This window comes from Streptomyces sp. NPDC043853 (assembly GCF_056436025.1).
Map to the genome: position 1 here is coordinate 230,687 of NZ_JBWKDJ010000009.1, position 57,671 is coordinate 288,357.

General features: G+C 73.2%; 46 protein-coding genes, 1 tRNA gene and 1 other RNA gene (2 of these 48 running past the window's edge). 16 read left to right on the forward strand and 32 right to left on the reverse strand.

The window, feature by feature from the left end:
* On the reverse strand, nucleotides 1-1,238 hold the 5' portion of the coding sequence (locus AC067U_RS24185; protein WP_478831835.1) for an FAD-binding oxidoreductase. Its footprint begins 379 nt before the window's first position; only the first 1,238 of its 1,617 coding nucleotides appear in the window; it begins with the start codon at nucleotides 1,236-1,238; the stop codon falls past the left edge of the window.
* Nucleotides 1,239-1,359: 121 nt separating this feature from the next.
* Here AC067U_RS24185 and AC067U_RS24190 point away from each other — a divergent pair, with 121 nt between their 5' ends.
* Nucleotides 1,360-2,832: a tetratricopeptide repeat protein gene (locus AC067U_RS24190; protein ID WP_478831836.1), complete on the forward strand. Its 1,473-nt coding sequence runs from the start codon at nucleotides 1,360-1,362 to the stop codon at nucleotides 2,830-2,832.
* 215 nt (nucleotides 2,833-3,047) lie between these two features.
* Here the strand turns inward: AC067U_RS24190 and hppD are convergent, their stop codons facing one another.
* On the reverse strand, nucleotides 3,048-4,193 hold the full coding sequence (gene hppD / locus AC067U_RS24195; RefSeq protein WP_478831837.1) for a 4-hydroxyphenylpyruvate dioxygenase: 1,146 nt from the start codon (nucleotides 4,191-4,193) through the stop codon (nucleotides 3,048-3,050).
* Between the two features lie 131 nt (nucleotides 4,194-4,324).
* Between hppD and AC067U_RS24200 the strand changes: the two genes are divergently transcribed.
* From AC067U_RS24200 to AC067U_RS24210, 3 genes are all read left to right on the forward strand, one after another.
* Nucleotides 4,325-4,795: an Lrp/AsnC family transcriptional regulator gene (locus AC067U_RS24200; RefSeq protein ID WP_478831838.1), complete on the forward strand. Its 471-nt coding sequence runs from the start codon at nucleotides 4,325-4,327 to the stop codon at nucleotides 4,793-4,795.
* Between the two features lie 76 nt (nucleotides 4,796-4,871).
* Entirely contained in the window at nucleotides 4,872-5,468 is a 597-nt protein-coding gene (locus AC067U_RS24205; RefSeq protein ID WP_478831839.1) for an ArsR/SmtB family transcription factor, read from the forward strand.
* On the forward strand, nucleotides 5,468-6,784 hold the full coding sequence (locus AC067U_RS24210) for an MFS transporter (RefSeq protein WP_478831840.1): 1,317 nt from the start codon (nucleotides 5,468-5,470) through the stop codon (nucleotides 6,782-6,784). Before AC067U_RS24205 ends, AC067U_RS24210 begins: the two co-directional genes overlap by 1 nt.
* Here AC067U_RS24210 and AC067U_RS24215 read toward each other — a convergent pair.
* From AC067U_RS24215 to AC067U_RS24240, 6 genes are all read right to left on the reverse strand, one after another.
* Entirely contained in the window at nucleotides 6,714-7,511 is a 798-nt protein-coding gene (locus AC067U_RS24215) for a S16 family serine protease (protein ID WP_478831841.1), read from the reverse strand. The genes AC067U_RS24210 and AC067U_RS24215 overlap by 71 nt on opposite strands.
* 70 nt (nucleotides 7,512-7,581) lie before the next feature.
* Complete coding sequence (locus tag AC067U_RS24220; protein WP_478831842.1) at nucleotides 7,582-8,223, reverse strand: IclR family transcriptional regulator; 642 nt, start codon at nucleotides 8,221-8,223, stop codon at nucleotides 7,582-7,584.
* Between the two features lie 558 nt (nucleotides 8,224-8,781).
* Entirely contained in the window at nucleotides 8,782-10,569 is a 1,788-nt protein-coding gene (locus AC067U_RS24225; protein ID WP_478831843.1) for a DEAD/DEAH box helicase, read from the reverse strand.
* Between the two features lie 142 nt (nucleotides 10,570-10,711).
* The gene (locus tag AC067U_RS24230) at nucleotides 10,712-11,080 is read right to left on the reverse strand and encodes a type II toxin-antitoxin system death-on-curing family toxin (RefSeq protein ID WP_478831844.1); all 369 of its coding nucleotides are present in this window, start codon (nucleotides 11,078-11,080) and stop codon (nucleotides 10,712-10,714) included.
* Nucleotides 11,080-11,277 carry an Arc family DNA-binding protein gene (locus AC067U_RS24235; protein WP_478831845.1) on the reverse strand — a complete coding sequence of 66 codons (198 nt, stop codon included), beginning with the start codon at nucleotides 11,275-11,277 and terminating at the stop codon, nucleotides 11,080-11,082. Before AC067U_RS24235 ends, AC067U_RS24230 begins: the two co-directional genes overlap by 1 nt.
* Before the next feature lie 32 nt (nucleotides 11,278-11,309).
* The gene (locus AC067U_RS24240; RefSeq protein WP_478831846.1) at nucleotides 11,310-12,842 is read right to left on the reverse strand and encodes an MFS transporter; all 1,533 of its coding nucleotides are present in this window, start codon (nucleotides 12,840-12,842) and stop codon (nucleotides 11,310-11,312) included.
* Nucleotides 12,843-13,067: 225 nt separating this feature from the next.
* Between AC067U_RS24240 and AC067U_RS24245 the strand changes: the two genes are divergently transcribed.
* Nucleotides 13,068-13,139: transfer RNA gene (locus AC067U_RS24245), tRNA-Cys, on the forward strand.
* Between the two features lie 67 nt (nucleotides 13,140-13,206).
* Here AC067U_RS24245 and mycP read toward each other — a convergent pair.
* From mycP to AC067U_RS24290, 9 genes are all read right to left on the reverse strand, one after another.
* The gene (mycP, locus tag AC067U_RS24250; protein ID WP_478831847.1) at nucleotides 13,207-14,397 is read right to left on the reverse strand and encodes a type VII secretion-associated serine protease mycosin; all 1,191 of its coding nucleotides are present in this window, start codon (nucleotides 14,395-14,397) and stop codon (nucleotides 13,207-13,209) included.
* A 20-nt stretch (nucleotides 14,398-14,417) separates the two neighbouring features.
* Nucleotides 14,418-15,908 carry a WXG100 family type VII secretion target gene (locus AC067U_RS24255; protein WP_478831848.1) on the reverse strand — a complete coding sequence of 497 codons (1,491 nt, stop codon included), beginning with the start codon at nucleotides 15,906-15,908 and terminating at the stop codon, nucleotides 14,418-14,420.
* Entirely contained in the window at nucleotides 15,908-16,453 is a 546-nt protein-coding gene (locus AC067U_RS24260) for a BAR domain-containing protein (protein WP_478831849.1), read from the reverse strand. The genes AC067U_RS24255 and AC067U_RS24260 overlap by 1 nt, the downstream gene beginning before the upstream one ends.
* A gap of 144 nt (nucleotides 16,454-16,597) precedes the next feature.
* Complete coding sequence (locus AC067U_RS24265; RefSeq protein ID WP_478831850.1) at nucleotides 16,598-18,946, reverse strand: xanthine dehydrogenase family protein molybdopterin-binding subunit; 2,349 nt, start codon at nucleotides 18,944-18,946, stop codon at nucleotides 16,598-16,600.
* A complete protein-coding gene (locus AC067U_RS24270; RefSeq protein ID WP_478831851.1) occupies nucleotides 18,943-21,426 on the reverse strand; it encodes a (2Fe-2S)-binding protein in 2,484 nt (827 codons plus the stop codon). Before AC067U_RS24270 ends, AC067U_RS24265 begins: the two co-directional genes overlap by 4 nt.
* Nucleotides 21,427-21,464: 38 nt before the next feature.
* Nucleotides 21,465-22,352: an FAD binding domain-containing protein gene (locus AC067U_RS24275; RefSeq protein ID WP_478831852.1), complete on the reverse strand. Its 888-nt coding sequence runs from the start codon at nucleotides 22,350-22,352 to the stop codon at nucleotides 21,465-21,467.
* Between the two features lie 251 nt (nucleotides 22,353-22,603).
* A complete protein-coding gene (locus tag AC067U_RS24280; protein ID WP_478831853.1) occupies nucleotides 22,604-24,277 on the reverse strand; it encodes a beta-N-acetylhexosaminidase in 1,674 nt (557 codons plus the stop codon).
* A gap of 262 nt (nucleotides 24,278-24,539) precedes the next feature.
* Complete coding sequence (locus AC067U_RS24285; protein ID WP_478831854.1) at nucleotides 24,540-24,824, reverse strand: DUF3039 domain-containing protein; 285 nt, start codon at nucleotides 24,822-24,824, stop codon at nucleotides 24,540-24,542.
* A gap of 29 nt (nucleotides 24,825-24,853) precedes the next feature.
* On the reverse strand, nucleotides 24,854-25,414 hold the full coding sequence (locus AC067U_RS24290; protein WP_478831855.1) for a YqgE/AlgH family protein: 561 nt from the start codon (nucleotides 25,412-25,414) through the stop codon (nucleotides 24,854-24,856).
* Nucleotides 25,415-25,722: 308 nt separating this feature from the next.
* Here AC067U_RS24290 and murA point away from each other — a divergent pair, with 308 nt between their 5' ends.
* Entirely contained in the window at nucleotides 25,723-27,069 is a 1,347-nt protein-coding gene (murA, locus tag AC067U_RS24295) for a UDP-N-acetylglucosamine 1-carboxyvinyltransferase (protein WP_478831856.1), read from the forward strand.
* Between the two features lie 193 nt (nucleotides 27,070-27,262).
* Here the strand turns inward: murA and AC067U_RS24300 are convergent, their stop codons facing one another.
* The 4 genes from AC067U_RS24300 to AC067U_RS24315 form a co-directional block, all read right to left on the reverse strand.
* On the reverse strand, nucleotides 27,263-27,544 hold the full coding sequence (locus tag AC067U_RS24300; protein ID WP_030875040.1) for an HU family DNA-binding protein: 282 nt from the start codon (nucleotides 27,542-27,544) through the stop codon (nucleotides 27,263-27,265).
* 336 nt (nucleotides 27,545-27,880) lie between these two features.
* Nucleotides 27,881-29,305: an NAD-dependent malic enzyme gene (locus tag AC067U_RS24305; protein ID WP_478831857.1), complete on the reverse strand. Its 1,425-nt coding sequence runs from the start codon at nucleotides 29,303-29,305 to the stop codon at nucleotides 27,881-27,883.
* Nucleotides 29,306-29,787: 482 nt separating this feature from the next.
* Nucleotides 29,788-32,100 (reverse strand): HelD family protein, encoded by a 2,313-nt coding sequence (locus tag AC067U_RS24310; protein ID WP_478831858.1) that lies wholly within the window; start codon nucleotides 32,098-32,100, stop codon nucleotides 29,788-29,790.
* A gap of 225 nt (nucleotides 32,101-32,325) precedes the next feature.
* Complete coding sequence (locus tag AC067U_RS24315; protein WP_478831859.1) at nucleotides 32,326-32,886, reverse strand: CGNR zinc finger domain-containing protein; 561 nt, start codon at nucleotides 32,884-32,886, stop codon at nucleotides 32,326-32,328.
* Nucleotides 32,887-33,008: 122 nt separating this feature from the next.
* Between AC067U_RS24315 and AC067U_RS24320 the strand changes: the two genes are divergently transcribed.
* Nucleotides 33,009-33,227 (forward strand): type II toxin-antitoxin system VapB family antitoxin, encoded by a 219-nt coding sequence (locus tag AC067U_RS24320; RefSeq protein ID WP_478831860.1) that lies wholly within the window; start codon nucleotides 33,009-33,011, stop codon nucleotides 33,225-33,227.
* A complete protein-coding gene (locus AC067U_RS24325) occupies nucleotides 33,228-33,644 on the forward strand; it encodes a PIN domain-containing protein (protein ID WP_478831861.1) in 417 nt (138 codons plus the stop codon).
* Between the two features lie 52 nt (nucleotides 33,645-33,696).
* Here AC067U_RS24325 and AC067U_RS24330 read toward each other — a convergent pair whose 3' ends face one another.
* The 3 genes from AC067U_RS24330 to AC067U_RS24340 all read right to left on the reverse strand — a co-directional run bounded on the left by AC067U_RS24330 (nucleotide 33,697) and on the right by AC067U_RS24340 (nucleotide 37,509).
* Entirely contained in the window at nucleotides 33,697-34,941 is a 1,245-nt protein-coding gene (locus AC067U_RS24330) for a uroporphyrinogen-III synthase (protein WP_478831862.1), read from the reverse strand.
* Between the two features lie 114 nt (nucleotides 34,942-35,055).
* Entirely contained in the window at nucleotides 35,056-36,435 is a 1,380-nt protein-coding gene (locus tag AC067U_RS24335) for a nitrate/nitrite transporter (protein WP_478831863.1), read from the reverse strand.
* A gap of 96 nt (nucleotides 36,436-36,531) precedes the next feature.
* Nucleotides 36,532-37,509: a LysR family transcriptional regulator gene (locus AC067U_RS24340; RefSeq protein ID WP_478831864.1), complete on the reverse strand. Its 978-nt coding sequence runs from the start codon at nucleotides 37,507-37,509 to the stop codon at nucleotides 36,532-36,534.
* 85 nt (nucleotides 37,510-37,594) lie between these two features.
* On the opposite strand from AC067U_RS24340, the gene AC067U_RS24345 reads away from it, so the two are divergent.
* From AC067U_RS24345 to AC067U_RS24360, 4 genes are all read left to right on the forward strand, one after another.
* Nucleotides 37,595-38,947 (forward strand): MFS transporter, encoded by a 1,353-nt coding sequence (locus tag AC067U_RS24345; protein ID WP_478831865.1) that lies wholly within the window; start codon nucleotides 37,595-37,597, stop codon nucleotides 38,945-38,947.
* A 112-nt stretch (nucleotides 38,948-39,059) separates the two neighbouring features.
* A complete protein-coding gene (locus tag AC067U_RS24350; protein ID WP_478831866.1) occupies nucleotides 39,060-40,712 on the forward strand; it encodes an SH3 domain-containing protein in 1,653 nt (550 codons plus the stop codon).
* Nucleotides 40,713-40,883: 171 nt separating this feature from the next.
* Complete coding sequence (locus tag AC067U_RS24355) at nucleotides 40,884-41,114, forward strand: FitA-like ribbon-helix-helix domain-containing protein (protein WP_478831867.1); 231 nt, start codon at nucleotides 40,884-40,886, stop codon at nucleotides 41,112-41,114.
* Nucleotides 41,115-41,119: 5 nt separating this feature from the next.
* The gene (locus AC067U_RS24360) at nucleotides 41,120-41,542 is read left to right on the forward strand and encodes a type II toxin-antitoxin system VapC family toxin (RefSeq protein WP_478831868.1); all 423 of its coding nucleotides are present in this window, start codon (nucleotides 41,120-41,122) and stop codon (nucleotides 41,540-41,542) included.
* 120 nt (nucleotides 41,543-41,662) lie between these two features.
* Here AC067U_RS24360 and ssrA read toward each other — a convergent pair.
* The 5 genes from ssrA to ftsE all read right to left on the reverse strand — a co-directional run bounded on the left by ssrA (nucleotide 41,663) and on the right by ftsE (nucleotide 45,641).
* Nucleotides 41,663-42,032, reverse strand: a transfer-messenger RNA (tmRNA) gene (ssrA, locus tag AC067U_RS24365).
* Between the two features lie 91 nt (nucleotides 42,033-42,123).
* Complete coding sequence (gene smpB / locus AC067U_RS24370) at nucleotides 42,124-42,666, reverse strand: SsrA-binding protein SmpB (protein WP_478831869.1); 543 nt, start codon at nucleotides 42,664-42,666, stop codon at nucleotides 42,124-42,126.
* An 18-nt stretch (nucleotides 42,667-42,684) separates the two neighbouring features.
* Complete coding sequence (locus tag AC067U_RS24375) at nucleotides 42,685-43,905, reverse strand: S41 family peptidase (protein WP_478831870.1); 1,221 nt, start codon at nucleotides 43,903-43,905, stop codon at nucleotides 42,685-42,687.
* Between the two features lie 67 nt (nucleotides 43,906-43,972).
* Complete coding sequence (ftsX, locus tag AC067U_RS24380; RefSeq protein ID WP_478831871.1) at nucleotides 43,973-44,926, reverse strand: permease-like cell division protein FtsX; 954 nt, start codon at nucleotides 44,924-44,926, stop codon at nucleotides 43,973-43,975.
* Between the two features lie 25 nt (nucleotides 44,927-44,951).
* Nucleotides 44,952-45,641 carry a cell division ATP-binding protein FtsE gene (gene ftsE, locus AC067U_RS24385; protein ID WP_478831872.1) on the reverse strand — a complete coding sequence of 230 codons (690 nt, stop codon included), beginning with the start codon at nucleotides 45,639-45,641 and terminating at the stop codon, nucleotides 44,952-44,954.
* 214 nt (nucleotides 45,642-45,855) lie between these two features.
* On the opposite strand from ftsE, the gene AC067U_RS24390 reads away from it, so the two are divergent.
* A complete protein-coding gene (locus tag AC067U_RS24390; RefSeq protein WP_365107465.1) occupies nucleotides 45,856-46,047 on the forward strand; it encodes a hypothetical protein in 192 nt (63 codons plus the stop codon).
* A gap of 157 nt (nucleotides 46,048-46,204) precedes the next feature.
* Here AC067U_RS24390 and prfB read toward each other — a convergent pair whose 3' ends face one another.
* The gene (prfB, locus tag AC067U_RS24395; protein ID WP_478831873.1) at nucleotides 46,205-47,317 is read right to left on the reverse strand and encodes a peptide chain release factor 2; all 1,113 of its coding nucleotides are present in this window, start codon (nucleotides 47,315-47,317) and stop codon (nucleotides 46,205-46,207) included.
* Nucleotides 47,318-47,583: 266 nt separating this feature from the next.
* On the opposite strand from prfB, the gene AC067U_RS24400 reads away from it, so the two are divergent.
* Nucleotides 47,584-48,582, forward strand: coding sequence for an isopenicillin N synthase family dioxygenase (locus tag AC067U_RS24400; RefSeq protein WP_478831874.1), 999 nt, complete (start codon nucleotides 47,584-47,586; stop codon nucleotides 48,580-48,582).
* A 664-nt stretch (nucleotides 48,583-49,246) separates the two neighbouring features.
* Here the strand turns inward: AC067U_RS24400 and AC067U_RS24405 are convergent.
* Both AC067U_RS24405 and AC067U_RS24410 read right to left on the reverse strand, forming a co-directional pair.
* Nucleotides 49,247-50,575, reverse strand: a complete 1,329-nt coding sequence (locus tag AC067U_RS24405) for a serine/threonine-protein kinase (protein WP_478831875.1) — start codon at nucleotides 50,573-50,575, stop codon at nucleotides 49,247-49,249.
* Nucleotides 50,576-50,787: 212 nt separating this feature from the next.
* On the reverse strand, nucleotides 50,788-52,572 hold the full coding sequence (locus tag AC067U_RS24410) for a serine/threonine-protein kinase (RefSeq protein ID WP_478831876.1): 1,785 nt from the start codon (nucleotides 52,570-52,572) through the stop codon (nucleotides 50,788-50,790).
* Nucleotides 52,573-52,963: 391 nt separating this feature from the next.
* On the opposite strand from AC067U_RS24410, the gene AC067U_RS24415 reads away from it, so the two are divergent.
* Both AC067U_RS24415 and AC067U_RS24420 read left to right on the forward strand, forming a co-directional pair.
* Nucleotides 52,964-56,212 carry an FHA domain-containing protein gene (locus AC067U_RS24415; RefSeq protein WP_478831877.1) on the forward strand — a complete coding sequence of 1,083 codons (3,249 nt, stop codon included), beginning with the start codon at nucleotides 52,964-52,966 and terminating at the stop codon, nucleotides 56,210-56,212.
* A gap of 165 nt (nucleotides 56,213-56,377) precedes the next feature.
* Nucleotides 56,378-57,671, forward strand: partial view of an ABC transporter substrate-binding protein gene (locus AC067U_RS24420; protein WP_478831878.1) — the 5' portion only. The gene runs 80 nt beyond the window's last position; the window shows 1,294 of its 1,374 coding nt (coding positions 1-1,294); its start codon is at nucleotides 56,378-56,380; its stop codon lies off the right edge, out of view.

Here is a 57,671-nt window from a genome sequence, read left to right on the forward strand (position 1 = left end):
ATCGCCTCCAGCGCGGTCAGCGACATCCGGCGCGCCTGGAGCAGCAGTTCCGACTCCGCCTCGTCCTCCGCGGGCACCACCGCGGTGGCGCCGGCGGCCGTGCACAGCTCTCCCACCGCCGCCAGGTCGGCCGCCGGGTCCGGGGTGTCGAACGCGGCCAGCAGCAGCGCCTCGGTGGTCTCCGGCAGCCCGATCCGACCCAGCACGTTGACCGCGCGTACGGTCGTACGGTCCATCAGCTCCAGCAGCGAGGGGGTCAGACCGGCCTCCATCACCGCGCACACCGCCTCGCAGGCCGCGGCGGCCGACGGGAACTCGGCGGCCAGCGCCAGCTGCCGGGGCGGCGCGGGCCGCAGCGCGAGGACGGCCCCGACGACCACCCCGAGGGTGCCCTCGGAGCCGACGAACAGCCGGGTGAGGTCGTACCCGGCGACGCCCTTGGCGGTACGACGGCCGGTGCGCAGCAGCCTGCCGTCGGCCAGGACGATGTCCAGGCCGAGCACGTACTCGGCGGTGACCCCGTACTTGACGCAGCACAGACCGCCGGAAGCGGTGCCGATGTTGCCGCCGATGGTGCACTGCTCCCAGCTGGACGGGTCGGGCGGGTAGTACAGGCCCCGTTCGGCCACCGCCCGGGAGAGGACGGCGTTGACCACGCCGGGTTCGACCACGGCGGTCCGGTCCACGCTGTTGATCTCCAGGATCCGGTCCATCCGGACCAGCGAGAGCACGATGCAGCCCTCGGAGGCGTTGGCGCCGCCGGACAGGCCGGTGCGGGCGCCCTGCGGGACGACGGGGACGCGGAGCTCGGTGGCGGTGCGCATCACGTGCCGGACCTGCTCGACCGTGCGGGGCAGGACCACGGCGGCGGGGCGGCCGGCCGCGCAGAAGCTCGCCATGTCGGTGGCGTAGGAGGCGGTGACGTCGGGGTCGGTGAGCAGGGCCTCCGGTGGGAGTCCGGCGGCGAGCCGGGCGTACAGGTCCGCGGGGTCGTACGCGAGGTCGTACGCGGGCGCGGGCGCGGAGGCACGGGCGGGGGCAGGGCCGGGCACTGTGGCGGGCGCGGTGGCCGGGGCGTCCGCGGGACGGTGCGCGTCGGCCTCCGGGGCGTCCGCCGGACGGTGCCCGGAGGGCTGTGCGGGAGGCTGCCCGAGGGGGTGCGCGGAGGGGAGCGCGGCGGGCTGCGCGGGGTGGTGCGCGGCGGGCTGCGCGGCGGGCCGAACCTGAAGATCGTCCATCGGACCAGGGTGGCACCGGGGGCCATCGGTGTGAACCCGGCCGCGACCCTCTTCGGACACCACCGCTCACTCTTCATATTTGACGCACAGTGAGCGGGTGGAACGCGAAGAACGCCAAGACGTGGCATTCCAGCCGGAGCGGCCCGTGACCTTCACCGGCCGCAAGACGCTCGTGCCTGCGGCGGTCGCCGTGGTCCTGATCGCCGCGGCGCTGCTGGTCCGCCCGGCGCGGGTCGACGACGACGCGCGCCCGCCCGGACCCACCGAACGGGCGGCCTCGGCCGTCGGCATCGGGGCGCCCGCGGCGCAGGTGGACCTGACGGCGCTGATCGGCGACCGGGAGAAGTGGCTGCGCGGACACGAGGACGACCACGGTTCGTGGGCGGTGCTCGGGGCGGCGTACCTGGAGCAGTCCCGCCGGGGGCCGGATCCGGCCTGGTACCCGAAGGCGGAGCGGGCGTTCAAGCGGTCGCTGGAGCTGCGGCCGGCCGAGAAGGGCAACTTCGACGCGATGACGGGCATGGGCGCGCTGGCCAATGCCCGCGGGGACTTCGTGACCGGGAAGAAGTGGGGCGAGCTGGTCCGGGCGCAGTCGCCGCGGCGCTGGACGGCGTACCCGGTGCTGGTGGACGCGTACACCGGGATCGGGGAGTACAAGTCCGCCGAGGCGGCGCTGGAACGGCTGCTGGAGCTGCGGCCGGGACTCGCGGCGTACGCGAAGGCGGCGCAGGTGTACCGGGACCGGGGCTGGCGCGAGGACGCGGCGGTCGCGATGGAGCAGGCGGCGGGCACGGCGAAGACCCCGGCGGAGAAGGCGTACTGCCTGTACCGGCTGGGCGAACTGGCGTGGGAGCGGGGCGAGACGGCGGAGGCCCTGCGCTTCTTCGAGGGTGCGCTGCGCACGGATCCGGCGCAGGACCAGGCGATGGGCGGGAAGGCGCGGGCGCTGGCCGCGATGGGGCGCCACGGGGAGGCGGTCCGGGACTACCGGATGGCGCTGGGCCGCGCGCCGGTGCCGCGGCTGGCGCTGGAGCTGGGCGAGCTGCTGGAGGCGGCGGGCCGGGAGGATGAGGCCCGGGCGGCGGACGGGCCGTACGCGATGCTGGGCGCGCTGGCGGCCAAGGGCACGGCGAACGGCGTGAACGAGTCGGTGGTGCTCGGCCTGTACGAGGCGGACCACGGGGATCCGGGGGCCGCGGTGCGACGGCTGACGTCGGAGTGGGGCCGGCACAAGAGCGTGCAGGTGGCGGATGCGCTGGGCTGGGCGCTGCACCGGGCGGGGGACGAGGAGGAAGCCCTCGAATACGCGAAGAAGGCGACGGATCCGGGGCTGCGGAGCGCGGAGTTCGCGTACCACCGGGCGCAGATCGAGCGCGCCCTGGGCGATGTGTCCTCGGCGCGGCGGAACCTGCAGCTGGCGCTGCGGACGAATCCCCGGTTCTCACCGGTGCGGGCGCCGCTGGCGCAGCAGGCGCTCGCCTCGCTGGGTGAACCGGCGGGCGGCGGGCCGCAGAACATGCAGCCGCGGGGCACGTGGGTGGCGCCGGACATGAGCCAGTACATCGTGCCGTCACAGCCGAAGCCGAAGCACTAGGCCTGTCCGGCCAGGGCCCGTCCGGCGCTGTGCCGGCTTGAGCGGGGGCCGCCGGTGCGGCCCCGGCCCCGCAGGCCCCTGCCCCGTCCCCGGCGCGCCCCGGCCGGGCGCCGGACGCTCCCCTCCCGCGTCCCGCGCCCCGGCCGTGCCCCGCACGTGCCGCGCAGCCCCGCCCGGGTGGGGCGGGGCTGCGCGGCACGCGGGCCGTGGCGCGGTCAGAGGTTGCCGCGCTTCTCCTGCTCGCGCTCGATCGCCTCGAAGAGGGCCTTGAAGTTGCCCTTGCCGAAGCCCATCGAGCCGTGGCGCTCGATGATCTCGAAGAAGACGGTCGGGCGGTCCTGCACCGGCTTGGTGAAGATCTGCAGCAGGTAGCCGTCCTCGTCGCGGTCCGCGAGGATCTTCAGCTCGCGGAGCTCGTCGATCGGCACGCGGGTGTCGCCCACCCACTCGCCGAGCGTGTCGTAGTACGTGTCCGGGACGCTCAGGAACTGCACGCCGGCGGCGCGCATGGTGCGCACGGTGGCGACGATGTCGTTCGTGGCGAGGGCGATGTGCTGGACGCCCGGGCCGTTGTAGAACTCCAGGTACTCGTCGATCTGCGACTTCTTCTTCGCGATCGCCGGCTCGTTGATCGGGAACTTCACCTTCTTGGTGCCGTCCGCGACCACCTTGGACATCAGCGCCGAGTACTCGGTGGCGATGTCGTCGCCCACGAACTCCTTCATGTTCGTGAAGCCCATGACCTTGTTGTAGAACGCGACCCACTCGTTCATGCGGCCGAGCTCGACGTTGCCCACGCAGTGGTCGATGGCCTGGAAGGTCCGCTTGGCCGGCGGCTCGACGATCGGGGCGGCGGAGACGAAGCCCGGCAGGTAGGGGCCGTCGTAGCGGGAGCGGTCGACCAGCGTGTGGCGGGTCTGGCCGTAGGTGGCGATGGCCGCCAGCACCACGGTGCCGTTCTCGTCGGAGATCTCGTACGGCTCGTCCAGGCCGCGGGCGCCCTGCTCGACGGCGTACTTGTACGCGGCGCGGGCGTCCGGGACCTCGATGGCGAGGTCGATCACGCCGTCGCCGTGCTCGGTGACGTGCTCGGCGATGAAGCGGCCGTGGTCGCTCGTCGCCTTGATGACGGAGGTCAGGACGAAGCGGGCGGATCCGTTCGTCAGGACGTAACTGGCCGTCTCCCGGCTGCCGTTCTCCGGTCCGGAGTAGGCGACGAGCTTCATGCCGAAGGCGGTGGAGTAGTAGTGCGCCGCCTGCTTGGCATTGCCGACGGCGAAGACCACCGCGTCCATGCCCTTCACCGGGAAGGGGTCGGCCTCACGCGCGGTCTCGGGGGTGTGATCCAGGGTCTCAGTCATGAGCGCAGAGTCCCGCCGATCCACAAGCTGCGCAATAGTTTCCTGTTCGGGTGTACAGACTGCCCAGTACGGAGTCACCATGGGTGGGGAATCTGTGCAGTATGACCAGCGCATCCAGGAAGGCATGCCACATGGGTATCGACGCCCTCGACGGCCGGCTCATCGTGCTCCTCGCCCGCGAGCCCCGGATCGGGGTGCTGGAGGCGTCCCGCCGGCTCGGGGTGGCCCGCGGCACGGTCCAGGCCCGGCTCGACCGGCTCCAGTCGACCGGCGTGATCCGCGGCTTCGGCCCGCAGGTGGACCCGGCGGCGCTCGGCTACCCGGTAACCGCCTTCGCCACGCTGGAGATCAAACAGGGCCAGGGGGCCGACGTACGGGCGCACCTGGCGACCGTGCCCGAGGTGCTGGAACTGCACACGACCACCGGGCACGGGGACATGCTGTGCCGGCTGGTGGCCCGCTCCAACGCCGATCTCCAGCGGGTGATCGACCGCGTCGTCGGCTTCGAGGGGATCGTGCGGGCGTCGACGGCGATCGTGATGGAGAACCCGGTGCCGCTGCGGATCATCCCGCTCGTGGAACAGGCCGCCGGGGACCGCTGAGGATCCCCCGCACCTTGCAAAGAAGTCTTTGCAAAAACCCGTTGCAGAGGTTTCTTTGCATACCTAGCCTCGGGTCATGCCAGAGAACGGGCTCAACCTCCGCACGCTCGACGCCCGCGCCCTGCGCGGGCTGGCCCACCCGCTCCGCATCCGGCTGCTCGGCACGCTCCGGCACGACGGGCCCGCGACCGCCTCGCAGCTGGCCCGGCGTCTGGGCGAGTCCAGCGGGGCCACCAGCTACCACCTCCGCCGGCTGGCTTCCTACGGATTCGTCGAGGACGCGCCCGACCAGGGCAAGGGACGGGAGCGCTGGTGGCGGGCCGTCCACGACGGCACGGCCTTCGACGAGCAGCTGACCGAGGACGTCGACCCGGCCGTGCGGGGCGCCGCCGACCTCTTCCTCCGCGAGATCGCCGCCATCCACGCCCAGGAGCTGGGCGCCTGGCTGGGCCGAGCGCACACCTGGCCGCAGGAGTGGCGGCGCGGGTCGGACCTCAGCGACTTCACCGTGCCGCTCACCCCCGCGCAGAGCCTGGAGCTGATCCACAAGCTGCACGACCTCATCGACGGCTACCGGAGCCCGGCTCCGGCCGAGGGCGCCCTGCCGGTCCGCTTCCAGATCCACGCCTTCCCCCGCGAGAACCGGGACGACACCGCCGCCACGGAGGCGTGATGACGGCAGCGGCCCGTCCGAAGATCCCCTTCGCCGCCCTGTTAGCGGCCAACGCCGTCTCGATATCCGGCAGTTCACTCACCCTGATCGGCGTCCCGTGGTTCGTGCTGCAGACCACCGGCAGCGCGGGCCGGGCCGGGGTGGTGGCCTTCTGCGCCACCCTCCCCGTGGTCCTGGCCGCACTGGTCGGCGGGCCCGTCATCGACCGGATCGGGCGCCGCCGCGTCTCCGTCCTCTCCGACCTGCTCTGCGGCCTCGCGGTGGGCGCGGTGCCGCTGCTCCACTGGGCGGGGATGCTGCGCTTCTGGATGCTGTGCGCGCTGATGGCGCTGAGCGGTCTCGTCCACACCCCCGGCATGACCGCCCGCTCGGTGCTGCTGCCGACCCTCGCCGAGCACGCCGGGACCGGGCTCGGCCGGGCGGCCGGCCTCTACGACGCGGTCTCCCGCGGGGCCCGGATGACCGGGGCCGCGGTGGCCGGGGTCCTCGTGGCGGTGTTCGGCGCGGAGTCCGTACTGTTGCTGGACGCGGCGACCTTCGCGGTCTCCGCGCTGCTGGTCGGCGTACTGGTGCGCGGGGTGGCGTCCGCGGACCCGCAGCCGGCCGCGGGTGCGGTCTCGTTCGCCGGCTACCGCGCCGAACTGCGCGAGGGCTGGCTGTTCCTGATGCGGTCCCGGCTGCTGCTGGGCATCACCTGCATGGTGATGCTGACCAACGGCATGGACCAGGGCTGGAGTTCGGTGCTGCTGCCGGTGCACGGCCGGACCGAGCTCGGCGGTGCCGCCGCCGTCGGCCTGCTGGTGTCCCTCTTCGGCGGATTCGCCCTGCTCGGTGCGCTGCTGTACGGGATGTGGGGCGAACGGCTGCCCAGGCTGGCCGTGTTCACGGGGGCCTTCCTGATCAGCGGGGCGCCGCGGTACGCGGTGGCGGGCCTCACCGACAGCACGCTGCCGCTGGCGGTGACCATGGCGGTGGCCGGGCTCGGCGCGGGCGTACTCAACCCGGTGCTCGGCACGGTGGTGTACGAGCGGGTGCCGGAGGAACTGCGCAGCCGGGTCTTCGGGGTGACGACGGCGGGCTGTGAACTCACCATGCCCCTGGGCGGGCTGGGCGCGGGCCTGCTGGTGGACGGGCTCGGCATCCCGGGCGCGCTGCTGCTGTTCGGCGGCGGCTACCTGCTGACCACCCTGGCCCCGCTGGTGTTCCCGGCCTGGCGGGCGATGGACCGGCCGCCGGCGGCGGAGGTCAGCAGGACGGGACCGAGCCGCCCTTGTTCAGCTCCCGGAGAGCGGACACCGCACCGGACAGCGAGCTGACCGGGATCAGCCGAAGGCCCTCGGGCAGTTCGGACTGCGCGTCGGAGCACTCGGCCTCCGGTACGAGGAACACGGTGGCCCCGTCCCGCGCGGCGGCCTGGGTCTTCAGCGCGACCCCGCCGACCGGGCCGACCTTGCCGTCGGCGGTGATGGTGCCCGTGCCGGCGATCGTACGGCCGCCGGTGAGGTCGCGGCCGCCGCCGTCACCGTCGAGCTTGTCGACGATGCCGAGCGAGAACAGCAGTCCGGCGCTCGGCCCGCCGACGTCGGCGAGGTTGAGGCCCACCTTGACCTGCTTCGGGTCCTTCTTCAGGTACCCGAGGGCGGCCTCGGTCGCGGTCGACTGCGACGCGGCCATCTGCTCCAGGTTGTGCTTCTCGATCTCCTTGTCGGACCCGCCGGTCGGGTAGACCGCCTCCTTCGGCATGACCGCCCGGTCCGTCCGGAACCAGCTGTCGACCAGTTCGGCCAGGCTGACGTTCTGCGAGGGGCCGGTGGCGACGATGGTGGTCATGCGGAGCTGCCCGCTGGTCTCGCGGGCGGGCGCCCCCGTCACCGTGATGACGCTCTTGCCGTCCTTGGAACCGAGCACGTCGGCCGTCAGCCCGGGCTGGGCGAGGACGAAGGGGAGCGGTGCGAAGGCGGCGACCACGAGCAGGGCGACCGTCGGCGCGGCGCATACGGCGAGGGCGACGGGGCGCGGGAGACGTGAGAGGCGTGAAAGCACCCCGCCAATCTACTGGGCCGACGGGGTGCGACCCGGCCGGGTACACCGGCCGGGTCGGGCGTACCCGGGCTCAGCGGAGGGCGTCCGCCACTTCGCGGGCCGCGTCGACCACGCGCGGGCCGACCCGCTCGGGTACGGCGTCGGCCAGCATGACCACGCCGACGCTGCCTTCGAGTCCGGTGATGCCGAGCAGCGGGGCGGCCGCCCCGCTGGCACCGGCTTCGAGTTCTCCGTGCGTGAGGGTGTACCCGGGCTCGGTGAGCCCACCCTGCCTGGCGGCCAGGATGGCTCGGCCCGCGGCTCCGCGGTCGAGGGGGTGGCGGAACCCGGCCCGGTACGCGACGTGGTAGTCGGTCCAGGTCGGCTCGACGACGGCCACGGCGAGTGCCTCCGTGCCGTCGACGAGGGTGAGATGGGCCGTGGCACCTATGTCCTCGGCGAGTGATCTCAGCACCGGCAGTGCCGCCTCGCGTACCAGCGGGTGGACCTGACGGCCCAGCCTCAGTACGCCCAGACCCACCCGGGCCCGGCCGCCGAGGTCACGGCGGACCAGGGCGTGCTGCTCCAGGGTGGCGAGCAGGCGGTAGACGACGGTCCGGTTGACCCCGAGGCGGTTCGAGAGCTCGGTGACGGTCAGACCGTGATCGGTATCGGCGAGCAGTTTGAGGACTCTCAGTCCTCTGTCGAGAGTTTGGGAGGTTTCCGCGGTCACGACGCCTCTCCCTCTTCTGGTGAGCGGCGGTGAACTCTCACGGGCGGAGGCGGCACCGGTCCCATCGGCGACGCACGGAGAGGCCGCCGGGTAGGCCACATGGCACCGGCATGCGCTCCCGCGGCGGCGCTGCCACGGGGCGTATCGATGCGGGGACAGTAGCGAGCGCGTCCCGCTCAGCGGAAGGGCTCGTCCAGAATCCGGGCGCGGAATCCCCGTATGTGCGTTTTGGGGCACGGCCGTTGTACCGATTCGTAACCTCGATTGCCACAGACGGCTTTTCCCGTCACACGGCTCGGATGGGGCTCGAAAGTGTGGGGGAGAGAGCCCGGAACCGAAAGTTCCGATCGGTGTCGGCGGCCGGCCGCAGGCCCGCCCCCCGATCCCCCAGGGCGGGTTCCTGTCGACACCGACGAGACCGGCGGACGCCGGATTCGTAGGAAGTTCACCGCCCGGTGCGCGGCGGGGCACCGACACGGTTGGTGGGATGCGCCCAGGCCGGTGCCACACCGCGCCCGGGCCGGTCGTGCGATGCGCTCAAGACGGGACGCGATGCGCTCAGCGCATCCGGGTGGCCCACTCCTGGACCTTCTTGATCCGCTCCCGCAGCTGCCCCGCGGTCGCCTCCGCGCTCGGCGGCCCCCCGCACACCCGCCGCAGCTCGGTGTGGATCACGCCGTGCGGCTTGCCGCTCTGGTGGACGTACGCGCCGACCATCGTGTTCAGCGACTTCCGCAGCTCCAGCAGCTCCTTGTGCGAGACCACCGGCCGCCGCTCGGCCGGCAGCTCCAGCAGGTCCGCCTCGGCGTCCGGCTTCTTCCGGCTGTGCGCGATCTGCCGGGCCTGGCGCTTCTGCAGCAGCATCTGCACCTGGTCCGGTTCGAGCAGGCCCGGGATGCCCAGGTAGTCCTGCTCCTCCTCGCTGCCCGGGTGGGCCTGCATGCCGAACTCGGCACTGTTGAACAGCACCCGGTCGAAGACGGCGTCGGACTCCAGCGCCTCGAAGGGCAGCATGTCCTGCTCGCCGGTGTCCTCGTCCTCCTGCCGGTTCGCCTCCTCCATCTCCTTCTCGGACTCGGCGTACGGGTCCTCGTCCTCGCCCGCCTTCTTCGGCTTGTCGAGGACGTGGTCGCGTTCGACCTCCATCTCGTTCGCGAAGCCGAGGAGGTAGGGGATGGTCGGCAGGAACACGGACGCGGTCTCGCCGCGCCTGCGCGAGCGCACGAAACGGCCGACGGCCTGCGCGAAAAACAGCGGGGTGGAGATCGTCGTCGCGTACACGCCGACCGCGAGCCGGGGCACGTCGACGCCCTCGGACACCATGCGGACCGCGACCATCCAGCGGTCGTCGTTCGCGCTGAAGTCGTCGATCTTCTTCGAGGCCCCCGCGTCGTCCGAGAGGACGACCGTGGCCTTGCTGCCGGTGATCTCCCGGATCAGCTTCGCGTAGGACCGCGCCGAGTCCTGGTCGGAGGCGATCACCAGGCCACCCGCGTCCGGGATGCCCTTGCGGACCTCGGTGAGCCGGGTGTCGGCGGCGCGCAGCACGTTCGGCATCCAGTCGCCGCGCGGGTCCAGGGCGGTGCGCCAGGCCTGGCTGATGGCGTCCTTGGTCATCGGCTCGCCGAGCTTGGCGGCGATCTCGTCGCCGGCCTTGGTGCGCCAGCGCATGTTGCCGCTGTAGGAGAGGAAGATGACCGGGCGGACGACGCCGTCGCCGAGGGCGTTGCCGTAGCCGTAGGTGTAGTCGGCGGAGGACCGCCGGATCCCGTCGTTCCCCTCTTCGTAGGTGACGAAGGGAATGGGGTTGGTGTCGGACCGGAAGGGGGTTCCGGTCAGGGCCAGGCGGCGGGTGGCCGGGTCGAAGGCCTCCAGGCACGCCTCACCCCAGCTCTTGCTGTCGCCGGCGTGGTGGATCTCGTCGAGGATGACCAGCGTCTTCCGCTGCTCGCAGCGGTTCCGGTGCAGCATCGGGCGGACGCCCACGCCGGCGTAGGTGACGGCGACGCCGTGGTACTCGCGGCTCAGCGGGCCGGCCGAGTACTCCGGGTCGAGCCGGATGCCTATCCGGCTCGCGGCCTCCGCCCACTGCTTCTTGAGGTGCTCGGTCGGGGCGACCACGGTCACCTGCTGCACGACGTGGTGGTGCAGCAGCCACGAGGCGAGGGTCAGGGCGAAGGTGGTCTTGCCGGCGCCGGGGGTGGCCACCGCCAGGAAGTCGCGCGGCTGGGTCTGGATGTACTTGTCCAGCGCTCCCTGCTGCCAGGCACGCAGCTTGCCGGCGGTGCCCCAGGGGGCGCGGCCGGGGAAGGCGGGTGAGAGGTGGTGGGAGGCGGTAGTAGTCACGGTCTCCGGTTCGGGCTCTCGACGGCGATCGGATGTCGTACGTAGGACAACCGGGCCACCCTACCGGGGCGGGCCCGCCCCTGGCGGAGGGACAGGCCCGTGACCTCGGGACGTGCGGTGAGGGTCACACCGCCGCCGTTCGCTACCGCGCGAACCTCGGCAACTTCGTTGCGATCTTGGGCACATCGAGTGCGCCCTGACAGACGTCCAGAACGAACCGCTCGGCCTCGTCCACGTCGAAGTGCGTGTCCAGCGGATGTCCGTTCATATGCAGGAACACCCAGGTCGCATACCAGGCGATGCGCTTGTTCCCGTCGACGAGGCCGTAGTTCCGGGCCAGCGACTCCATCAGCGCCGCGGCCTTCTGCCACACGTCCGGGTAGGCGTCCTGCCCGAACACGCTCGACTGCGGACGGGCGAGCGCCGAGTCGAGCAGCCCGTAGTCGCGCACCTCACTGGTCCCGAGCCGCTCCGCCAGGTTGAGGAGCTCGGGCATGGTCAGGTACTGCATCAGGCGAGCCTCCGGTTCAGCTCCTCACTGACCTTCAGCACGTGCTCGGCGGCCTCGTTGAAGAGGCGCGAGTGTTCGTTTATGGCTCGGATCACCGCATCGTGCGCGAAGGACTGCATGCTGCGACCCTCCGCCTCGGCGCGCTCGCGCAGGGAGTCCAGCTCTGCCTCGGTAAACCTCACGTTCAGACCAGCCATGAAGCAACGGTACCGCGCGGTACCACGCGGTGTCAGCCCACTTCCCCCGGGAGGGGGGCCGCTGAGGCCGGCTCCGGTGCGTGCAGGCGGGTCGAGACCCAGGCGCCCAGCAGGGCCACCGCGGCCATCGGGAGGAAGACCACCACGAACGCGCCGGGGTGCGAGGCGGCACCGGCGGCCGCGTCGCCGACGGCGCTGTGGGCCGCGCCGACCGTACCGCCGCCGAGGGCGGCGAAGGCCGCGCCGCCGGAGGCCAGCAGGACCACGTTGGCGAGGGCGTCCGAGATCTGGAGGGCCGCGGAATTGTTGCCGACCTCCTCCGGCGGCGACAGCTTCAGCAGCAGCACGCTGGTGGAACCTATGACCAGGCCCATGCCCAGGCAGCCGACCGCCCAGGCCAGGGTGAGGCTCCACACCGGCACCGACTCGATCAGCACGGTGGGTGCCGCGGCGATGGCGAAGGCCACCATCACCATGCCCAGCACCATCAGCCGCTCCCGGTACGGCTGGACCCGCGCCTTGGACTGGATCGCCGACCCGCCCGCCCAGGTCAGCCCGCCGAGCGCCAGCGCGAACCCGGCCAGGGTGGGGCTGAGCCCCCGCTGGGTGACCAGCATCAGCGGGACGAAACTCTCGGCCGAGATGAAGGCTCCCATCGCGAGCCCGCGCAGCAGCACCACGGACGGCAGACCGCGCCGCGCCAGATAGGTGCCGCGGGGCAGCAGGCCGCGTACGGCGGGCACCAGCAGGGCGGCGCCCGCGAGACCCGGCAGGAGGGAGAGCCAGCGCAGGTCCTGGGCGGCGTACTGGAGCAGGCCGGCGCCGACCGAGATGCCCAGCGCGAGCCGGATCCGCCGCATGTCGAAGGGGGCGGCCGCGGCGGCGTCCACCGGGCCGGACGCGGCCCGGCGGATGGCGGGCAGCGCGACGGCCAGCGGGATGACCACCAGCACCGGGATCCCCAGGAACACCCAGCGCCAGCCGAGGTGCTCGGTGACGGTGCCGGAGGCGAGCGGGCCGACGATCGAGGGCACCACCCAGCTGGCGGCGAAGGCCGCCATGATCGCCGGGCGCAGCCGTTCGTCGTAGGCGCGGCTGACGACCACGTAGAGCGCGACGATGACCAGGCCGCCGCCGAGACCCTGCACGGCGCGGCCGATCACGAAGAGCCACATGGCCCCGGCGGTTCCGGCCAGCACCAGGCCGGCGGCGAACGAGGCGATGCCGAGGGTCAGCGGCCGCAGCGGGCCGTCCCGGTCGCTCCACTGGCCGGACAGCACCATGCCGAAGAGGCTGGTGGTGAAGTACGCGGAGAAGGCGAAGGCGTAGAGCGCCATCCCGTCCAGCTCACGGCCGGCGACCGGCATGGCGGTGCCCACGGCGGTGGCCTCGAAGGCGATCAGGAAGATCACGCTGATCATGCCGATGCTGAGCGTCCGGTGCGCGGGCCCGAGGACACCGCCACCGCCGTCATCGGTACCGCCGCCGTCGGCCGGCTTGGGCGGGGACGGTCTCGGGGTGCTGTCGGCCGTGTCGTCGTCGGCACGGGGTTCGAGGGCGCTCATCGCATCAGCGTAAGGGTCGTAGCCGAGTGTTGTCCCTGTCATTTCGGCGGATCCCGGGTCCGCCGGGGGGCCTAGGACCATCGCCGGACGGCCTTCCCGTGGCCTTGGGCGAAGCCCTCCGCTGCGCCGTTTGTGAACGCGGCATGGCGGTCCCGTTGCAGGGGCCGGGTTCCCCTTCCGGCCCGCGCACGGCCCGCCGTACGGTCGTGTTCAGCAAGAGCGCACGGCCGTGTGCCCGAGTGGCCCAGGGACTCGCCTGCAAAGCGGGGTACGCGGGTTCAATTCCCGCCACGGCCTCGGAGAAGTGCCGAAGGCCGCCCGGAATTCTTTCCGGGCGGCCTTCGGCTGTCTGTGAGCGGCCGGGTCAGCGGTTCCTGGCGCGTACGGCGACGGCCGTCACGGCTCCGCCGATGAGCACGGCGGCACCGATCCCGAGGGCGATCCAGAGTGTGCTGCTGCCACCGTCGTCGGCCTTGTCGGCAGCCTGCGGAGCGGGAGCGGGTGCCGCAGAGCCCCCGGTGGACGGCGCGGCCTCACCGGACCCGGAGGAGCCGGGCGCGGGCGAAGCGGCCGCGGCGAGGTCGGGCAGCGGCCACTTGTCGGCGGGGCCCGGGTCACCGGGGTTGCTCAGCGCGATGCGCGGCCGGACCACGCCGTAGCCGATGTGGTTGTTCCGCTCGACGCCGTCGCGGGGCTTGCCGGCGGTGTTGAGCATGACCCGGAGGACCTGGTTGTTGGTCCAGTCGGGGTGGGCGGCCCAGATGAGCGCGGCGGAGGCGGAAGCGAGGGCAGTGGCGTCACTGGTGCCGTGCTTCTTACAAACCCCCGTCTTACCATCGCAAGCTGCGACGATGTCCATCCCTGGCGCGGCAAGGTCGACCTGAGGCCCCTTCTGGGACTCCGCGGTCGCATCGCCCTGGCGGTCGATGGCCCCCACCCCGACCGCGCCGGGCGAGCCAGCGGGGTACAAGACCTGGTTCCGACCCTGACCGTCGTTACCCACGCCCGCAAACACCAGCTTGCCCTTGGACACCGCGTACTTCACAGCTTCGGCACGGGCAGGATCATCCGCTCCCCCGCCCGTGGCCATCGAGATGTTGATGATCTTGGCGTCGGAATCAGCGGCGTACCTGATGGCCGCTGTCCACGTTGGTTCCGCCGTATCCACCGTGTCCTTGACACGGATCGGGAGGATCTTGGCTCCTGGGGCCAGGCCGAACGCTCCGTCCCCGGACGGGTGCTTACCTGTCCCAGCGATCATCGCTGCGATCGCAGTGCCATGGTTGTCGTAGTCGGCTCGCTCGTCGCCCTTGGCGTTAGTAGCCAAATTCTTACCGGGCAGAACCTGGCCCTCTAGTTCAGGCACCCGGCCAACACCGGTATCGATCACTGCGACGGTGATCCCTTTACCAGTGCTGGCCTTCCACATCTCGTCGGCCTTCATGGAGTCGAGATGCCATTGCTGCCTCCTGATGCTGTCCGCATGGGCCGGAGTCGCGGCGACTCCGGCCAGCAGCAGGCCCATCAGGACAGACGTTGCCTTACGCATGCGCATCCCGTGCAGTGTCCGTTCCCTCAGTCGATTACCGGCGGGCCAACACGGCGGTTGTCCTGCCACGTCTCTTCGTCCTCGACCAGGTAGTCGGGGCGCTCGCCGTTCTGCTCATCCCGGCGGATGCCACGCGGTTGTGCACCCACAGCACCAACCGGACCAGCACCCTGGCTGCCCCGAACCAGGCCGGAGCCGCCCTGGGTGAACGGCTGACCAGGCGTACCGGTCGCCGAGCGCCCGCCGATCACTCCCCCGGACTCACGGGCCAGCCGACGCCCGGATCCGGACGTGCCCTGAGCGGGCGCCCCGCCGGCGAAGCCGCCTCCCGCGCCAGGACCGTAACCGGGAGTCCCTGGACGACCAGCCTGGCTGACGGGACCCTCACCAATGACCGTGCCGCGCGGAATGCTGGTGCTCGGGCCGGTTCGATTCACCTGGCGGCCGCCCGAGATGCCGTTATCCCTCGGCGCGAGTTCGGGCATCCCGGGGATCTTGCCAAGCGGGGACTCGAGCCTGGGCAGTCCGGGCGCAAGCGGACCGGTCGGGTTCACCGGCGCACGACCGAGCGGCCCCGGACCACTCGGAACGGCCTTGCTCACCGGCGGCGGCCCGCCGATCGGCGGGATCCCCACCGGCGGGACCATGCCGACCGGCGGCGGACCACCCGGGACCTGCGGCAGGTTCGGAGTCGGCGCGGTGGGCGTGACCTGCGTCGGAGGAGGCAGCGTCCCCACGGTGTCGAGGTCCGTGTCCACGTCCCGGTCGGGCGGAACCACGGGGGCAGGCCCCTCCGGAGTAGGACGTACCGGCTGGACCGGCGTCGTGGGGTCCGGGTTCGTCGGCTGATGACCCTCGATCAAGCCAGGTGTGTCGCCACTAGGGTCACTGTTAGGCGTGGACCGAGTCGTCTCACGAGGAGCGTAGCCAGGCTCGGTCGATCCGGTGGACCGGCTGACATCAACCCCACCGCCATCGACGCCCTCGGGCACGAGCCGGCTCGGCGCCGGCGGAAACGTAGGAATCGGCGCCGCGTTGATCTGCGTGCTCGACTGCTCGTACGACTCCGCCAGCTTCTTCATCGCCTGCACCGCCTGCTGGCGGTCCCCCGACAGCTTGGCGTGGGCCTCCTGGCCGATCTTCGCCGCGTCCGGGTCGTTGCGGGCCTCGCGTGATGCCTCCAGGTTGTCGTACGCACCCTGGTCGTACTTCGGCATGTTGGCCTTGACCTCGGTGATGGTCTGCGCCGCGTTGACCATCCAGGTTCCGCCGGTCTTGCTGTACTCGCCGAGCCGCAGAGTGGCGTTGCCCAGGCCGTTGACCCAGTTCTGGAAGGCGTCCGCGGCCTCGCCCTCCCAGCTCTCGACCTTGTAGTTCTTGAGGTCGTTGCCGATCTTCGTGATCTCGATCTCGGCGTCCTTGAGGAGCTGGCCGCGCGACCTGACGGTCTCGGCGTCCACCGAGGCCAGCATCCCCAGCAGTTCCTTGTGCGAGTACGGCTCGAAGTCGGTCGCCATTACAGGTCACCCCCGGACGTGCTGGTGTCGTTGTTCGGCTGGGGGGACGATGCCGAAGGGTTGTTCGGTTCCGGCTTGTGCTGCGCCTGTGCGCCCGGGTCCCGCTTCGGGTCGTACTGCTCACGCGCCTGCTTCTGCAGGGAGCGCATACGCGCCTTGATGTCCTCGTCCATGTTCTCGTAGCCCACCCGCGACGCCTCGATGGCGATGGAGAGGGACTCGATCTGCTGGCCCAGCGCCTTCGAGAGGTTCTCCATCTGGCTGCGGACCTTGTCGTACGCCGTCTGCAGGTCGCCGGCCTCCGCGAAGCCCGTGCCGAGCTTGCCCTCGGCCAGGGTTCCGTTCTCGAACTTGCCGTGGTCGGCGTTCGATCCCTTCAGCTGGTCGAGCAGTGCGTCCACCCGCTTGCGGTAGTCGATCATCGACTGCTTCTCGACGAACAGGGCCTTGCCCTGCGCCGCCAGAAGCCCGTCGTTCACCAGCGACAGCATGCTGCCGCCCGGAATGAACGGAAGCACCGCCTCAATCGCGTCGTCCGCTGCCACGATGGCCTCCCCGTTTTCCCGTCTTTCCCCGTTGTGCGGCGTCGCCGCCGCGCCCCGTCCCCGTTCGCATACGTACGGACAACTCTAGCCAGCGGCGCCGACAGCCCCAACCCCGGGGTTGCACGTGCAATGCGGGTCACACGGTCAGGAGTTGGGCACTCCGCCCGTGGCCGCGACCGCCGCCGAGGGGCGGATCGGGAGCCGGTTCACCGGACGCCCGGTCGCCGCGCGCACCGCCGAGGCTACCGCCGCGGGCGCCGTCACCACAGGGACCGCGCTGGCCGCCTTGGCGCCGAACGACGCGACCACGTCCCGCTCTTCGACCAGTCTGACGATCCGTACGGCCGGGGCGTCGAGTGCGGTCGGCAGCGCATAGCCCGTCAGGTCGGGGTGGCGGATCAGGCCGGAGGCCGTGCGGAGGTTCTCGGTGAGGGCCGCTCCGACGCCCTGGGTGACGCCCGCCTCGATCCGGGCGGCCAGCTGGCGGGGGTTGAGCACGCGGCCGACGTCCTGGGCCACGGCCATCTCCACCACGCGCACGGAGCCCAGTTCGATGTCGACGTCGACCACCGCGCGGATCGCGCAGAACGCGAGGCCGACGAAGGCGTCGCCCTGTCCCTCGGCGTCCAGCGGCTCCGTGGGGTGCGGTCGGCACTGGGCGGTCGCCCAGAGCTCCTTGCCCTGCAGGGCCTCCGCCACCGAGGTGGAGAAGGCGCCGTCGTACGAGGTGACGCGGCCGTCCTTGATCTGCAGCAGCTCCGTGGACATGCCGAACTTGGCGGCCATCGGCTGCAGCAGCTGCGTGCGGACCATCTTCGCGGCTCGTTCCACCGCGCCGCCCGACACCCAGGTGTGGCGGCCGTGCGCCGACGCGCCGGCCGGCGGCTGGTCCGTGTCGACGGGTACCACGAACACCTCGTCGACGCCGAGGGTCTCCTGGACGATCTGGCGGGCCAGGGTGGTGAAGCCCTGGCCGGTCTCGACCGCGGCGCAGATGACCGTCGCGATGCCGTTCTGGACCTTCACGGTGGCGGTGGACACCTCGTCGGTGCCCTCCGCGCCGAGCATGTGGACCATGCCGACGCCGTAGCCCACGCCGCGCCGGACCGCGCCCGGTTCGCCCGCGCCCTCCGGTCCGCCCGGCAGCAGCCACTCCTCCTCCGGGGCGTCCTTCGGCAGCGAGGGCAGTTCGAAGTCACGGACCGCGCGCAGCAGTTCGGCGACGGGTGCCGGGCAGGTGACGGCCTGGCCGGTGGGCAGCGAGTCGCCGGTGGCCAGGACGTTGCGCAGGCGCAGTTCGGCGCCGTCCAGACCGAGCCGGTCGGCCAGCTTGTCCATCTGGCCCTCGTACGCGGCGCAGACCTGCATCGCACCCTCGCCTCGGACGTGCCCGGACAGCGGGTTGTTGGTGCGGACGGCCCAGCCCTCGACGAAGGCGTTCGGCACCACGTAGGGGCCGCAGGCGAACGCGACGGCCGCGGCGAGGGATTCGGCGGAGGAGTCGGCGTAGGCGCCGCCGTCCATCAGGATCTGCGCCTCGACCTTGACCAGCCGGCCCTCGGCGTCCGCGTGGTGGCGGTAGCGGAGCAGGGTGGGGTGCCGGTGGGCGTGGCCGAGGAAGGACTCCTCGCGGGTCGCGGCGAGCTTGACCGGGCAGCCGGTGCGCAACGCGAGCAGGCCGAGCGGGAGTTGGAAGCCGGAGTCCTCGCGGTCGGAGGTGGCGCCGGGGACGCCGGTGACGATGACCTTGACCCGCTCCGGTTCCAGGCCGAAGCAGGCGGCGGCGAGGTCGCGGTCGGTGTGCGGGTCGGTGGAGGCCGTGTAGATCTCGACGCCGCCGTCGGGGCGGGGCACGGCGAGGCCGGCCTCGGCGCCGATGGGGGCGGGGTCCTGGCGGCCGATCCGGTACAGACCCTCGACGACCACCTCGCCGGTGGCCTCGGGGTCGCCGTAGCGGAGCGGGATGTGCCGGATCAGGTTGCCGTCGGGGTGCAGCGGCGGCGCGCCGAAGGACTGCTCGGGGTCGGTGACCGCGTCGAGCAGCTCGTACTCGACGGTGATCGCGGCGGCGGCGAGGCGGGCGGCGTCCGGGTGGTCGGCGGCGACCGCGGCGATCGGCTCGCCGTGGTGGCGGACCACGTCGTGGGCGAAGACCGGGCGGTCGGCGATCCGCCGGCCGTGGGTGGCGGCGCCGGGGACGTCGGCCTGGGTGACCACGGCCCGTACGCCGGGCATCTGCGCGGCCGCGCTGGTGTCGATGGAGACGATCCGGGCGTGCGCGTGCGGGGAGCGGAGCACGGCCGCCCACAGCAGCCCCTCGGCCCACAGGTCCGCGGCGTACGGGAAGGTGCCCTCGGTCTTCGCTCGGGCGTCGGCGGGCGGGACGGAGGCCCCGAGTCCGCGCGGGGGTGCGTCCGCCGCGGGGCCGGCGCCCGCGGGCTGGGCGGTGACCGCGGCGGTCACGATGGCCGTTGCCGCGTCGCCGGCGGTCATGCGGTGCCTCCGTGCTGGTCGTACGGGCCGTACTGGTCGGGGTGGGGGCCGTGGTGGCCCATGTGCACGCCGCCCTCGCCGGGCGGGGCCTGGTGCGGGATGAGCGGCGCACCGGGGTAGTCGCCGGCCTGGGGCGCCTGGGCCGCGTGCGCGGCCTGTGCCGCCTGGGCTGCCTCGGCCGCTTCGGCCGCCGCTTCCGCCGCGGCGTCCCGTCCGGCGACCACCTCGCGGACGGCGTCCAGCACGCCGTGGTAGCCGGAGCAGCGGCAGAGGTTGCCGCACAGGGCCTGGCGGGTCTCCAGCTCGCTGGGGGCGTGGTTGCCCTCCAGCAGGTCGTGGATGGTCATGGCCATGCCCGGGATGCAGAAGCCGCACTGCACGGCGCCGGACCCGCACAGGGCCCGCTGGACGTCGGACAGCTCGCCGTGGCTGGCCAGGCCCTCGACCGTGCGGACCTCGGAGCCGGCGGCGGTGGCGGCGGGCACCAGGCAGGAGTTGACCAGGCGGCCGTCCACCTGCACGGCGCAGGCCCCGCACTCGCCCTGGGAGCAGCCGTCCTTGGCGCCGGCCAGGCCGAGGCGCTCGCGCAGCACGTAGAGCAGCGACTCGCCGATCCAGGCGGAGGTGACGGGCCGGTCGGCCCCGTTGACGCGCAGCACGTACGAGGCGAGCGGGTGCTCCTCGGTGTGCGTGGTGGCCGGGGCCTCGTGCGCGGCCCCGGCGTACTGCTCGCCCGGCAGGTGCGGTTCGGCGGCGGGGGGCGCGGACTGCGCGGGCTCCTCCGCGGGGGTGTCCGTGCCGCCGTCCGCCGGTACGGGCGCCCCGTCCTGGACGGCCGTGCCCTCGGCAGGTGTGTGCGTCGGCGCGGCTTCCGCGTGCTGCGGTCGTCCGGCGCCGTCGTGGCCGTGGCCGTGGCCGCGGGTGCCGTCGCCGGAGCCCGGCTCCGCGCCGTCGGGCAGGGCGACACCGTGCGCCGGAGTGCCGTCCGGTACCGCCTCGGCCTCGGCCGGGATGCCCTCGGCCGGGGCCGTCCCGTGCCCGAGCGTGCCCCCGTGCGCGGGGCCGTCCTCGTAGGCGGGGCCGTCCTCGTAGGCGGGGCCGTCCTCGTAGGCGGGGCCGTCCTCGTACGCCGGGCCGTCCCCGTACGCCGGGCCGTCCCCGTACGCGGCGGTGCCGTCGTGGAAGGCGGCGCCGTGCCCGAGCGTGCCGCCCGGGACGGCCACGCCGTGCGCCGGGGTGCCGTCCGGCAGTTCCGCGCCCTCCGCCGCAGCTCCGTCCGGGAGGGTCATGCCGTGGCCGAGGGTCCCGTCCGGGAAGACCATGCCGTGGCCGAGGGTGCCGTCCGGGAAGGCGGTGCCGTGCGCCGGCGTGCCGTCGGGGAAGACCATGCCGTGGCCCAGGGTGCCGCCCTGCGCGTACGGCGGCAGGGCCGGACCGTCCGCGGGTCCCCGGTCGCCGGACGCGGCGGGGCCGGGCAGGGGCACGCCCTCGGGCGGGGTGTGTCCGGCGGCCGCGTAGGGGTCCACGTCCAGATCCACGTCGGGGTCCACGTCCGGGGCCGCGACCACGGCCGTCGGCACGTACGCGTGGGCGCCGGTGACTCCGGGCAGGGGCACGCCCTCGGCCGGCGTGTGGGTGTACCCGTACGCGGCGTACGGGTCCCGCCCGTCCGCGGCGGGCGCGCCGGGCGTGGCTGCGGCCTCCTCCGCGTACGGGTGGCCGGCCGGTGCGTGCGCGTCCCGGCCGCGCGCGGCCGGTCCGGTGTCGTGGCGGTCGGACGGGGCCGGGCCGTGGGCCGCCTCCACGTCCGGGGCGGCGTGCACCGGCTCGCCCTCCGGGAGGGTGCCGACGCCGGGGCCGCCCAGCAGGCGCCCGCGCACCTGTCCGGCGGGCGCGGCGGGTGCGTAGGCCCGTACGCCGTCGAAGTCCGGCTGCGGCTCGGCCGCCCAGGGCGCCGCGGCTCCGCCCGGCAGGGTCGTCGGAGCCTGGCTCCAGTCCGCCGCCGGAGAGGGCCACTGGCCGGTCTCGGCGCCGGTGCCCGCGGCCGGCTCCCCGGCGGGATGCGCGTCCGGGAAGCGCCACTCGGCGGTGGCCCCCGGGTCCGGGTCCCCGCCCGCCCCGGCAACGGGAGCGGGGGCGACCGGGGCGGCGACGGGAACGGACACCACGGGAGCGGCGGGGCCGGCGGCGGCCGGCTCCGGCCACTGCGTGGGAAGCGTCCAGGTCCCCGTGGCCGACGCCGGGTCCGTGCTGACGGCCGGCCCGGTCGGCTCCACCGGCATCGGCGGGACCGCGATCACCGGCGGCACGATCACCGGCGGCACGTAGCCGTGCCCCGGTGCCGCCAGCGGCTCGCCGGTACCCGAGCCGCCCAGCATCTCCTCCGGCAGCTGCACGAACGCCGTCGCGTCGGAGTCGTACTCACCGCCCTGCGGGACGGGCTCCCAACCCCAGCCCGGTCCCCCGTTCCCCTGACTCACGTGCCCGTTCCCGTTCCCGTCCGCGTTGCCGTTCCCGCTCATGAGCTCAGCGCCCTCCCCAGGGCCCTGCGTGCCAGCACCGACACCGTCCGCCGCAGTTGCAGGACCCCTGCCGGGACCGGGTCGCCCTGGTCGGGCACGCAGGCCGCCCCGACGTAGTCGCCGAACGCCTCCAGTGCCTCCGGCGCGAGCGTCCGCTCCCCGTCCCAGTCGATCAGCGAGGCCACCCACTGCTCGGCCTCCAGCGGCCGCAGCGGCATCGGCGCCACCGCGCCCACCGCGATCCGCACCCCGCGCCGGGCCGGGTCGAGCACCAGGCCCACCGACGCGATCGCGCGCCCCGGCCCGGTCCGGCCGGTGGCTTTGAGGAACACCTGCGGGGCGTGCAGCAGCGGTACCCGCACATGGCCGATGAGCTCGCCGGTCCGCAGCATCTCGCGGCCCGCGAGCAGGTGGGAGACCGGGATCTCGCGGCGGGCGCCGCCCGGCCCGGCGATGACCAGCACGGCTTCCAGCGCGGCCAGCACCGGCAGGGAGTCCCCGGTGGGCGCGGCCGTCACGATGTTGCCGCCGAGCGTGCCCGCGTTGCGGATCTGCGGCGGGCCGGCCGCGCGCGCGGCCGCGGCCAGCGCCGGGATCAGCGCGGCGAAGTCGGGGCGGCCCATGCGGGCGTGCGTGAGGCCGGCGCCGAGCAGCGCGTGCCCGTCCTGGTACTGCCAGCCGCGGATCTCGTTGATCCGCCCGAGGCCGACCAGTCCGGCGGGGCGCAGCAGCCCGGCGTTGACGGCCGCCATCAGATCGGTGCCGCCCGCGACCGGCACGGCCGCGGGCATGGCTGCGAGAGCGTCCACGGCTTCGTCGAGCGAGCCGGGCAGCATGACGGACTGCGTCACCGGCTGCGCCGCCTGCGGTGCGTGAGTGGTCAACCCAGCTGCCCCTTCCCGATGTCCCGGCGCTCACGGCTGTTGCGCCGTACGGTACGTGCTCACTGCCGGGACGTGGCAACTCTGGCACATCTTCCCCACCGCTCCGGCGCGAGGGTGGCCCGGGCGCCCCCTGGAGGCCCCGGCTCCGGCCGGTCCCGCACCACGACGGAAGAAAGGTCCCTTTTCTGCGGCTTTCCTTCATCGGGGTCAGGCGGGCGGGGAGGAGGCGGGAAGGGGATTGGTTGCCGGAGTCACACGATCGGGGGCGGCCCTTCGACCGGGCGTCCGAGCACTCCCGGCCGCCGCTGCCACGGCAGCGGCCCCTCCGGGCGCCGGTGGTCCACCCCCATCGCGTCCAGCCGCGCGCGGTGCGCCACCGTGCGCCGCTCGAATCCGGCCCAGTCCCGGAGGGCCGGCTCCGGCAGCGCCGACCACACCGTCTCGGCGAAGGCGGCGAGTCGCGGGAACACCTGGTAGTCCACCCGGCTCTGGTTCTCCGTCACCTCGGTCCACATGTTGGCCTGCGCGCCCAGCACCCGGACCGCCGCCCCCTCCGACAAGCCGGGTGGAACCGGATCGAACCGGTACACGTCCTCCAGGGTGCGCACGTACCCGATCGGCACCGGCTCGTCCGCGCCGCCGTCCTGACGGTGGTCCAGGTACACCTGCTGCTCGGGGCACATCACCACGTCGTGGCCGGCCTCGGCCGCCGCGATGCCGCCCGCGTACCCGCGCCAGGAGGACACCGCGGCTCCCTCCGCGAGTCCGCCCTCCAGGATCTCGTCCCAGCCGATGAGGCGGCGGCCGCGGTCGGCCAGCCAGCGGTCGAAGTGCCGGATGAACCAGGACTGGAGGCCGTCCTCGCCGTCCACGCCCAGCTCGCGGATCCGCTCCTGCGCGGCCGGGGACCGCCGCCACTGCGTCTTGGGGCATTCGTCGCCGCCCACGTGCACGAACGGCGAGACCTCCGCCGGGAACAGCTCCAGCAGCTCCTCGAAGACGCCCTCGTAGAAGCGCAGTACGGCCTCGGTCGGAGCGAGCACGTGCTCGCTGATGCCCCAGTCGTCCCACACCGCCGGCGCGGCGGTGCCGGTCACGTCGGTGTTGCCCAGTTCCGGGTAGGCGGCGATCGCGGCCTGCGAATGCCCGGGGATGTCGATCTCGGGCACCACCCGGATGTGCCGGGCGGCGGCGTAGGCGACGATCTCGCGGATGTCGTCCTGGGTGTAGAAGCCACCGTGCGGGGTCTCGTTCCACAGCGGTGAGGCCCGGTGGCCCAGGCGGCTGCGCGGCCGCCACGCGCCGACGGCGGTCAGCCGGGGGTGGCGCCGGATCTCGACCCGCCAGCCCTGGTCGTCCGTCAGGTGCAGGTGCAGCACGTTCAGCTTGTGCGCGGCGAGCAGGTCCAGATAGCGCAGCACCCCGTCCTTGGGCGTGAAGTGCCGGGCCACGTCGAGCATCATCCCGCGCCAGCCGAAGCGCGGGCCGTCCAGGACGTCACCGGCCGGGAGGGTCCAGGTCCGGCGGTCCCGGCGCAGCGGCGCCTTCCGGTACGCGTCGGGCCCCAGCAGCTGACGGAAGGTCTGGGCGGCCCAGAACAGCCCGGCCGGATCGGCGCCTTCCAGCAGCACCCCGCGGTCTCCCACGTGGACCTCGTGCCACTCCGGGCCGAGCTTCTCCGCGAGGTCGGCGCGCAGCGCCAGCCTGACCTCCTGCCGTGCGCCCTCCCCCGCCCCGCCGGGCCGTGGCTCCGCCTCGGCCGGGGACGGCAGGGCCCAGCCCGTGGCCGCGCCGATCTCGCGGCGGAGCCAGGCGGCCGTGGACACGGTGCCGGGGCCGGCGACGAGCAGCGGATCGGCGAGTCCGACCAGCCGCGTGCCGCCGTCCGCGAACCGCGCGTACCGGGGTGCGGGAATCAGGTCCATGAGCGGGCAGCCCTTCGCGACGGGGTCGAGGCACGCCGCGCGAGGTGACCGGCGGCGCGCGGACGCGGTCCCGACCCTAGGGCCAGTCCGGCGGATCCGGCTCGGATCCGCCGGGCCGGGCGGCACGGCCCCGGCCATGATCCGCCGGACCCGCCCGGTGCGCGGCCCCGGAGCTGCGAAGGCCCCCGGCTGACGCGATCGCGCACACCGGGGGCCTCGGTCCCGCCTGACGCGGGCGCAGGTCCGTGGAGGGCCGGCCGGACTACTTGTCCTTGCCGCCCTTGTCCTTGTCCCCGCCCGGGCCCATGGACTCGTAGATCTCCTTGCAGAGCGGGCAGACCGGGTACTTCTTCGGGTCGCGACCCGGCACCCAGACCTTGCCGCACAGCGCCACGACGGGGGTCCCGTCGAGGGCGCTCGCCATGATCTTGTCCTTCTGGACGTAGTGGGCGTAGCGCTCGTGGTCGCCGTCGCCGTGGGAGACCTGCGGCGTCGGCTCTACGAGGGTCCCGGTGCCGGTCCCGCGGTCGGGCTCAAGAGTGCTCATGAATCCCAGGGTACCGACCCGCGCCGGACTCAGTTCAGCGACGGGTCGTCCGGGTAGGTGGCGACCATCGCGAGTTCGCTGCGCTGGCGGCGCAGCACCGCCCGCCACAACCGTTCGGGGTCGGGAAAGGAGATGTCGCCCGGCTCGGACTCCACCACGTACCAGGCGCCGTCGCTCAGCTCGTCCTCCAGCTGGCCGGGGCCCCAGCCGGAGTACCCGGCGAAGATCCGCAGGCAGCCCAGGGCTCCGGAGAGCAGTTCCGGCGGGGCCTCCAGGTCGACCAGGCCGATCGCGCCGTGCACGCGTCTCCAGCCGATCGGGCCCTCCTCGCCCGGGATGACCGCGACGCCGAGGGCGGAGTCGAGGGCGACCGGGCCGCCCTGGAAGACCACGCCCGGGTCGCCGGCCAGCGCCGCCCACGGCAGCAGGATGTCGCCGACGCCCACCGGGGTCGGGCGGTTGAGGACCACACCGAGCGAACCCTGCTCGTCGTGGTCGAGCAGCAGCACCACCGCGCGGTCGAAGTTCGGGTCCGCGAGCGCGGGTGTGGCGACGAGCAGCCGCCCGGTCAGGGAGGACACCTCGGTCATGCGGCCATGATCCCCCATGTTCGCCGTTCTGGGGGAGTCGGAGCGCGATGGCCCTCGCGGGCGGACGCGGGCGCACGGCAGCAGCGGGAGGCGCGCGCCGGGCGTGCGAACGGGTGACGCGTGACAAAGGTGGCGGAACGCAACCCTCCGCCATTTCACCGGCACGGAGGGTGGTGTGGCGAATCCATGACAGTCCTATGGCCGCGTCACCCTTACGAACAGGGGGGTTTCGCCCCTTACCCTTACCTCTGATCCCCTGCCCCTCGTCTCCCTGGCTCGTCCGGGGGGCCCATCGGAACGCGAGATTCATGACCGGCACTGACAGTCACGACGTACTGCTCGTCCACGGCGGTACCCCGCTCGAGGGCGAGATCCGTGTCCGCGGCGCGAAGAACCTCGTGCCGAAGGCCATGGTCGCCGCCCTGCTCGGCAGCGAACCCAGTCGGCTGCGCAACGTTCCGGACATCCGTGACGTGCGGGTCGTCCGCGGTCTGCTGCAGCTGCACGGTGTGACGGTCCGCCCCGGCGAGGAGCCGGGCGAGCTGGTGCTCGACCCCACCCACGTGGAGAGCGCGAACGTCGCCGACATCGACGCGCACGCGGGCTCCTCCCGCATCCCGATCCTGTTCTGCGGCCCCCTGCTGCACCGCCTCGGCCACGCCTTCATCCCGGGCCTCGGCGGCTGCGACATCGGCGGCCGGCCGATCGACTTCCACTTCGACGTGCTGCGGCAGTTCGGCGCGACCATCGAGAAGCGCGAGGGCGGCCAGTACCTGGAGGCCCCGCAGCGGCTGCGCGGAACCAAGATCCGCCTGCCGTACCCGTCGGTGGGCGCGACCGAGCAGGTGCTGCTGACGGCGGTGCTCGCCGAGGGCGTCACCGAGCTGTCCAACGCGGCGGTCGAGCCGGAGATCGAGGACCTCATCTGCGTCCTGCAGAAGATGGGCGCGATCATCGGCGTGGACACCGACCGGACCATCCGGATCACCGGTGTCGACAAGCTCGGCGGCTACAACCACGCGGCGCTCCCGGACCGCCTGGAGGCCGCATCGTGGGCTTCCGCGGCCCTGGCGACCGGCGGCAACATCTACGTGCGCGGCGCCCAGCAGCGCTCGATGATGACCTTCCTGAACACCTACCGCAAGGTCGGCGGCGCCTTCGAGATCGACGACGACGGCATCCGCTTCTGGCACCCGGGCGGCCCGCTGAAGGCGATCGCGCTGGAGACGGACGTCGCCCCCGGCTTCCAGACCGACTGGCAGCAGCCGCTGGTCGTCGCCCTGACGCAGGCCACCGGCCTCTCCATCGTCCACGAGACGGTCTACGAGTCCCGGCTGGGCTTCACCGAGGCCCTCAACCAGATGGGTGCTCACATCCAGCTGTACCGCGAGTGCCTGGGCGGCTCGGCCTGCCGCTTCGGCCAGCGCAACTTCCTGCACTCCGCGGTCGTGTCCGGCCCCACCAAGCTGCAGGGCGCCGACCTGGTCATCCCCGACCTGCGCGGCGGCTTCTCGTACCTGATCGCGGCCCTGGCCGCCGAGGGCACCTCTCGGGTCCACGGCATCGACCTGATCAACCGCGGCTACGAGAACTTCATGGAAAAGCTGGTGGAACTCGGCGCGAAGGTCGAGCTCCCCGGCGGCGACCTGGTCTGACGACCTACCCGCAGCCACCCCCACAACACCCCACGATGGCCCCGAACCCCGGGGCCATCGTTGTCTCCGGAGCCACCCGCCGGCCCGCGGCCCGGACCGGCGACACCGGCACGCCGAAGGGCGGCCGCCCCGTCGGGGTGGCCGCCCTTTGCGGTACTACGTACTACTGGCCAGAGGCCAACAAGGACGAGACTTACTTGCCCTTGGCGGCTTCCTTGAGCTTGGAGCCCGCGGAGACCTTCACGCTGTAGCCGGCCGGGATCTGGATGGGGTCGCCGGTCTGCGGGTTGCGAGCGGTGCGAGCGGCACGGTGGGTGCGCTCGAAGGTCAGGAAGCCGGGGATGGTGACCTTCTCGTCGCCCTTGGCGACGACCTCACCGATGGTCTCGGCGAGAGCGGCCAGAACGGCGTCGGCGTCCTTGCGGGTCACCTCGGCGCGCTCGGACAGAGCGGCCACCAGCTCACTGCGGTTCATGTTGTACTCCCGTGTTCAACTTGCCTATGAGGCGTGCCACGCGGCAGAGCCGCATGTTTGGCACCAGCGAAGCCGATGCTGCCAGGGCCCTCGGACAGTCCCCGGACCCGGGTCTGCCGTCAGACCCTCGCGCCACAGTCACGCATCCTGCCCCCACCAGCGGCGGGAAAGCGAATCCGGCACCCGCCAGGGTCACACGAAAAGCGCCACAGTCACGCCGCCGTGACGCTCCGTCCGCACCAGTGGGAAGGCTCGGGGATGCGGACCGCTGACCTCGCGGGCATCGCCGCAACCCTAGAGGCGGGCCGTCGGCCCCGCATCCCGCGACGCGCCGGATCAGGCGGACGTGGGGCCCGTCACAGCGGCCGTGGCGGCCTTGCGGACGGCACCCGCGACCGCACCGGCCACCTTGTCGTTGAACACCGAAGGAATGATGTAGTTCGCGTTCAGCTCGTCCTCGCCGACCACGTCGGCCAGCGCGCTCGCCGCCGCCAGCATCATGTCCGTGTTGACCGTCCGGGACTGCGCGTCCAGCAGGCCGCGGAAGACGCCCGGGAAGACCAGCACGTTGTTGATCTGGTTCGGGAAGTCGGAGCGGCCGGTGGCCACGACGGCCGCCGTCTGGCGGGCGATGGCCGGGTCCACCTCGGGGTCGGGGTTCGCGAGCGCGAACACGATGGCGCCCTCGGCCATGGCCGCGACGTCCTCGCCGCCGAGCACGTTCGGAGCGGAGACGCCGATGAACACGTCGGCGCCGACCACGGCCTCCTTGAGCGTGCCGGTGTAGCCCTCGGGGTTGGTGTTCTCCGCGATCCAGCGCAGCGGTGAATCGGCGGCGGCGTCGACCAGGTCGGTGCGACCCGCGTGCACGACGCCGTGCACGTCGGCCACCACGGCGTTCTTCACACCGGCCGAGAGCAGCAGCTTCAGGATGGCCGTGCCGGCCGCGCCGGCACCGGACATGACGACCTTGACGTCGCCGATGGCCTTGCCCACCACGCGCAGGGCGTTGGTGAGGGCGGCCAGCACCACGATCGCGGTGCCGTGCTGGTCGTCGTGGAAGACGGGGATGTCCAGGGCCTCGCGGAGCCGCGCCTCGATCTCGAAGCAGCGGGGCGCGGAGATGTCCTCGAGGTTGATGCCGGCGAAGCCCGGGGCGATCGCCTTGACGATCGCGACGATCTCGTCGGAGTCCTGGGTGTCCAGGCAGATCGGCCAGGCGTCGATGCCGGCGAACCGCTTGAAGAGGGCCGCCTTGCCCTCCATGACCGGCAGCGCGGCCTTGGGGCCGATGTTGCCGAGGCCGAGCACGGCCGACCCGTCGGTAACGACTGCGACGGAGTTGCGCTTGATGGTGAGGCGGCGGGCGTCCTCGGGGTTCTCGGCGATCGCCATGCACACCCGGGCCACGCCCGGGGTGTAGATCATCGAGAGGTCGTCACGGTTGCGGATGGGGTGCTTGGCCGCCATCTCGATCTTGCCGCCGAGGTGCATCAGGAAGGTACGGTCCGAGACCTTGCCGAGCGCGACGCCCTCGATGCCGCGCAGCTTCTCGACGATCTCGTCGGCGTGCGCGGTCGAGGTGGCGGCGATGGTGACGTCGATACGGAGCTTCTCGTGGCCGGAAGCGGTCACGTCGAGACCGGTGACCGAACCGCCGGAGGATTCCACGGCGGTGGTGAGCTGGGACACCGCGGTTCCGCTCGCGGGCACCTCCAGCCGGACCGTCATCGAGTACGAGACGCTGGGCGCCGTTGCCATGACCGGTTTCCTCTGCTTTCCCTGTGTTCGCTGTAGACGGGTCCCGCCACGGCAGGTGGCAGGACCTGTTGTCCGATCGTCCCACCTACCCGCTGGTACCACGTAACCAGCCACAAATTTCGGAAAGACACTTCCACCATACGAGATAGCGGGGTGGCGTGAAAGGCCGGGGCCATACAAAAACAGGCAGACAAAACAGGTCCGCGCCCTCCGTGGCCGGAGGGCGCGGACCTGTAGGAAACACCAGCAGCTCTGCAGCTGACCGGATGAGTCAGTGGCACCGACCCGCCATGCTCGCCTCGCGGCAAGTGGTCGCTCTAAGCGACGAAGGTTGGGCCCGGGGGCTTGGATCGAGCCGGTGCCGTACCCAGGCTAACAAAGGATCGCGCGATGTGATCCCCCCTGGGCGCCTTGACCCGTTCTCGCCACGCTCCCGGCCGCGGGCCATCCGGCCCAGCACACGGCCCCGGGGGCCGCCGCGGTCAGTCGCGCAGCAGGGCCGGTACGCCGTCCTCCGGGGCGTCACGCCCGGTGGACACCACCGTCAGCTGCTGGGTGGCGCGGGTCAGCGCCACGTACAGCACCCGCAGGCCCGCCGGGGACTCCTCGGCGATCTCCGCCGGCGAGACCACCACCGTGGCGTCGTACTCCAGGCCCTTCGCCTCCAGGCTGCCGAGCGCGACGGCCCGCCCGCCCAGGTCGGCCAGCCACCGGGCGGCCTCCGCCCGGCGGTCCATGGCGACGACCACACCCACCGTGCCGTCCACCTGTTCCAGCAGCCGGCGGGTCTCCTCGCGGACGGTCTCCGCCAGGTCCGCGCCCTCGCCGACCGCGGTGAACCGGGGCCGCAGACCGGTGGAGCGGACCGCCGTCGGCGGCTCCATCCCGGGCATCGCCCGCTGCAGCACGGTGGCCGCCAGCTCGGCGATCTCCGCCGGGTTCCGGTAGTTCACGGTCAGCGTGAAGCGGCGGCGCGGGCGGCTGCCCAGCGCCTCGTCGCGGGCCGCGGCCGCCTCGTCCGGGTCCGTCCAGGAGGACTGCGCCGCGTCGCCGACCACCGTCCAGGTGCCGTGCCGGCCCCGCCGGCCCACCATCCGCCACTGCATCGGCGTCAGGTCCTGGGCCTCGTCGACGATCACGTGCGCGTAGTCGACCCGCTCCGCCGCCAGCCGCTCGGCCCGCTCCCGCTGGGTCTCCTCGCGCTGCGGCATCAGCTCCTCCAGCCCCGTGAGCTGGTCCAGCGGGTCGAGGTCACGCTTCTTCTTGGGCCGGGCCGGGGCGCCGAGCAGCATCTGCAGCTCGTCGAGCAGGGCCACGTCGTGCACGGACAGCTCGGTGCGGCGCAGCGAACGGGCCAGCTGCCGGGTCTCGCGCGGGTTCAGCACCCGCCGCGTCCAGCGGCCCAGCCGCCGCTCGTCGGCCATCGCGGCGAGCACCCCGCGCGGGGTCAGCTCGGGCCACCAGGCGTTGAGGAAGTCGATGAACACGTCCTCCGTCGAGATGTCCTCGTCGAAGGCGGCGCGCAGTTCGGCGGCCAGCTCGGGGTCGCTGTGCCGGGTCGCGCCGCCGGACTTCGCCCACAGCGCGTCCAGCAGCAGCCGGCGGGCCCGGGGCCGGAGCAGGTTGACCGGGGCGGTGCCGCCCAGCACGGCCTGCCGGATCCGGTCCAGGTCGGCCGGCTCCAGCTCCTGGCGCCGGCCGAAGGCGACCACCCGCAGGGTGTCGGGGGCCGGGCCGTTCGGCCCGCCGAGCTCCAGGGCGCCCCGGACGGCCTTGCGCAGCACCTTCAGCATGCGCGAGGAGCCCTTGACCCGGGCCACGGGCGGTTCGTCGTACGCCGTCGCCTCCGCGCCGTCGACCAGCGAGCCCAGCGCGCGGATCGCGACCTGGCCCTCCTCGCCGAGGGAGGGCAGCACGCCCTCGGTGTAGGCGACGAGCAGCGGGGTCGGGGAGACGATGAGGATGCCCCCGGCGTAGCGGCGGCGGTCCTGGTAGAGCAGGTAGGCGGCGCGGTGCAGGGCCACGGCCGTCTTTCCGGTGCCGGGTCCGCCGGACACCTCGGCCACGGAGGCGGCGGGGGCCCGGATGACGAGGTCCTGCTCCGCCTGGATGGAGGAGACGATGTCCCGCATGGTGTGGGTGCGGGCCCGGCCGAGGGCGGCCATCAGGGCGCCGTCGCCGATGGAGGGCAGCTCCTCGCCGTCGAGGAAGGCGGTCACCTCGGGGCGCATCAGGTCGTCCTCGACGCCGAGCACCTTGCGGCCCTTGGAGCGGATGACCCGGCGGCGGACGACGCGGCCGGGGTCCTTGGGGGTGGAGCGGTAGAACGGCGCGGCGGCGGGCGCGCGCCAGTCGATGACCAGCGGGGAGTAGTCGGCGTCGAGGACGCCGATCCGGCCGATGTGGAGGGTTTCGGCGATGTCGGCGGTCTGGTCCGCGCGGATGGCGTCCTCGGCCGGCGCGACGGAGGTGTACGCGCCGTCGGGCCCGCGCTCCCCGTCCTTGCCGAGCACCAGGTCGATCCGGCCGAAGAGGAAGTCCTCGAACTCGTTGTTGAGGCGGTTGAGGTGGATGCCGGCCCGGTAGACCTGGGCGTCGCGCTCGGCGAGCGCGCCCGGGGTCCCGACCTGGCCGCGCTTGGCCGCGTCGTTCATCAGGAACTCCGCCTCGTGGATCTTCTCCTCAAGGCGGCGGTACACCTGGTCCAGATGACTCTGTTCGACCGCGATCTCCCGATCGCGGAGGGACTCCGCCGTGCTGTCGACAGCGTCGACAGCGGCATCCTGCGCGGCCACCAAGGCCCCTTTCTGACGTGCATGGGCGACCGTCAACCGTACGCGAACCGGCGGGGTGTCCGCACTCCGGATCCCGCTCGGGCGCGCGCGTCCGCACGCGTCCCCGCCCGTTCGCACCGGTCACCACCCGTCCGCGCCCGTTCCGGCCCGTCCTGACCCGTCCGCGCGCCCGCGCGCGCCGGTCCGCGCGGCCCGTCCGGGCCTATCCGGCCCGGACGCCACGGCTCAGGCGGGCCGGGAGGTCAGGGCGCGGCGGCGGTGCCGGGCGACCCGTTCGCGGTTCCCGCACAGCTCGCTGCTGCACCAGCGGCGGCGGTGCCCGCGGGAGGTGTCCAGGTAGACGCGGGTGCAGCCGTCGCCCTCGCAGGCCCGCAGCAGGGCGCGGTCGCCCGGGTCGGTCAGCAGCTCGACGGCGTCCCGGGCGACGGCGGCGAGCAGCGCGGCGCGCTCGACGCCTCCCCTCAGCTCGCGCACGAGGTGCCCGTCCCCGTCGCGTACGGCGCACAGACCGGGGGGCGTCCCGGCGGCCGCGGCGTTGACCCGGGCGAGGGCCGCGTCGTCGGGTGCGCTGCCGGCGAGCTCGGCGCGCACCAGGGTGCCGAGGTCCTGGCGCAGGTCCCGGAAGGGCAGCAGCCATCCTTCGTCGACCCCGGCGAGGGGGGTCCCGTACGGCACCAGTCCGGCACCGGTGAGCCACGTCCGCAGTTCCGCGCCGTCCCGGAGCACCTCGGGAGGCCCGAGGGTGCCGACCAGGTCCAGGCAGACCCGCCCGGAGTCGAACCACATGCCCCCAGAGTGCCCCCGCCGTGCCCCGTGGGGAAGCCCCCGTGCGGGGCTTCCCCACGCCCATGTTGATGCTGTCCGCTAGCCTTGGACATGGCATACATAGCAGACGAGGGAGCGACTCGATGTCCGTCACCCAGATCGACCTCGACGACGACGCGCTCGCGGAGGCCATGGCGCTCTCCGGCGCCCGTACCAAGAAGGAGACGGTGAACCTGGCCCTGCAGGAGTACGTCGAACGCCGCCGACGCACAGAGGCCAGACTCCGCCATTTCCAGGAGGCGCGGAACTGGGACGAGGAGAGCTACTGGCGTCGTCACCGCGCGGAGAAGGGCGAGGTCTGAGTGCTCCGCTACCTGATCGACTCTTCCGCCCTGTGGCGCCTACAGCGGAACCGTGAGCTCAACGAGGCGTGGGCGCACGAGATCGACGAGGGCAGCATCGGGTCCTGCCGCCCGCAGCGGACCGAGTTCCGTGCCTCTGCCCGCGACCTCGACGAGTTCGAGGCCATGACGGACATGTTCGACGACCTGTTCCCCGAGGCAGCAGTCCCCAAGCACGCCTGGCAATGGATCGAGACGGCTCAGTACCGGCTGGCCCGCCGTGGCCGGCACCAGAGCCTCTCGGTCGTGGACTGGCTGATCTGCGCCACGGCCGCGCACCACGGCCTGATCGTGCTGCACGACGACAAGGATTTCCCGGCGGCCGCCGGGATGCTCTCGGACCTGCAGGAACGAAACGTGCACCAGGTACCGCGCTGACCCCGGGCACAGGCACCCGCCAGGGGAAGTACGGCGGGTCGTCGCGGACCGCTCAGACCTCGCCGTACTTCCCCTCCGAGGCCGGGTCCAGCGAGAGCCGGTAGCCCCGCTTGACCACCGTCTGGATGAGTTTCGGGGCGCCCAGGGCCGTGCGCAGGCGGGCCATCGCCGTCTCCACCGCGTGCTCGTCGCGGCCCGCGCCGGGCAGCGCGCGCAGCAGGTCCGCGCGGGAGACCACCCAGCCCGGGCGCCGGGCCAGGGCGCGCAGCAGGGACATGCCGGCCGGGGGCACCGGGCGCAGTTCACCGTCCAGCAGGACCGCGTGGCCGCGGAGCTCCAGCCCGTGCCCGGCCACCCTCAGCCGGCGGGCCCGTGCGGGCAGCTCCTGGCAGAGCAGCTGCACCAGCGGGCCCAGCCGGAAGCGCTCCGGCTGGACGGTGTCCACGCCCCGCGCCTGCAGCGGCAGGGCGGTGACCGGCCCGACGCAGGCGGCCAGCACCCCGCCGCGCAGCGCGGCCAGCACCTCCTCGCCCATCCCCCGCTGCTCCGCCCGGGACATCAGCGAGGCCGCGGCGGGTGCCGAGGTGAAGCTGACCGCGTCCACCGCGCCGGCGGCCACCGCGTCGAGCAGCCGGTCCAGCGGGCCGAGGTCCTCGGGCTCCATCCACCGGTACACCGGGACGACGACCACGTCGGCCCCGCCCTCGCGCAGCGCCTCGACGAAGCCCGGGAGCGGTTCCCCGTGCAGCTGGAGCGCCACCCGCCGCCCGGCCACGCCCGCCGTCAGCATCCGGTCGAGCACCTCGGCGAGGGACTCCGACTCCGGCGACCACGCCTCGGCGAGCCCGGCCGCCCGGATCGCGCCCCGCACCTTGGGGCCGCGCGCCAGGAGTTCGGACCCGCGGAGCCGGGCCAGCAGGTCCTCGCCGATCCCCCAGCCCTCGGCCGCCTCGATCCAACCGCGGAAGCCGATGGCGGTGGTGGCGACGACCACGTCGGGGGCGCGCTCGATGAGTTCCTTGGTGGCGGCGAGGAGTTCGCCGTCGTCGGCCAGCGGCACGATCCGCAGGGCCGGCGCGTGCAGTACGGCCGCGCCGCGCCGCCGCAGCAGGGCGATCAGGTCGTCGGCCCGCCGCGCGGCGGTGACCCCGACGGTGAAGCCGGAGAGCGGACCGGGTCCGTCGGCCGCCGCGGCGGACGTCCGGTCGGCGGGCCGGTCGGCGGGCCGGTCGGCGCCGGAGCCGGTGCGGGCGGTACGCGCGGTCCAATGGGTCCGTTCGGTCTGGGCGTCGATCATCGTGACCTGCCTCGTGGTGCATGTCGGGGGGCGGTACGGCGTGAACCGAGCCTGCCCTGCGGGCATGTCGGGCTCGGTTCACGATCGTTTCGCGCCGGTTACGCCGCCGGTCCGCTACACGGACGTGAGCTGCGGCTTCGCCCCGCTCTCCGCGGCCTCCGGCACCGGCCCGGCAGAGGCCGGCCGCCGAAGGTATACCGCCCAGGTGACCAGGCAGCACGCCGCGTAGAAGCCGAGGAAGGTGACGAACGCGGCCGTCCCGGAGCCCGAGCTCAGGAACGCCTCCCGGAACACCAGGTTGATGCCGAGGCCGCCGAGCGCCCCGACCGCCCCGATGATCCCCATCGAGGCCCCGCTGAGCCGCCGCCCGTACGCCGCGGCCGCCTCCCCGGTCATACCGCGGGCCTCCGCCTTCGCCTGGAAGATGCCCGGGATCATCTTGTACGTGGAGCCGTTGCCCAGCCCGCTGAGCACGAACAGGGCCACGAACCCGGTCAGGAACACCGGCAGCGACTCCCGTACCGAGGCCAGCAGCACCACGCCGGTGGCCGCGGCCATCCCCACGAAGGTGCCCAGGGTGATCCGGGCCCCGCCGAACCGGTCCGCGAGCCTGCCGCCCACGGGCCGGATGAGCGAACCGAGCAGCGGCCCGAGGAAGGTCAGCGAGGCGGCCTGCAGCGGGGTCCGCCCGAACTGGGTCTGCAACACCAGCCCGAAGGCGAAGCTGTAGCCGATGAAGGAGCCGAAGGTGCCGATGTAGAGGAAGGCCATGATCCAGGTGTGGCCGTCGCGGAGGCTCTCGCGGACCGCGCCGGAGTCGTTCCGGACCGGCCCCAGGTTGTCCATCCGCAGCCAGGCCAGCCCGGCCGCGACCACGATCAGCGGCAGGTAGGCGGCGAGCAGCACGCGCGGGTGCCCGGCCCCGGCGGTGCCGATGACCAGCAGGCCGGCCAGCTGGACCACCGGGACGCCGATGTTCCCGCCGCCCGCGTTCAGGCCGAGCGCCCACCCCTTGAGCCGCAGCGGGAAGAAGGCGTTGATGTTCGTCATGGAGGAGGCGAAGTTGCCGCCGCCGACCCCGGTCAGCGCGGCGACCAGGAGGAAGGTCCCGTAGGAGGTCCCAGGCTCCAGCACCACCAGTGCGGCGGTGGTCGGCGCGAGCAGCATCAAGGCGCTGAACACGGTCCAGTTACGGCCGCCGAACCGGGCCACCGCGAACGTGTACGGCACCCGGACGAGGGCTCCGACGAGGGTGGCCGTGGCGATCAGGAAGAACTTCCCGGCCGGGTCGACCCCGTACTCCGGGCCCATGAACAGCACCAGCACCGACCACATGGACCAGACGGAGAAGCCGATGTGCTCGGAGAACACCGAGTAGACGAGGTTGCGCCGGGCCGTCCGTTCTCCGCCCTCCCGCCAGAAGGTCTCGTCCTCCGGGTCCCAGCGCTCGATCCAGCGGCCCCCGGTGCGGGGTCCCGGCTGAGTTGCGGTCATCACGCCTCCACAGCTGTCGCGTCCGTGGAAACCGACCGTAGGGACGGCGCGTTTCGGGTCGGGTCCCCCGCCGGTGACCGCCGCGCAACCTTGCTCTCACCCGCCGCCCGGGCCGGATGTGAGCGGTTCCGGCCGCCAGCCGTCCTCCGGTACCTCGAGCCAGCCGCGGACGCCCGCCAGTTCGGCGGCGGCGGTGCGCAGCGCGTCGAGGCCGGGGTGGCGGAAACCCTTCCGCCAGACCAGGGACAGCGGGGACAGCGGCACCGGGTCCACCAGGGGGCGTTTCACGCTGCCGGGCAGGTCCGTGAAGTCCACCGTCACCAGGACGGGATTGCGGGTCTTGGCCATCACCCGGCGGAACTCCTCCTTGCCGACGGCCACCGGCGCGGGCGGTGCGATGCGGATGCCGCGCCCCGCGAACAGGTCCTCGGCCAGCGAGGTCCATTCGAGGGTCCGCGGGTTCCCGGCGCCGGCGTACACGGTCTCCCCGGCCAGCGCGGCGAGCGGCACCCGCGGCGCGGCGGCCAGCGGGTGGTCCTCGGGCAGCAGCACGGCCAGCGGCTCGTACCGTACGGGCTGCCGGCCGAGCCGGGTGCGCAGCCGTGCGTCGAGCCCGCCGTACCGGCCGAAGGAGACGTCGAGGCGGCCCGCGAGGATCTCGGCGGCCGCGTGGGTGAGCCCGCTCTCGAAGCGGGCCATCAGCTCGCAGCCGGGGGCGAGTTCGCGGGCCCGCTCCAGGACGGAGCGGGCGGTGCTGGGCCCGTCGGTGTTGAGGTCCACCAGCAGCGGGCGGTCCGGGCCGGCCGTCCCCGCGAAGGCTGCGGCGAGCTCGTCGTGGGCGCCCAGCACCCGCCGGGCGAGCGGAACGAGGCGTTCCCCGTCCGTGGTCAGTTCCACCTGCCGGGTGGTGCGCAGGAACAGTTCCGCGCCGAGTTCCCGCTCCAGTCGGCGCACGTCCCGGCTCAGCGCCTGCTGGGCCACGTAGAGCCGGGCCGCGGCCTTGGTGAAGTGGAGTTCCTCGGCCACGGCGAGGAAGCCGCGCAGCAGCCGGGGGTCGAGATCGCGGTCGGTCACCGCAGGAGATTAACAACCGCCCTGAGTGAATGGACGCCGGACAGGTGTTGGACGCCGACTGCCCGCGCGCCGGAGGCTGTCAACCATGCCCAGCACGACCTCGACCCCGCGCCGCACCCCGTCCCCCTTCCGGTCCGCGTCCCCGTCCCCGTCCTCTTCCGCCCCCGCGTCCCGCGCCCCCGGCGCCACGCTGATGACCGTGACCGGCGGCACCCTGGTGCACGCCGCCCCGCGGCCGGTGTCCCGGCGTCCGCCCGGACCGTACCGCCGCCTGCTCGCCACCCCCGGCGCCCGCGGGTTCACCACCGGCAACCTGATCGCCCGGCTGCCCATCGGCATGTTCGGGGTGAGCGCGGTGATGATGATCGCCGGGCAGCGCGGGTCGTACGCCCTGGCCGGCGCGGTCACCGCCACCGGCCTGGCCGCCACCGCACTGGTCGGGCCGTGGACCGCGCGGCTGATCGACCGTCACGGGCAGGCCCGGATCGCGCTCCCGGCCACCCTGGTCGCGGTCCTCGGCTGTCTCGCGCTCGTGCTGTGCGTCCGGACCGGAGCTCCCGCCTGGACCCTGTTCGCCTCCTACGCCGCCACCGCGACCACTCCCAACATCGGCGGCATGTCCCGCGCCCGCTGGACCCACCTGTTGCGCGACGACCCCGGCTCCCAGCACACAGCGATGTCCTTCGAGCAGGCCGCGGACGAGGCCTGCTACATGCTGGGGCCGGTGCTGGCCGCGGCCCTGTGCACCGGCCTGTTCCCGGAGGCGGGCACGCTCGCCGGGGCGGCCCTGCTGCTCACCGGCATGCTGGTCTTCACCTCCCGGCGGGCCACCGAACCCCCGGTGCTGCCGCGGGTCCACCGCCGTTCCCCGCTGCGCACCCCGGGCACGGCCGCGCTGCTGCTCGTCTTCGCGGCCCTGGGGGCGGTCTTCGGCTCCATGGAGATCGCCTCGATCGCCCATCTGGACGAGCGCGGCCTCGGCGCCGCGGCCGGGCCGGTGCTCGCGCTGCAGGCGGCCGGATCCTGTGCGGCCGGTCTGCTGTACGGCACCCTGCGGCCGCGGTCGCTGCGGACCTGCACGATCGCGCTCGCGGTCGCGATGGCCGGGCCGTTCGCGGCGGCGGCAGCCGGCCCGCTGCCGGTGCTGGCCGCCGCGCTGCTGGTGGCGGGCATGGCCACCGCGCCCACCATGGTCACCGCCATGTCCCTGGTGCACCGCCGCACCCCGCCGGAGCGGCTCAACGAGGGCATGACCCTGGCCGTCACCGCGATCCTCGCCGGAATCGCGGCCGGCGCGGCGGGCGGCGGCTGGGCGGTGGAGCACCTCGGCCCGGGTACGGCGTACGCGGCCCCGGCGGTGGCGGCGCTGGTGGCCGCCCTCGTGACCGTACCGGCGCAACGCGCCTCCGGCGTACGGGTGACCCGGGTCGCGCCATAACTGACTCCGTGTCATCATCCGCTTTTACTGGTGGGGGTCTCTCGCCCTCCGGCCGGCCGCCTCCGGCGGTCACCTGCCGGTTCCGTCGCCCTTCCGTTGCGGAGGATCCCCCTTGCCTGCCCTGTCTACTTCCCGCCGCCTGCCCGCGGCCCTGGTCGTGGCGGCCGTCACCGCCTCGTGCATGATGCCGGCCCTGCCCGCCCTGGCCGACTCCGCGAACATCCGCTTCTCCCAGCCTTACGTCCCCTCCATCGCGCCGGGCAAGACGGGCCGTGTCGTGATCGTGGCCAGCAACGGCTCGGACGCGGCCGCCAGCTCCTCCTTCCGGATCACCGCTCCGGAGCGGACCACCTTCCCGGAGGCCCGTTTCTACTGGAACAACCAGCGGGCCGGCGCGCCCTGCCGGCTGTCGGCCAATGCCCGGCAGCTGACCTGCAACGCGGCCACCCGGGCGGGCTTCTCCTTCCCGGCGAACACCCGGACCAAGCTGGCCGTGGCCCTGCGCGTGGACCCGAAGGCTCCCGAGGGCACCACGCTCGACGGCGGCGAGTGGACGACGGGCGCGGCGGACTCCGCGCTGTTCGCGGTCGCCACCGCGGTGACCGGGCCGAAGGGCGAGCGCGGCAACCCTGGTCCCGACGGTCCTCCCGGACCGGAAGGCCCTCCCGGGCACGACGGCAGGCCCGGCCACGACGGCAGGCCGGGCCATGACGGCAAGCCGGGCCACCACGGCGACCACGGCAAGCCGGGCAAGCCCGGTCCGCCCGGACCGAAGGGCGACACCGGTCCCACCGGACCGCAGGGCGACACCGGCCCGACCGGACCGCAGGGCGACACCGGCCCGACCGGACAGGGCGACACCGGCCCCACCGGACCCCAGGGCAACACCGGCCCGACCGGACCGACCGGCCCCACCGGAACCCAGGGCAACACTGGCCCGACCGGACCGCAGGGCGACACCGGCCCCACGGGCTCCACCGGAACCCAGGGCAACACTGGCCCGACCGGACCGCAGGGCGACACCGGCCCCACCGGACCCACCGGACCGCAGGGCGACACGGGTCCGACCGGACCGTCGGGCGGACCGCAGGGCCCGCAGGGCGACACCGGCCCCACCGGACCCACCGGACCCACCGGCCCGACCGGACAGGGCGACACCGGCCCCACCGGGCCCCAGGGCGACACCGGCCCCACCGGACCGTCGGGCGGCCCGCAGGGCCCGCAGGGGGACACCGGACCGACCGGACCCACCGGCCCCACCGGACAGGGCGACACCGGCCCCACCGGGCCCCAGGGCGACACCGGCCCCACCGGACCCACCGGGCCCACCGGCCCGTCCGGCGGCCCGCAGGGCCCGACCGGACCCCAGGGTCCGAAGGGTGACACCGGTCCGACCGGTCCCACCGGCCCGAAGGGCAAGCCGGGCGTCTGCAAGAAGTGCGGCAAGCACCACCACGGCAAGGACCACGACCACGGCAAGGACCACGACCACGGAAAGGACCACGGCAAGGGGCACGAGAAGGGCAAGTACAAGGCCCGCATCGTCTCGCCCGAGAACAAGCTGAAGGTCCGCTCCGGCCCGAGCACCACGTACGGGATCAACGGCATCGTCAAGAACGGTTCCACGGTCGACGTGCAGTGCAAGGTCAACGCCCAGGCGGTGGACGGCAACTCGGTCTGGTACAAGCTCTCCGACGGGCGCGGCTGGATCGCCGCCCGCTACGCGCAGAACGTGAACAAGATCCCGTACTGCCCGGAGGACTGACCGGCGGTTCCGGCCGGCGGGCAACCGCCGGCCGGACATGACGAAGGCCCCGCGACCGAACCGGTCGCGGGGCCTTCGCCCACATGGGATGAGTGGAGATGGCGGGATCGGGTGGGCCAGGACCCGTAGCGGGCGACTGCAAAGTGACTGCATTGACGATAAAATGCAGTCATGACCGCATTCACGATCCGGGAAGTCCCCGATGACATCGCCCGCCGCATAAAGGTCCGAGCCGCCGAGGCCGGACAGTCCCTCCAGAGCTACCTGCTCAGCCTCGTCACCAAAGACGCCACCCAGCCCACGCTCGCCGAGATGGCCGACCGCGCCGAGCGTTACGCCACGGAGGACATCGACGTCCAGGACGTCCTCGACGTCATCGACTCGGGCAGGGCCGGCCGTTGATCGTCGTGGACTCCTCCACTCTGGTCCTGTTCCTCACGGACAGGGGCTCCCGCGGAGCCGCCGCCCGCCGGCGCATCGGCGAGGAGGACACCCTCGCCGCTCCCTACCTACTGGACACCGAGGTCGCGTCCGCCCTCCTGGGCATGGCACGCGGCGCCAAAATCGACCCCACGAGCCTCGATGAGCACTTCAAGACCTACCAGGGGCTGCGCGTGCAGCGGCACGAGACGGGTCTCCTGCTTCCCCGGATCCGAAAGCTGTACGCCAACCTCTCCGTCTACGACGCCACGTACGTCGCCCTCGCCGAGGCACTGGGCGTCCCCCTGCTGACGGCGGACGTGCGCATCGAACGAGGCGTGCAGAAGCCACGCTGCGGAATCGAGGTCATCACTGCCAACGGCGATCAGCCTCCACACCGACGTACCTGACGCACCACCGCATATGTCACACCCCCTGAATGGTGGTGCTCCCATCGTGCTTCCACATGACGAAGGCCCCCCACCCTGGCGAAGTTTTCGCAGGTCGGGGGGCCTTCGCCCACATGGGATGAGTGGAGATGGCGGGAATCGAACCCGCGTCCAACGGTGCAGAACCAGGGCTTCTCCGTGTGCAGTCCGCTGCGCTTTTCTCGGCCCCGGAGATCACGCGGACAAGTCTCCGACGGGCTCAGTCACTGTTCGATTTCCCTCCAACCCCCGTGACCGGGGCTAGAGGTTTAGTTCCCTAGCTGATGCCAGGATCCGGGTCGGGAACAGCCCCGGGCTGACACTTCGCAAGTCGCTACTTAGGCAGCGAGGGCGAAGGAATCGCGCTTGGTGTTGGCGATTATTGGTTTCGGCGCGTGGTTAACGAGATCATTGCCGCTTCCTCGACACGCTTCCCCTGCTTCGACATCCGCTGTCGAAACCGATCATCCCCATGTTGTTTTTTCAAGGTGTGCACCCTCTGTGAGGTGCGTGACCCATCGTACGTGACCAACGCGTACGGTCGCCAGCCCATTCCGGACGGGTCAGCCGAGCTTGGCCGCCCGCTGCCGGCGTCGGGCCGCCGCGATCGCCCGGCTCGCCTCGCGCGTGTCCTGCTGTTCGCGCAGCGTCTGGCGCTTGTCGTACTCCTTCTTGCCCTTGGCGAGCGCGATCTCGCACTTCACCCGGCCGGAGAGGAAGTACAGCGCGAGGGGCACGATCGTGTGACCCGTCTCGGAGGACTTCTGCTCCAGCTTGTCGATCTCCTCGCGGTGGAGCAGCAGCTTGCGCTTCCGCTTCGCGTGGTGGTTGGTCCAGCTGCCCTGCAGGTATTCGGGCACGTGGATGTTGTGCAGCCACGCCTCGCCGCCGTCGATCTGGACGAAGCCGTCCACCAGCGACGCCCGGCCCATCCGCAGCGACTTCACCTCGGTGCCCATGAGGACCACACCGCACTCGTAGGTGTCGAGGATGTGGTAGTCGTGCCGCGCCTTCTTGTTCTGCGCGATGAGCTTGCGCTCCGGCCCCTTGTCCTCAGTCTTCTTCTTGGCAGGCTTGCCCTGCACGTTCACGAGTCCCTTAGCCATAGTGCGGTCATTTTCGCACTACGGGACCGCCCCTGGGCCACCCAATACCGCGCGGGCCCGTTCCTCGGCGCGTTCGCCGCCCGCCGCCAGGTCGGGGGTGAGGCCCCGGCCGTCCACACAGCGTCCCGCCGGGGTGCGGTACGTGCCCACCGTCAGCTCGGCCACCGAGCCGTCCGGGAGCTCCGTGGGCATCTGCACCGAGCCCTTGCCGAAGGTCCGGCTGCCCACCGTGACCGCTCGCCCGCGGTCCTGCAGGGCTCCGGTGAGCAGCTCGGCGGCACTCATGGTGCCCCCGTCGACCAGGGCGACCAGGGGGCGGGCGGTGTCGCCGCCGCGGTGGGCGTACAGGGCGCGCTGGGACCCCCGTACGTCGTACGTCGCCACCAGCCCGCCGTCGAGGAAGACGGAGGCCGCTTCGACGGCCTCGGTGACCAGGCCGCCGGGGTTTCCGCGCAGGTCCAGGACGACCCCGCCGCCCGGCGGGGCGGCGGCGACGGCCTCGCGGATCCGGGTGCCGGAGCCGCGGGTGAAGGCGGACACCTTGATCACGGTGATGCCGCCGGGGAGCCCGCGGACGGTGACCGGATCGCTGTGCAGCTGCTCGCGGACCAGCGTCTCGGTGCGGGGGGTGCCGCCGCGTTCCAGGTGGAGGACCACGGAGCTGCCCGCGTCCCCGCGGAGCAGGGCGACCACGGCCGCGGTGGGCAGGCCGTCGACGGGGTGTCCGGCCACGGCGACCAGCCGGTCCCCGGCCCGGATGCCGGCCCGGTCGGCCGGGCCGCCGGACTGCACCCGGTCGACCTGGACCCGGCCGTCGCGGTGCCGTCCGGCCCACAGGCCGACGCCGGTCCAGCTGCCGTCGAGCTCCTGGGCGAAGCCGGCGTACTCGGCGCGGTCGTAGACCACGCCCCAGCGGTCGCCGCTGCGGCTGACCACGTCCTGGGCGGCCTTCTTGCCGGACTTCCCGTCGGCGACGGCGTCCGCGGCGGCCCTGGCGAGCGCCTCGCGGTCGACGGTCCCGGAGCGGGGCCCCGCGGGGGCGGCGGAGGGGGCGAGGGGGGTGGCGGAGGCCGTTAAGCCGGTCGCTCCGGCCCGGGAGAGTTCGGTGGTGCGGTCCTCGTGGGCGCCGAAGCAATCGGTGCTGGTCGCGGCGCCCAGCGCACCGAGCAGCGCCAACGTCAGGAAGGCCCCGCGACGCAGGTCGCGGGGCCTGATACAGAACGCGGGACGGCCCGGCATGGCGCCGAGTCTAGGACAAGCCCCGTGGCGGGGCGGCCGGTTGGCCGTACCGCTCACGGGGCGCTCGTCACACCTTCAGGTACTTGCGCAACGCGATGAACGCCGCCAGCGAGGGCATCAGCACACCGATGACCAGCACCAGCGGCAGCTTGGTGAGGACCGAGTCCCAGCCGATGAAGTTGATCAGTTCCATCTTGTCGCGGAGCGCGGCGCCGTGGTCGATCACGAAGTACTGGCCGGTGCCGAGCATGACGCAGGCGAGCACCGCGCCGATGAGCCCGGCGAAGGCGGCCTCCATGATGAACGGAACCTGGATGTAGAAGCTGGAGGCGCCCACCAGCCGCATGATCCCGGTCTCCCGCCGACGGCTGAACGCCGAGACGCGCACCGTGTTGACGATCAGCAGCAGGGCCACGATCAGCATGATCATCATGATGCCGAGGGCGGCGTAGTTGAGGTAGTTCAGCATCCGGAACAGGTTGTCGAGGTAGGACCGCTGGTCCTGCACCGAGTGCACGCCGTCCCGGCCCGCGAAGGCGCTGGTGATGACCTTGTACTTCTCCGGGTCCTTCAGCTTGACCCGGAAGGACTCCTGCATCTGGTCCGGCGTGATGGTGGAGGCCAGCGCGGTGTGCCCGTACTGCTCCTTGTAGTGCTTGTACGCCTCGTCCGCGGACTCGTAGCGGACCGTCTGCACGATGTCGAGCTTCTTCAGCTCGCCCTCGATCTGCTGCTTCTGCTCGGTGGTCACCGCACCCTTGCCGCACAGCGCGCCCGCGGCGGCACCGCCCGTGCCGCCGGTCTTGCCGCTGTCCTCGGCGTCGTTCTTGTTGCAGAGGTAGATGGTGACGTTGACCTTGTCGTACCAGTAGCCCTTCATCTGGCTCACCTGGTCGCGCATGAGCAGGGAGCCGCCGAACAGGGCCAGCGACAGGGCCACGGAGATGACGACGGCGAAGGTCATCGTCAGGTTGCGGCGGAGACCCACTCCGATCTCCGACATCACGAACTGGGCGCGCATGGCGTCTCTACGGCCTTTCGGTCTTTCAGTGCTGGTAGCCGTAGACGCCGCGCGACTGGTCGCGGACGAGACGGCCCTGTTCGAGTTCGATGACGCGCTTGCGCATCTGGTCGACGATCTGCTGGTCGTGCGTCGCCATGATCACCGTGGTGCCGGTCCGGTTGATCCGGTCCAGCAGCTTCATGATGCCGACGGAGGTCTGCGGGTCGAGGTTGCCGGTGGGCTCGTCGGCGATCAGCAGGGCCGGCCGGTTGACGAACGCCCTGGCGATGGCGACGCGCTGCTGCTCACCACCGGACAGCTCGCCGGGCATCCGGCCCTCCTTGCCGCCCAGTCCCACCAGCTCCAGGACCTGCGGGACGGCCTTGCGGATCTCCCCCCGCGGCTTGCCGATGACCTCCTGGGCGAAGGCCACGTTCTCCGCGACGGTCTTGTTGGGGAGCAGCCGGAAGTCCTGGAACACGGTGCCGAGCTGGCGCCGCATGTGCGGGACCTTCCAGTTGGAGAGCCGGGCCAGGTCCTTGCCGAGCACGTGCACCTGGCCGTGGGTGGCCCGCTCCTCGCGCAGGATGAGCCGCAGGAAGGTGGACTTCCCGGAGCCGGAGGAGCCGACGAGGAAGACGAACTCGCCCTTCACGATCTCCAGGGACACGTCCCTGAGCGCCGGGCGGTTCTGCTTCGGGTAGGACTTGGAGACACTGTCGAATCGGATCACGGGTGCACCAGGGTCGCCGGGAGTAGGTGTGCGTGACCATACGCGAACCGGCGCGGGGCGAGGAACGTCAACAAGGCCTGCATCCGGAGTTGCCCGATATGTCCCCGGGTGTTTCGGGCGGGCCGCGCCGAATGCCGGTGGAGCTGGCACAGTGGTAGGGGGAACCGGACGGTTCCTCCGGCCGTTGTTGCAGGGGACGAGAGGAGGAGAGCGCATGACGTATGACCGGCTCGTGTGCGCGAACTGCGCCGCGCCCGTCAGCCAGGGCCGCTGCCCTGTGTGCCGGGCGAACCGGGAGCGCCTCCAGCAGGAGGGCCCCTTCGCCGGCCTGAACCCCACGGCGCTCATAGCACTGATGGTGGTGCTCGTGGCAGCACTGGCGCTGGTGGCACACCAGACCGCCTAGCACCCGTGCGGCGCCGTGCCGCCGCGTCCGATCGTAAGTCGTCGCAACGGAAAGCACGGCTAGACCAGCAGACAAGAGGGCCCGGACGGATGCCCGGGCCCTACTCGTGCGTGGTACGTACGGAACGCCCCGGCGACGGGACGTCTCAGGCGTCCGCTTACGCGTCCGCGGTCTCCTGCTGCTTCCGCCAGCGGATGCCCGCCTCCAGGAAGCCGTCGATGTCGCCGTCGAGCACCGCCGTCGGGTTACCGACCTCGAACTCCGTCCGCAGGTCCTTGACCATCTGGTACGGGTGCAGGACGTAGGAGCGCATCTGGTTGCCCCAGGAGCTGCCGCCGTCCTTGAGGGCGTCCATCTTGGCCTGCTCCTCCTGGCGTCGCCGCTCCAGCAGCTTGGCCTGGAGGACGTTCATGGCGCTGGCCTTGTTCTGGATCTGCGAGCGCTCGTTCTGGCAGGAGACGACGATGCCGGTCGGGAGGTGCGTGATGCGCACCGCCGAGTCGGTGGTGTTGACGCCCTGGCCGCCGGGGCCGGAGGCGCGGTAGACGTCCACGCGCAGCTCGGACTCGTCGATCTCGACGTGGTCGCTGGTCTCGACGACCGGCAGCACCTCGACGCCCGCGAAGGAGGTCTGGCGGCGGCCCTGGTTGTCGAAGGGCGAAATGCGCACGAGGCGGTGCGTGCCCTGCTCGACGGAGAGGGTGCCGTAGGCGTACGGGGCCTTGACGACGAAGGTGGTCGACTTGATGCCGGCCTCTTCCGCGTACGAGGTCTCGTAGATCTCGGTGGGGTAGCCGTGCCGCTCGGCCCAGCGCAGGTACATGCGCTGCAGGCGCTCGGCGAAGTCGGAGGCGTCGACACCGCCGGCCTCGGCGCGGATGTTGACCAGGGCCTCGCGCTCGGCGTACTCGCCGGAGAGCAGGGTCCTGACCTCCATCTCGTCCAGCGCCTTGCGGACGGCCACGAGCTCCGTCTCGGCCTCGGCGAGGGTGTCCGCGTCGTCCATCTCCTGGGCGAGCTCGAACAGCACCCCGAGGTCGTCGATGCGCCCGCGCAGGGACTCGGTCTTCCGGACCTCGGCCTGGAGGTGCGAAAGCTTGCTCGTGATCTTCTGGGCGGCCTCCGGGTCGTCCCACAGGGACGGGGCGGCGGCCTGCTCCTCGAGCACGGCGATTTCTGCCCTCAGCTTGTCGAGGTCCAGGACGGCCTCGATCGACCCCATGGTCGAGGAGAGGGACTTCAGCTCTTCGGAAACATCGACGACTGCCACGGGTCCAGCGTAGCCGGTCCTCCGCCCGACCCGTCCGGCGTACCCTCAGGGCTATGCCCCTTCTCGTGAAGCGACGCCATGTGGACTTCATGCGCGTCACCGCCACGAGCTGTCTGCCGCCGGACCAGAACCAGCACTCAGCCTGATTCCTCCGGTCCTGCACGCGGCTCGCGCGGCCCCGGCGCCACCCCTGCCGGCGGCCCTCCCCACCCGCTCTCCCACCACCCCTGGGAGCAGGACCCCGTGACATCCGAAACGGAGCCGTCATGCCGTCCGCGCACACCCCTCTGCCCGTGCTCGACCTCTCGCTCGCCGACGATCCCGCCCGGCGGGACGCGTTCCGCGAGGACCTGCACGCGGCCGCCCGCGACACGGGCTTCCTGCACCTGACCGGCCATGGCGTCACCGCCGCCGAGACCACCCGCATCCTTGAGCTGACCAGGGCCTTCTTCGCCCTTCCCGAGGCCGACCGGCTGGCCGTGAGCAATCTGAACTCCCCGCACTTCCGCGGCTACACCCGGATCGGCCACGAGCTCACCGGCGGGGCCAACGACTGGCGCGACCAGCTGGACGTCGGTGCCGAGCGGCCCGCTCCCGAGGTGGGGCCCGGCGACCCGGCGTACCTGTGGCTGGAGGGCCCCAACCAGTGGCCCGCGGCCCTGCCCGAGCTGCGGCCGGCGGTGCTGGGCTGGCAGGAACGGCTGGCGGCGGTGGCGCACCGGCTGCTCCGGGAGCTGCTCGCCTCTATCGGCGCCCCGGAGGACTTCTTCGACGCGGCCTTCGCCGACAGCCCGCACCTGCACACGAAGCTCATCCGCTACCCCGGGGCCGACCCGACGGGTGCCGGGCAGGGCGTCGGCGCGCACAAGGACTACGGCTTCCTGACCCTGCTCCTCCAGGACTCCGTGGGCGGCCTCCAGGTGGTCAAGGACGGCGGCTTCCTGGACGTGCCTCCCCTCGACGGGGCGTTCGTGGTCAACCTGGGCGAACTGCTGGAGATCGCCACCGAGGGCTACCTGAAGGCCACGGACCACCGGGTGGTGAGTCCGCCTGGCGCGGTGGAACGTTTCTCCGTCCCGTTCTTCTACAACCCGCGGCTGGACACGGTGGTGGAGACCGTGCCGGGGCCGTACCTGGAGAAGGCGCCCGGCCTTTCGGCGGACGAGGCGAACCCGCTCTACCGCGAGTACGGCCGCAACGAACTCAAGGGCTACGCCCGCGCCCACCCCGCGGTGGCCCGCCGCTGGCACCCGACCCTGACCTAGCCCTCCGGGGCTCCGCCCCAGGGCAGCTTTCCCGGGCCGGGGCCCGCCCCAAGGAGTGGGCTTCGGGTGGGCGGGGTTCCATCCGCACGCGGCGGTGTCCCGGTGTGCCCACCCTCCCCCAAGCTCTCGACTTCGCTCGAGCAGGGGGGACCCCCATCGCCCTGCGGGACGCCTGCCCACACCTCGCAGTCCGGCTGCCCGCGTCGTTCGGCGTCTGTCACCACCTCGCGGACCGGCCGGAGCGCTGCGGGAGGGGGTCGGGGGTGGAGGGTGGGGGTGTCCGGGACACTCAAGCGTGATTTGTGGCGCGCCCCCCGCCCGACAACCGGACTCCGCGCAACGCGCCGTAAATCATGCCGTCCCGGATACCCCCACCCGGAGCCCACGGCCCCCGCACCCGAAGCCGCCCCAACCCCGGCCCCGCCCAGCGGCCAACACCCCGCGCCCGAAGCCGATGCCCAAGCCCACCCGGCCCGGCCCAGCCCGGCCAGGCAGCCAACACCCCGCGCCCGAAGCCGAGGCTAGGCAACCGTCAGCCCTGGACCCGAAGCCGCTGTCCAGGGGCACCCGGGCCGCAAGCCGTTGCCGCCCGGCGCGCAGCCATGCCCGGCCCGACCCGGCCCGACCCGGGCCGATACCCACGACGCCCAACCCGCGCCGCAGGCTAAGGCGTCGGCCGAACCGATTGCTGCTGCCGCGTATCCTGCGGAGCCGGCCGCTCCGAGTCGGACGGCGACGCCGCCAGCCAGCTGCCGACGCCGATCGCCGTGGCCACCGCGACCACCGCCCCCGTCAGCACCAGCCGCCGCTTGCGCACCGCCTCCGCCCGGTGTCGCGCCGACCCCGGCCGGTACCCGCCCGCCGGCCGCGGCACCCGAGCGGTGCCCAGCGCACCGCCCGCCAGCTCGTCCGGCCCCGGCACCCGCATCGACGTGTGGGTGTCGCGGTTGGAGTCGGTCGCCGACCCCGGCACCAGCGGAACCACCCGCCGCCGCCCGAACTCCGCCCCACCCCCGGGCCCGGTCGCCGCCCCGCCCGAACCGGCGGCTCCGCCGGTCCCGGAAGCCCCGGCGGCGGCGACGCCCTCGTCCTCCTCCGCCTCGGAGTCGTACGGCTCGTCCACGTCCAGCGCCGGCATCCCCGCCAGCATCGGCAGCAGCTCCCGCAGCCGTACGGACATCTCGGATGCCCGCAGCCGCGACGCCGGCGCCTTGGCCAGGCACTGGACGACCAGCTGCCACAGCTCGTCCGGGATCCCCGGCAGCGGCACCACGGTCTCGGTGACGTGCCGTCGCAGCACCGCCCCCGGGTGCCCGCCGCCGAACGGCGTGAACCCGGCCAGCAGCTCGTACAGCACGGTGGCCAGCGCGTAGATGTCCACGGCGGCCCGCGGCGGCAGTCCCTCGACGATCTCGGGCGCCAGGTAGTCCGGCGTGCCGATGATCCGGGTGGGCTGCGCGGACCGCGGCGCGCCCGGCGGTGGTCCGGCCCGCCGTGGTGAGTCGATCAGCTTGGCCACGCCGAAGTCGGTCAGCAGCGCGGGGTGCGCGCCGCCGGGTCCGAGCGGCCCCTGCATGTCGAGCAGGACGTTCTCGGGCTTGACGTCCCGGTGGACCACCCCGGCCGCGTGCGCGGCGGCCAGCGCGTCCGCGACGTCGGCGCAGATGGCCACGGCGGCCTCCGGGGCGAGCCGGCGTTCCCGGTCGAGCCGGGTGCGCAGGTCGGTGCCCCGGACCAGGTCCATGACGAGCGCCAGGTCGTTGCCGTCCACCACCAGATCGCGGACGGACACCACGTGCGGATGCTCCAGCCCGAGGAGCGCGCTGCGCTCCTGGACGAACCGCCCCACCAGCTCCTGATCGGACGCGAGGTCCTCCCTGAGCAGCTTGACGGCGACGGGCCCGTCCGGGCCCTCCCCGAGCCACACCGTGCCGGCGCTGCCCCGCCCCAGGATCTGGTGCGCGGTGTACCGGCTGCCGATCTTCCGTGCCACGACTGCTCCCTCAGCGGCTGGCGTACGTGCCAAAACTACGCGGCCGAATGCCGCTCGTACGCCATTAGGGGCCCCAGTTCGCGGTGACCTTCACTTCTGCGGGCGAAAACCTGCGCCAGATGTCGACAAATCCACGAACTCGGCGCTACGCGGTCGCCGCGGAAGCGCCACGAAGGACCTGCGAGGGCCCCGTGAAGGCCCCTGCGAAGGACCTACCGAGCCCCGGAACCACCGCTTCCGCTGTCGCCCCCGGTACTGCCGAGATCGCCGACGAAGTCGACGACCTCCGAGCCCCAGGCCCAGAGCTGGTCCCACCAGCCGCGGCCGGTGCCGACCCACTCCTGCAGCGGAGTGAGCTCCCAGACCAGCCAGCCCGCCACCACGAAGATCACGATGACGAACAGGCAGCCCTTGAGGCAGCCGAGCCCGGGGATGTGCATCGGGTTGGCGCTGCGGCGGCGCGGCTCGCGGGGCTCCCGCGGGGCCGGTGCGGGCCGCTGCGGCGGGGGCGCCTGCGGCGGCTGGTACTGCGGCTGGTGCGGCTGGGGCTGCGGAGGCGGCTGCGGCTGGTAGTGCTGCGGCGGCGGAGGCGCGTACTGCTGATGCGGCTGCTGGTACTGCTGAGGTTGCTGGTACTGCTGCGGCGGATACGGCGCGGCAGGCGGCGGCCCCTGCCGGTACTGCTGCTGGGGCGGCTGCTGCGGCCGACGGCGCCCCGGCTCCTGGTACGGCGGGGCCGGCGGCGGAGCCTGCCGCTGCGGGCGGCGGCGCAGCGGGTCCTCGCTGGGATCCAGGTACTGGATCTGGGTCTGCTCGTTGCGGTCGCGGACGGCCGCCATCTGGTTCTGCCAGGGGTGCGGCGCGTCCGGCCGCTGGACTGGCGGCATGACGGCGGTCGGGTCGGCGGCGGCCGGCCCGCCCGTGGCGGGGAGCACGGAGGTCGAGTCCTCCGAGCCGGGGACGCCGGGCGCACCCACGGGCGGCAGCACGCTGGTCATCGCGTTCGGGTCGTACGCGCCCGCCCCCGCGGGTGCGGCGGAGCCCGCGGGCAGCACCTGCGTGGCGTCGGCGGCGCCGGGCGTTTCGGGGACCGGGGCCGGCGAGGGGTCCGGGGCGAGCAGCGCGCCCACGCCCAGGGCGGCCTCGACGTCGGCCGGGGCGGAGTGCACGCCGATGCCGGCCGCGACCACCCGCAGCGCCCGGGCCAGGCTCTCGGCGCTGGGGCGCTCGTCCGGTTCCTTGCGCAGGCAGCGCTCGATGACCGTCCACAGCGGTTCGGGCACGGTGGAGGGGCGCTGCGGGTCCTCGCTGAGGTGGCGGTGCAGCACCTCCAGCGCCGTTCCGCCGGCGAACGGCGGTCGCCCGGTGACCAGCTCGTACATCAGGATTCCGGCGCCGTAGATGTCCACGGCGGAGGTCTGCGGGCGGCCCTCGGCGGACTCGGGGGCGACGTAGGCGGGGGTGCCGACGAACTCGTGGGTCCGGGTCAGTCCCGGGGAGTCGGCCAGCCGCGCGATGCCGAAGTCGGTGAGCATCGGGCGCATCTGCCCGTCGCGCTCGTCGAGCAGCACGTTGGCGGGCTTGAGGTCGCGGTGGACCACGCCGTCGGCGTGGCTCGCGGCGAGCGCGTCGGCGATCTGCGCGGTCAGCAGGCTCGCGGCGACGGGCGTGAAGGGGCCGTTCTCGCGGATGTACCGGTGCAGGTCGGGGCCCTCGACCAGGTCCATGACCAGGGCGAGCAGGTCCCCCTCCACCACCAGGTCGCGGGTGCGCACGATGTTGGGGTGGGTCAGGCGGAGGAGCACCGACCGTTCGCGCAGGAAGCGCATGACGATGTCGGCGTCGTTGGCGAGCTCTTCCTTGAGGACCTTGATCGCCACGGTCTCGCCGGGCCCGCCGGGCTGACCGGCCTCCTGCTGGCGCGCACGCCAGACGGTGCCCGTGGCGCCGCGGCCGAGCGGCTCCTCGAGCAGATACTTGCTGCCGACTGGCCGCACGTCTCGCGCTCCCCTGCTGATGCTGTGTCGCTGTTGTTTATCAGTCCGCCCACTCTAGGGGGTGTCCCTGTGGAAGACGCGGGGCGCGCGAGGTTGGTTGCCGTACACATGTACGAAGGGTGACGGTTTACGTCCGTATTTGCGCCGCCAGGGTGCGAGGTAACGATCGATCAAGATCAATTACCTGTGGGTGCCGGGCGTGTTGTCGGCGGCAAGTGCGAGGATGCATCCGTACGGAACTCCGGGCGGGGAGCCCCTCGTTCCGGGCTGACCTGACCGGACGGACGCGGCCGTGCCGGGTGGGGGGCGGACGGACGGGCAGCGATGCACCGGCCTCGTCCGGGTCCCCGCCGGGCGCCACGCGCACCGCGCAGAAGGGACCGCGACGGCGATGCAGATCCGGCTGACCGTCATCGGGCCGCGCAGCGGCCACCAGAGCGCGCCCGCGCCCGCCAGCTGTGACGTGCTCGTCACCGCGCCCGTCGGCACGCCGCTGTCGGCGGTGGCCTCCGGGCTGGCCGGGGCGGTCGGCGGACCGGACACGGGCGGCACGGTCGTGCTCTACGCCGGGACCGACCGGCTGGATCCGCAGCGGGCGGTGCTGGGCGAGCCGCCGCTGGTGGACGGAGCCGTGCTGGCCGTGCACGGCCCGGTGCCGGACCGCCCCGGAGGCCCCGCCCAGCTGGCCCAACTGGCCCGGCTGACGGACTCGACACGGCCGGCCCAGCTGGAGGTGGTGGCCGGCCCGGACGCGGGCGGCGTGCACCTGCTGCATCCCGGCGAGGTCCGGATCGGCCGGTCCGGTGACGCGGACGTCCCGCTCGACGACCCGGACGTGTCCCGGCAGCACTGCGCGGTGCTGGTCGGCGAGGACGGCCGCGTCGCCGTCACGGACCTGAACTCGACGAACGGCACCACCGTGGACGGCACGGAGGTCGGACCGACGCCGGTCCCCCTCCCGCCCGGCGCGCTCCTCCGCGTCGGCGAATCCACCCTGCGCCTCTCCCCCGCCGGCACCCCGGCCCCCCTCCCCCTGACCCCGGACCTGGAGGGCCACCTGACCCTCCCGCCCCCGCCCCCCGCGAGCCTGCCCGGTGCCCAGGGGCACACCCCCGCCCCCGCCGAGAGCTGGTACGGCGCCCCGGGCGCGAACGGCCCGTCGGCCGCGCCCGGCCACCCGTCCGCCCCCGCGGGGCTGGGCCGGGAAGCCGCCGGGGACGGGGAACACGGCACGGGAGCGCCCGGGATCCGGGACGGAGCCCACCACGCGGCGGAGCCGCACGCCGGTGCGGCGGGAAGGGACGGGACGGAGCAGTCCCGGCCCGCGCGGTCCCCCGAGCACGGCTACACCGCCGCCCCGCAGTACGACACCGCGGCCGCACCCGCCGGACACGGCCACACCCAGCACGGCCCCACCGGCCCTGAGGGCCCCGGCCCCGACTCCGGAGCCGACACCGACACCGCCGGAGCGCACGGCAGCGCCGGAGCCGCAGGCACCGCCGCAGGCACAGGCACGGGCACAGGAGCAAGGCTGCGGGCATGGGCCCGCAGGTGGGTGAACCGGGACGCCTCCGTCGCCGAGGAGCCCGGGGCCGAAGGCCCGGCCCGCCAACTGCCCGACGGCGGCAACCCCGCCGCGCTCCTGCTCGCCGCGCTCGCGCCGAGCGCGGAGCTGTGGGCCGGCGGCACCCGCCCGGACGGCGCCCACCCCCTCACCGTCACCCTCGGCGCGGGCAGCCGAGTGCCGCCGACCGGGGCCGGCGCCCTCGGCCTGGCCGGCCCTCGGGCCAGGCTGACCGGACTGACCCGGTCCGTCCTGGCGCAGCTCGCCGCCCGGCACGCCCCCGGCGAGCTGGAGATCGTACTGCTGGCCAACGACCGGACCCGGCCGTCCCAGGACCGCGTACGGGACTGGGGCTGGCTCGGCTGGCTTCCGCACACCCGGCCCGCACACGGCCAGGACTGCCGGCTGCTGCTCGCCTACGACCGGGACCAGGCGGCCGCGCGCGCGGCCGAACTGGCGCGGCGGCTCGACGACAGCCCGCTCGGCTCCGGCTGGGCCTCCGCCGAGCCGGAAGCCGTCCGGCAGGCTGCGGAGGCGTACCACGGGCCGTACACGGTGGTGCTGGTCGACGGCGATCCCGGCCCCGGCCCGCTCCGCGACCTGACCCGCCGGCTGGCCTCGCACGGCCCGGCCGCCGGGATCCACCTGCTCGCCCTGGCCGAGGCGCCGTCCGCCAGCCCCTCCTCCCCGGTCACCGAGTCCTTCGAGACGGCCTGCGCGGTGGCACCCGCGTTCCGGGACTGCGGAACGGTGGCACTGCTCAGCGGGGACGTGGCCACCACCGTCCGGGTCTTCCCGGTGACCGGCGGACGGCTCGGGCCCGCCGCCGGGACGGCCACCGCGGACGCCGTATCCGCCGCCTGGGCGGAGCGGTTCGCGCGCGCCCTCGCGCCGCTGCGCACCGGCGGTGCCGTGCCGGCGTCCGCCCGCCCGGCGGCGGCCCTGCCGCAGAACGCCCGGCTGCTCGACGAGCTGGGACTGGCCCGGGCCACCCCCGCGTCCCTGATGGCCCGCTGGGCGGAGGCCACCGACCAGGGGCAGTCCGTCGGCGGGCTCGCCCGGATCGTGCTGGGCAGGGGCCGGGGCGGACCGGTCGGCGTGGAGCTGGTCGCCGAGGGCCCGCACCTGCTGATCGAGGGCCCGCCCGGCAGCGGCCGTACGGAGCTGCTCCGCTCCGTCGCCGCCTCCCTCGCCTCCGCGGCCCGCCCCGACCGCCTCGGCCTGCTGCTGCTCGACGGCGCGGGCGGGGAACGCGGCGAGGGGCTGGCCCCGTGCACCGAGCTGCCGCACGTGTCCGCGCACCTGGTCGCCTCCGACCCGCTGCGGATGCGGGAGTTCGCGCAGGCCCTCGGCGCCGAGCTCAAGCGCCGGGACGAGCTCCTCGCCGGGGTGCCGTTCGCGGAGTGGCACGAACGGCGCGAGGTCTCCGGCCGGATGGTCTCGCCGCGCCGGCCGGCCCCCGGCGAGCTGCGCGGCGAAGCCCGCGGCGATCTGGAGTCCCCGCGCACCGGCACGCTCCGGCTGCGCGCACAGGCGGCCGCACAGGCCAAGGCGGAGACCGGCCCTGCCCCGCTGCCGCGGCTGGTGGTCCTGGTCGACGACTTCGACGCGCTGACCTCGCCCGCCCTGGGCAGTACGGGCCGGCCGGCCGCCGGCTCGGTCGTACGCGCCCTGGAGGCGGTGGCACGGGAGGGCGGCCGGCTCGGGGTGCACCTGGTGACGGCCAGTGCCCGCCCGGAGCGCACCGCCGACACCGAGCCGGCCCGGCTGGCCCGGCTGCGGGTGGAGCTGGACGCGCCCGACCGGCCCGGTCCCGGCCGGGGGGTGCTGCACCATCCGGAGGGGCACATGACCCCGTTCCAGGCGGGCCGGGTGACCGGCCGGATCCCGCGCACGGCCACCCAGCGGCCGACGGTGGTCCTTCTGGAGTGGGAGCGGATGGGTGACCCGCCGGCCCGCCGCCCGGTCCGCGAGCTGGGCAACGGGCCGACCGACCTGGCACTGCTGGCCAGTGCCCTGGACCGGGCCTCCCACCTGGTCTCGGCGATACCGGTGCTGTTCCCGCCCGCGCCGTAGGGGGTGTCCCGCGTCGCCCGGCGGCGGCCGGACCGACCTGCCCGAGTCGGTCCGGGCGGGGGACGCGGTATTGCCCGTGGCCCGTGTCGGGCGTAGACCTTGTGGCACGGAACACACCACGGGACACCACCGGACACGGACACCACCGGCATCGGGGGCCACGCCATGCGCATCCGCGGACGAAGCCGTACGACCTCATACGCCTGGGTGGCGCTGGCCGCCACCTCGGTGCTCGCCCTGGGCGCCTGCGGCGACGGGGACGACAAGGACGGGACGCAGCCGGGGGGCGGCCAGGCCCAGCCGGGCAGCACACCGGGTGTGCCGTTACCCGATCTGGCCGGTCAGAAGGTCGAGGTCGCGGCCGTCTGGACCGGTCCGGAGCAGGAGAACTTCACCAAGGTCCTGAAGGAGTTCGAGAAGCGGACCGGGGCGAAGGTCACGTTCGTCCCCGCGCAGGACCCGATCGTGACCTTCCTCGGGACCAAGGTGGCCGGCGGGCAGCCGCCGGACGTGGCACTGCTGCCGCAGGTCGGCGCACTGGTGTCGGCGGTGCAGAACAAGTGGGCGCAGCCGGTGGGGCCGGAGGCACAGGCGCAGCTGGACAAGAACTACTCGAAGGGCTGGAAGGAGCTCGGGAAGGTCGGCGGCACCCAGTACGGGGTGTACTACAAAGCCGCGAACAAGTCCCTGGTCTGGTACAACGCGAAGGCCTTCGAGGCGGCGGGCGCGAAGGTGCCGAAGACCTGGAAGGAGTTCCTCGCGACCGCGGACACCCTGTCCGCGTCGGGCGTTCCGGCGGTGTCGGTGGCCGGTGCGGACGGCTGGACGCTGACGGACTGGTTCGAGAACGTCTACCTGTCCCAGTCCGGCCCTGACATGTACGACAAGCTGGCCAAGCACCAGATCAAGTGGACGGACCCGAGCGTCGGCGAGGCCCTGCGGACCCTGGCGTCGCTGTTCGGCCGCAAGGACTTCCTGGCGGGCGGTCAGACCGGGGCGCTGGCCACCGAGTTCCCCAAGTCGGTGACGCAGACCTTCACCGGTGGGGACCAGCCGGCGGCGGCGATGGTCTTCGAGGGCGACTTCGTGGCGGTGAACATCGCCCAGACCGAGGCGAAGATCGGCGAGGACGCGCTGGTGTTCCCGTTCCCGGCGGTGGGCGCGAAGGCACCGGTGGTGTCGGGCGGTGACGTGGCGGTGGCGCTGAAGCCGTCGAAGGGCGCCCAGGCGCTGCTGACGTTCCTGGCCTCGCCGGACGCGGCGGAGATCCAGGCCGGTGCGGGCGGCTTCCTCTCGCCGAACAAGTCGGTGCGGCCGGAGGCGTATCCGAACGACATCCAGCGGGAGATCGCGAAGTCGCTGATCGCCGCGGGCGACGACTTCCGGTTCGACATGTCGGACCAGGCTCCGGCGTCGTTCGGCGGTACGCCGGGCGCGGGCGAGTGGAAGGTGCTGCAGG

Bases quoted from the DNA above. Each gene is read 5' to 3' on its own strand.
- hppD (WP_478831837.1), bottom strand. From the start codon at position 4,193: ATGACTGAGACCCTGGATCACACCCCCGAGACCGCGCGTGAGGCCGAC.
- AC067U_RS24200 (WP_478831838.1), top strand. From the start codon at position 4,325: ATGGGTATCGACGCCCTCGACGGCCGGCTCATCGTGCTCCTCGCCCGC.
- AC067U_RS24205 (WP_478831839.1), top strand. From the start codon at position 4,872: ATGCCAGAGAACGGGCTCAACCTCCGCACGCTCGACGCCCGCGCCCTG.
- AC067U_RS24210 (WP_478831840.1), top strand. From the start codon at position 5,468: ATGACGGCAGCGGCCCGTCCGAAGATCCCCTTCGCCGCCCTGTTAGCG.
- AC067U_RS24230 (WP_478831844.1), bottom strand. From the start codon at position 11,080: ATGCAGTACCTGACCATGCCCGAGCTCCTCAACCTGGCGGAGCGGCTC.
- AC067U_RS24235 (WP_478831845.1), bottom strand. From the start codon at position 11,277: ATGGCTGGTCTGAACGTGAGGTTTACCGAGGCAGAGCTGGACTCCCTG.
- AC067U_RS24240 (WP_478831846.1), bottom strand. From the start codon at position 12,842: ATGAGCGCCCTCGAACCCCGTGCCGACGACGACACGGCCGACAGCACC.
- mycP (WP_478831847.1), bottom strand. From the start codon at position 14,397: ATGCGCATGCGTAAGGCAACGTCTGTCCTGATGGGCCTGCTGCTGGCC.
- AC067U_RS24255 (WP_478831848.1), bottom strand. From the start codon at position 15,908: ATGGCGACCGACTTCGAGCCGTACTCGCACAAGGAACTGCTGGGGATG.
- AC067U_RS24265 (WP_478831850.1), bottom strand. From the start codon at position 18,946: ATGACCGCCGGCGACGCGGCAACGGCCATCGTGACCGCCGCGGTCACC.
- AC067U_RS24280 (WP_478831853.1), bottom strand. From the start codon at position 24,277: ATGGACCTGATTCCCGCACCCCGGTACGCGCGGTTCGCGGACGGCGGC.
- AC067U_RS24285 (WP_478831854.1), bottom strand. From the start codon at position 24,824: ATGAGCACTCTTGAGCCCGACCGCGGGACCGGCACCGGGACCCTCGTA.
- AC067U_RS24290 (WP_478831855.1), bottom strand. From the start codon at position 25,414: ATGACCGAGGTGTCCTCCCTGACCGGGCGGCTGCTCGTCGCCACACCC.
- murA (WP_478831856.1), top strand. From the start codon at position 25,723: ATGACCGGCACTGACAGTCACGACGTACTGCTCGTCCACGGCGGTACC.
- AC067U_RS24300 (WP_030875040.1), bottom strand. From the start codon at position 27,544: ATGAACCGCAGTGAGCTGGTGGCCGCTCTGTCCGAGCGCGCCGAGGTG.
- AC067U_RS24305 (WP_478831857.1), bottom strand. From the start codon at position 29,305: ATGGCAACGGCGCCCAGCGTCTCGTACTCGATGACGGTCCGGCTGGAG.
- AC067U_RS24315 (WP_478831859.1), bottom strand. From the start codon at position 32,886: ATGTGGTTCGACTCCGGGCGGGTCTGCCTGGACCTGGTCGGCACCCTC.
- AC067U_RS24320 (WP_478831860.1), top strand. From the start codon at position 33,009: ATGTCCGTCACCCAGATCGACCTCGACGACGACGCGCTCGCGGAGGCC.
- AC067U_RS24330 (WP_478831862.1), bottom strand. From the start codon at position 34,941: ATGATCGACGCCCAGACCGAACGGACCCATTGGACCGCGCGTACCGCC.
- AC067U_RS24335 (WP_478831863.1), bottom strand. From the start codon at position 36,435: ATGACCGCAACTCAGCCGGGACCCCGCACCGGGGGCCGCTGGATCGAG.
- AC067U_RS24345 (WP_478831865.1), top strand. From the start codon at position 37,595: ATGCCCAGCACGACCTCGACCCCGCGCCGCACCCCGTCCCCCTTCCGG.
- AC067U_RS24355 (WP_478831867.1), top strand. From the start codon at position 40,884: ATGACCGCATTCACGATCCGGGAAGTCCCCGATGACATCGCCCGCCGC.
- smpB (WP_478831869.1), bottom strand. From the start codon at position 42,666: ATGGCTAAGGGACTCGTGAACGTGCAGGGCAAGCCTGCCAAGAAGAAG.
- AC067U_RS24375 (WP_478831870.1), bottom strand. From the start codon at position 43,905: ATGCCGGGCCGTCCCGCGTTCTGTATCAGGCCCCGCGACCTGCGTCGC.
- ftsX (WP_478831871.1), bottom strand. From the start codon at position 44,926: ATGCGCGCCCAGTTCGTGATGTCGGAGATCGGAGTGGGTCTCCGCCGC.
- AC067U_RS24390 (WP_365107465.1), top strand. From the start codon at position 45,856: ATGACGTATGACCGGCTCGTGTGCGCGAACTGCGCCGCGCCCGTCAGC.
- AC067U_RS24400 (WP_478831874.1), top strand. From the start codon at position 47,584: ATGCCGTCCGCGCACACCCCTCTGCCCGTGCTCGACCTCTCGCTCGCC.
- AC067U_RS24415 (WP_478831877.1), top strand. From the start codon at position 52,964: ATGCAGATCCGGCTGACCGTCATCGGGCCGCGCAGCGGCCACCAGAGC.